The 57,671-nt window shown below is 59.1% G+C and carries 49 protein-coding genes and 1 pseudogene (2 of these 50 only partly in view); 12 read left to right on the top strand and 38 right to left on the bottom strand.

The features are described from left to right. The 11 genes in view from ACVHNU_RS14280 to ACVHNU_RS14230 are tightly spaced (at most 21 nt apart) and all read right to left on the bottom strand, a layout consistent with a single transcriptional unit that may run on beyond the window. Nucleotides 1–127, bottom strand: the 5' portion of a protein-coding gene (locus ACVHNU_RS14280) for a polysaccharide deacetylase family protein (protein WP_473017580.1). Its footprint begins 875 nt before the window's first position; only the first 127 of its 1,002 coding nucleotides appear in the window; the start codon lies at nt 125–127; the stop codon falls past the left edge of the window. A 13-nt stretch (nt 128–140) separates the two neighbouring features. After that, nucleotides 141–1,277, bottom strand: a complete 1,137-nt coding sequence (locus tag ACVHNU_RS14275) for a glycosyltransferase family 2 protein (protein WP_473017579.1) — start codon at nt 1,275–1,277, stop codon at nt 141–143. Next, nucleotides 1,270–2,238, bottom strand: a complete 969-nt coding sequence (locus ACVHNU_RS14270; RefSeq protein ID WP_473017578.1) for a glycosyltransferase — start codon at nt 2,236–2,238, stop codon at nt 1,270–1,272. Before ACVHNU_RS14270 ends, ACVHNU_RS14275 begins: the two co-directional genes overlap by 8 nt. Beyond that, complete coding sequence (locus tag ACVHNU_RS14265) at nt 2,235–3,605, bottom strand: O-antigen ligase family protein (protein ID WP_473017577.1); 1,371 nt, start codon at nt 3,603–3,605, stop codon at nt 2,235–2,237. Before ACVHNU_RS14265 ends, ACVHNU_RS14270 begins: the two co-directional genes overlap by 4 nt. Continuing rightward, nucleotides 3,602–4,693, bottom strand: a complete 1,092-nt coding sequence (locus ACVHNU_RS14260; RefSeq protein WP_201137184.1) for a glycosyltransferase family 4 protein — start codon at nt 4,691–4,693, stop codon at nt 3,602–3,604. The genes ACVHNU_RS14265 and ACVHNU_RS14260 overlap by 4 nt, the downstream gene beginning before the upstream one ends. Continuing rightward, nucleotides 4,690–6,282 (bottom strand): GumC family protein, encoded by a 1,593-nt coding sequence (locus ACVHNU_RS14255; RefSeq protein WP_262143031.1) that lies wholly within the window; start codon nt 6,280–6,282, stop codon nt 4,690–4,692. Before ACVHNU_RS14255 ends, ACVHNU_RS14260 begins: the two co-directional genes overlap by 4 nt. A 21-nt stretch (nt 6,283–6,303) precedes the next feature. Beyond that, on the bottom strand, nt 6,304–7,332 hold the full coding sequence (locus tag ACVHNU_RS14250; RefSeq protein WP_473017576.1) for a polysaccharide biosynthesis/export family protein: 1,029 nt from the start codon (nt 7,330–7,332) through the stop codon (nt 6,304–6,306). 21 nt (nt 7,333–7,353) lie between these two features. Continuing rightward, complete coding sequence (locus ACVHNU_RS14245) at nt 7,354–8,001, bottom strand: CpsD/CapB family tyrosine-protein kinase (protein ID WP_003226287.1); 648 nt, start codon at nt 7,999–8,001, stop codon at nt 7,354–7,356. Beyond that, nucleotides 8,001–8,747: a sugar transferase gene (locus ACVHNU_RS14240; RefSeq protein WP_400497789.1), complete on the bottom strand. Its 747-nt coding sequence runs from the start codon at nt 8,745–8,747 to the stop codon at nt 8,001–8,003. Before ACVHNU_RS14240 ends, ACVHNU_RS14245 begins: the two co-directional genes overlap by 1 nt. 18 nt (nt 8,748–8,765) lie before the next feature. Continuing rightward, nucleotides 8,766–9,803 (bottom strand): NAD-dependent epimerase, encoded by a 1,038-nt coding sequence (locus ACVHNU_RS14235; RefSeq protein ID WP_473017575.1) that lies wholly within the window; start codon nt 9,801–9,803, stop codon nt 8,766–8,768. After that, a complete protein-coding gene (locus tag ACVHNU_RS14230) occupies nt 9,800–11,152 on the bottom strand; it encodes a UDP-glucose dehydrogenase family protein (protein WP_003226282.1) in 1,353 nt (450 codons plus the stop codon). Before ACVHNU_RS14230 ends, ACVHNU_RS14235 begins: the two co-directional genes overlap by 4 nt. Nucleotides 11,153–11,541: 389 nt before the next feature. Between ACVHNU_RS14230 and ACVHNU_RS14225 the strand changes: the two genes are divergently transcribed. From ACVHNU_RS14225 to ACVHNU_RS14200, 6 genes are all read left to right on the top strand, one after another. Next, entirely contained in the window at nt 11,542–13,239 is a 1,698-nt protein-coding gene (locus tag ACVHNU_RS14225; protein ID WP_473017574.1) for a sulfatase-like hydrolase/transferase, read from the top strand. 195 nt (nt 13,240–13,434) lie between these two features. Next, nucleotides 13,435–14,088: an ABC transporter ATP-binding protein gene (locus tag ACVHNU_RS14220; protein ID WP_003226276.1), complete on the top strand. Its 654-nt coding sequence runs from the start codon at nt 13,435–13,437 to the stop codon at nt 14,086–14,088. Further along, complete coding sequence (locus tag ACVHNU_RS14215) at nt 14,085–16,556, top strand: ABC transporter permease (RefSeq protein WP_473017573.1); 2,472 nt, start codon at nt 14,085–14,087, stop codon at nt 16,554–16,556. Before ACVHNU_RS14220 ends, ACVHNU_RS14215 begins: the two co-directional genes overlap by 4 nt. After that, nucleotides 16,546–17,616, top strand: coding sequence for a lipocalin-like domain-containing protein (locus ACVHNU_RS14210; protein ID WP_473017572.1), 1,071 nt, complete (start codon nt 16,546–16,548; stop codon nt 17,614–17,616). Before ACVHNU_RS14215 ends, ACVHNU_RS14210 begins: the two co-directional genes overlap by 11 nt. Before the next feature lie 149 nt (nt 17,617–17,765). Continuing rightward, nucleotides 17,766–18,008, top strand: a complete 243-nt coding sequence (locus ACVHNU_RS14205; protein WP_473017571.1) for a hypothetical protein — start codon at nt 17,766–17,768, stop codon at nt 18,006–18,008. A gap of 116 nt (nt 18,009–18,124) precedes the next feature. After that, nucleotides 18,125–18,709 (top strand): hypothetical protein, encoded by a 585-nt coding sequence (locus ACVHNU_RS14200; protein WP_003226266.1) that lies wholly within the window; start codon nt 18,125–18,127, stop codon nt 18,707–18,709. A gap of 329 nt (nt 18,710–19,038) precedes the next feature. Here the strand turns inward: ACVHNU_RS14200 and ACVHNU_RS14195 are convergent, their stop codons facing one another. Continuing rightward, entirely contained in the window at nt 19,039–19,845 is an 807-nt protein-coding gene (locus tag ACVHNU_RS14195; RefSeq protein WP_473017570.1) for a glycosyltransferase family 2 protein, read from the bottom strand. Between the two features lie 216 nt (nt 19,846–20,061). Here ACVHNU_RS14195 and ACVHNU_RS14190 point away from each other — a divergent pair, with 216 nt between their 5' ends. Then, entirely contained in the window at nt 20,062–20,880 is an 819-nt protein-coding gene (locus ACVHNU_RS14190) for a VanW family protein (protein WP_473017569.1), read from the top strand. A gap of 49 nt (nt 20,881–20,929) precedes the next feature. Further along, the gene (locus ACVHNU_RS14185) at nt 20,930–21,904 is read left to right on the top strand and encodes a tetratricopeptide repeat protein (protein ID WP_473017568.1); all 975 of its coding nucleotides are present in this window, start codon (nt 20,930–20,932) and stop codon (nt 21,902–21,904) included. A gap of 47 nt (nt 21,905–21,951) precedes the next feature. Here ACVHNU_RS14185 and ACVHNU_RS14180 read toward each other — a convergent pair whose 3' ends face one another. From ACVHNU_RS14180 to ACVHNU_RS14145, 8 genes and pseudogenes are all read right to left on the bottom strand, one after another. Further along, nucleotides 21,952–22,977, bottom strand: coding sequence for a hypothetical protein (locus ACVHNU_RS14180; protein ID WP_473017567.1), 1,026 nt, complete (start codon nt 22,975–22,977; stop codon nt 21,952–21,954). Nucleotides 22,978–23,299: 322 nt separating this feature from the next. Then, entirely contained in the window at nt 23,300–23,731 is a 432-nt protein-coding gene (locus tag ACVHNU_RS14175) for a HEAT repeat domain-containing protein (RefSeq protein ID WP_473017565.1), read from the bottom strand. After that, nucleotides 23,728–26,034 (bottom strand): annotated as a pseudogene (locus ACVHNU_RS14170) (RHS repeat-associated core domain-containing protein); the annotation flags it as partial. The pseudogene ACVHNU_RS14170 and the gene ACVHNU_RS14175, both read right to left, overlap by 4 nt. A 205-nt stretch (nt 26,035–26,239) precedes the next feature. Next, nucleotides 26,240–26,770 carry a CPCC family cysteine-rich protein gene (locus ACVHNU_RS14165; RefSeq protein WP_158547269.1) on the bottom strand — a complete coding sequence of 177 codons (531 nt, stop codon included), beginning with the start codon at nt 26,768–26,770 and terminating at the stop codon, nt 26,240–26,242. Between the two features lies 1 nt (nt 26,771). Beyond that, complete coding sequence (locus tag ACVHNU_RS14160) at nt 26,772–31,421, bottom strand: RHS repeat-associated core domain-containing protein (RefSeq protein ID WP_473017564.1); 4,650 nt, start codon at nt 31,419–31,421, stop codon at nt 26,772–26,774. Continuing rightward, nucleotides 31,421–32,158 (bottom strand): DUF4123 domain-containing protein, encoded by a 738-nt coding sequence (locus ACVHNU_RS14155; RefSeq protein ID WP_473017563.1) that lies wholly within the window; start codon nt 32,156–32,158, stop codon nt 31,421–31,423. The genes ACVHNU_RS14160 and ACVHNU_RS14155 overlap by 1 nt, the downstream gene beginning before the upstream one ends. Further along, nucleotides 32,148–34,190: a type VI secretion system Vgr family protein gene (locus ACVHNU_RS14150; protein ID WP_473017562.1), complete on the bottom strand. Its 2,043-nt coding sequence runs from the start codon at nt 34,188–34,190 to the stop codon at nt 32,148–32,150. The genes ACVHNU_RS14155 and ACVHNU_RS14150 overlap by 11 nt, the downstream gene beginning before the upstream one ends. Before the next feature lie 131 nt (nt 34,191–34,321). Continuing rightward, nucleotides 34,322–34,837, bottom strand: coding sequence for an Hcp family type VI secretion system effector (locus ACVHNU_RS14145; RefSeq protein ID WP_003226246.1), 516 nt, complete (start codon nt 34,835–34,837; stop codon nt 34,322–34,324). Between the two features lie 407 nt (nt 34,838–35,244). Here ACVHNU_RS14145 and ACVHNU_RS14140 point away from each other — a divergent pair, with 407 nt between their 5' ends. After that, nucleotides 35,245–35,922: a type 1 glutamine amidotransferase domain-containing protein gene (locus ACVHNU_RS14140; protein ID WP_473017561.1), complete on the top strand. Its 678-nt coding sequence runs from the start codon at nt 35,245–35,247 to the stop codon at nt 35,920–35,922. A gap of 109 nt (nt 35,923–36,031) precedes the next feature. Here ACVHNU_RS14140 and hglS read toward each other — a convergent pair whose 3' ends face one another. The 6 genes from hglS to ACVHNU_RS14110 all read right to left on the bottom strand — a co-directional run bounded on the left by hglS (nt 36,032) and on the right by ACVHNU_RS14110 (nt 43,864). After that, on the bottom strand, nt 36,032–37,420 hold the full coding sequence (hglS, locus tag ACVHNU_RS14135; RefSeq protein ID WP_473017560.1) for a 2-oxoadipate dioxygenase/decarboxylase HglS: 1,389 nt from the start codon (nt 37,418–37,420) through the stop codon (nt 36,032–36,034). Nucleotides 37,421–37,508: 88 nt separating this feature from the next. Continuing rightward, complete coding sequence (glcF, locus tag ACVHNU_RS14130; protein WP_473017559.1) at nt 37,509–38,729, bottom strand: glycolate oxidase subunit GlcF; 1,221 nt, start codon at nt 38,727–38,729, stop codon at nt 37,509–37,511. A gap of 2 nt (nt 38,730–38,731) precedes the next feature. Continuing rightward, nucleotides 38,732–39,781 (bottom strand): glycolate oxidase subunit GlcE, encoded by a 1,050-nt coding sequence (gene glcE, locus ACVHNU_RS14125; protein ID WP_473017558.1) that lies wholly within the window; start codon nt 39,779–39,781, stop codon nt 38,732–38,734. Then, the gene (gene glcD / locus ACVHNU_RS14120; RefSeq protein WP_473017557.1) at nt 39,781–41,280 is read right to left on the bottom strand and encodes a glycolate oxidase subunit GlcD; all 1,500 of its coding nucleotides are present in this window, start codon (nt 41,278–41,280) and stop codon (nt 39,781–39,783) included. Before glcD ends, glcE begins: the two co-directional genes overlap by 1 nt. Nucleotides 41,281–41,464: 184 nt before the next feature. After that, on the bottom strand, nt 41,465–42,391 hold the full coding sequence (locus ACVHNU_RS14115) for an alpha/beta fold hydrolase (protein ID WP_262143048.1): 927 nt from the start codon (nt 42,389–42,391) through the stop codon (nt 41,465–41,467). Between the two features lie 21 nt (nt 42,392–42,412). After that, nucleotides 42,413–43,864, bottom strand: coding sequence for a flavin-containing monooxygenase (locus tag ACVHNU_RS14110; protein WP_473020041.1), 1,452 nt, complete (start codon nt 43,862–43,864; stop codon nt 42,413–42,415). A 169-nt stretch (nt 43,865–44,033) separates the two neighbouring features. Between ACVHNU_RS14110 and ACVHNU_RS14105 the strand changes: the two genes are divergently transcribed. Together ACVHNU_RS14105 and ACVHNU_RS14100 are read left to right on the top strand one after the other, a co-directional pair. Then, nucleotides 44,034–45,107, top strand: coding sequence for a diguanylate cyclase (locus ACVHNU_RS14105; protein WP_226500099.1), 1,074 nt, complete (start codon nt 44,034–44,036; stop codon nt 45,105–45,107). 208 nt (nt 45,108–45,315) lie between these two features. Then, nucleotides 45,316–46,551 carry a M20/M25/M40 family metallo-hydrolase gene (locus tag ACVHNU_RS14100; RefSeq protein ID WP_473020040.1) on the top strand — a complete coding sequence of 412 codons (1,236 nt, stop codon included), beginning with the start codon at nt 45,316–45,318 and terminating at the stop codon, nt 46,549–46,551. Nucleotides 46,552–46,737: 186 nt separating this feature from the next. Here the strand turns inward: ACVHNU_RS14100 and ACVHNU_RS14095 are convergent, their stop codons facing one another. The 12 genes from ACVHNU_RS14095 to ACVHNU_RS14040 form a co-directional block, all read right to left on the bottom strand. Further along, complete coding sequence (locus ACVHNU_RS14095; protein WP_003226222.1) at nt 46,738–46,914, bottom strand: hypothetical protein; 177 nt, start codon at nt 46,912–46,914, stop codon at nt 46,738–46,740. Continuing rightward, nucleotides 46,911–47,591 carry a transposase gene (locus ACVHNU_RS14090; RefSeq protein WP_473020039.1) on the bottom strand — a complete coding sequence of 227 codons (681 nt, stop codon included), beginning with the start codon at nt 47,589–47,591 and terminating at the stop codon, nt 46,911–46,913. Before ACVHNU_RS14090 ends, ACVHNU_RS14095 begins: the two co-directional genes overlap by 4 nt. Continuing rightward, nucleotides 47,588–48,361: a hypothetical protein gene (locus ACVHNU_RS14085; RefSeq protein WP_473020038.1), complete on the bottom strand. Its 774-nt coding sequence runs from the start codon at nt 48,359–48,361 to the stop codon at nt 47,588–47,590. Before ACVHNU_RS14085 ends, ACVHNU_RS14090 begins: the two co-directional genes overlap by 4 nt. Before the next feature lie 148 nt (nt 48,362–48,509). After that, entirely contained in the window at nt 48,510–48,689 is a 180-nt protein-coding gene (locus ACVHNU_RS14080; protein WP_003226216.1) for a hypothetical protein, read from the bottom strand. Nucleotides 48,690–48,972: 283 nt separating this feature from the next. Further along, nucleotides 48,973–49,842 (bottom strand): isocitrate lyase/PEP mutase family protein, encoded by an 870-nt coding sequence (locus ACVHNU_RS14075; RefSeq protein WP_003226214.1) that lies wholly within the window; start codon nt 49,840–49,842, stop codon nt 48,973–48,975. Between the two features lie 185 nt (nt 49,843–50,027). Then, on the bottom strand, nt 50,028–51,062 hold the full coding sequence (astA, locus tag ACVHNU_RS14070; protein ID WP_473020037.1) for an arginine N-succinyltransferase: 1,035 nt from the start codon (nt 51,060–51,062) through the stop codon (nt 50,028–50,030). A gap of 61 nt (nt 51,063–51,123) precedes the next feature. After that, entirely contained in the window at nt 51,124–52,140 is a 1,017-nt protein-coding gene (locus ACVHNU_RS14065) for an arginine N-succinyltransferase (protein WP_201137211.1), read from the bottom strand. Between the two features lie 119 nt (nt 52,141–52,259). After that, on the bottom strand, nt 52,260–53,609 hold the full coding sequence (locus ACVHNU_RS14060; protein ID WP_473020036.1) for an APC family permease: 1,350 nt from the start codon (nt 53,607–53,609) through the stop codon (nt 52,260–52,262). A gap of 76 nt (nt 53,610–53,685) precedes the next feature. Next, the gene (locus ACVHNU_RS14055) at nt 53,686–54,438 is read right to left on the bottom strand and encodes an N-formylglutamate amidohydrolase (protein WP_338802429.1); all 753 of its coding nucleotides are present in this window, start codon (nt 54,436–54,438) and stop codon (nt 53,686–53,688) included. Continuing rightward, on the bottom strand, nt 54,422–55,753 hold the full coding sequence (locus ACVHNU_RS14050) for a type I glutamate--ammonia ligase (protein ID WP_103521477.1): 1,332 nt from the start codon (nt 55,751–55,753) through the stop codon (nt 54,422–54,424). The genes ACVHNU_RS14055 and ACVHNU_RS14050 overlap by 17 nt, the downstream gene beginning before the upstream one ends. Next, nucleotides 55,750–56,394 (bottom strand): cysteine hydrolase family protein, encoded by a 645-nt coding sequence (locus ACVHNU_RS14045; protein WP_003226202.1) that lies wholly within the window; start codon nt 56,392–56,394, stop codon nt 55,750–55,752. The genes ACVHNU_RS14050 and ACVHNU_RS14045 overlap by 4 nt, the downstream gene beginning before the upstream one ends. A gap of 2 nt (nt 56,395–56,396) precedes the next feature. After that, entirely contained in the window at nt 56,397–57,251 is an 855-nt protein-coding gene (locus tag ACVHNU_RS14040) for a MurR/RpiR family transcriptional regulator (RefSeq protein ID WP_045122540.1), read from the bottom strand. A 313-nt stretch (nt 57,252–57,564) separates the two neighbouring features. Between ACVHNU_RS14040 and ACVHNU_RS14035 the strand changes: the two genes are divergently transcribed. After that, nucleotides 57,565–57,671: the beginning of a histidine phosphatase family protein gene (locus tag ACVHNU_RS14035; protein ID WP_473020074.1), read on the top strand. 484 nt of this gene lie beyond the right edge of the window; only the first 107 of its 591 coding nucleotides appear in the window; it begins with the start codon at nt 57,565–57,567; its stop codon lies beyond the right edge, outside the window.

The following is a 57,671-nucleotide window of genomic DNA, read 5'->3' as shown; positions in this document are numbered from 1 at the left end:
CGCGGTCGTTGTCCAGCACCCGGTGCAACATCAGGATCACCCCGGCACCGTGCAACTGGTTTCGTCCTACGGGCGAATTGAGGTAAAGCCAGCCGCTGGTACGTTTTATCAATTGTTTGATCGCCATGGCTTCGGTCCTCTCAACGGTTTTGTTCAGGGTTCCACTGGGCGTAACGGTGGCCGCGCAGGAATTGCCACAGGCCGATGCTCATGCCTGCCAGCGTCACCAGCAGGAATGCCGCAAGGCGGAACGGTTTGGGTAACCGGTGTTGTGAATCCAGCAGTCCGGCAATCGCCACGGCGTAGCCGAACAGTTGGGCGATCAGGGCCAGTCGATAGAAACCGTGGTCGTCCCACAGCCAGAAGTTGCTCAGCAGCAACGGCAGCAGGAGGATCGGTGCCAGACGCCGGATCAGCTTGTGGCTGATCAGCGCAATCGAATACAGGCCATGTTTGAGTGGGTTGAGCAGCTCACTGCGCTGGGCGAGGCTTTGCAGGCCACCGACGGTGACGCGTTGACGGCGGCGGAATTGTTTGTCCGCTTCGTCGACACCGTGGTCGATCACTTGCGCCTCGGGCACGTACACAATGCGCTTGAATGCCACCGGTGCACAGGTGCTGAGAAAGAAGTCGTCATTGACCTCCGCCGGCACGTTCTGGAACAGCTCGCGGCGCAGGGCGAGCAGGGCGCCGTCGGCCGAGACCATGCAGCCGGTGCGGTTCTCCACCCGGCGCAGCCAGCCTTCGTAGTGGCGGTACAGACTGTCGCCGACGCTCAGGCCGCCGCCCGTCACCGGAATCACCATGTGCCCGGCGCAGGCGCCGACATTCGGGTCACTGAGTGGCGCGAGCAGGTAGCCGAGGGTTTCCCGCGACCACTGGTTGTCGGCATCGGTGAACACCAGAATATCGCCGGTGGCCAGGGCCACGCCGGCATTCAGCGTCGCCGCTTTACCCAGGCGCGGCAGATCGAGCACGGTGATGCGCGGATCGATCACTTTGTGCGCGCAGGCCACGGTGTCGTCGGTCGAACCGTCGCTGGCGAGAATGATCTGCAACGCGGCCGGCTGATAGTCCTGCGCCAGCAGCGTGCGCAACTTGTGCTCGATGTGCCGCGCCTCGTTGTGCGCGGCGATCACGATGCTGATGTTCAGCGGTGGCGCCGGGCTGTGGCGCCACGCCGGGAACAGCGGCGCCAGCACGGTCAGCAGCAGCGGGTAGCCGAGGTAGGCGTACACCGGCAGCAGCAGGCACAGCCAGAAAATGAATTCAGCCACGGGCAGGCCTCCTGGCGTTCCAATGACACACACTGAGAATGAGCGCCGCCCCGGCCAGGTGCAGACGCACCCAGTGCAGGCCCCACAGTTGCAGGGTCAGGCCAATGTCGCGATGGCGTGAACTCTGGCGAATGCTCAGCACCAGCGCCGGAATCAGGGTCAGCATCACCATGACCGCTGCGTGATGCGGAAAGCCGTTGAGCAGCGCAGAAATTGCCAGCAAGTCCAGCAGCCATGCCATCAGCGACAGCAGCGGAAAGCGCAGCAGACGCAGGCTGAAGCCGTGGGTGCGCAACAGTTGCAGATGACTGCCCTGACGCCACATTTCCTTGCCCATCCACTCACGCCAGTTCATCTCGTAGCCCCAGTGCAGGGCCACGTTGTTGTTCACCGACAACAGGCGCGCGCCTTGTTCGCTCAGGCGCAGGGTGAATTCCTTGTCTTCGCCGGTGCGCAGGTGTTCGTCGAAGCCGCCGACCTTCTCGAACCAGCGCCGACGCATCAGCAAGTTGGAGCTGGGCAGCCAGTCCACTGTGTGCGACGCCTGCCCGGAAGTGCGCAGCGTGCGCCGTTGCCAGGCCGTCGCGTACCACGGCGCAGCGGCGGGAGTGTGCAGATCCAGACCAAACACATCGGCCTGACCACTTTCCTCCAGTTCGAACAGTGGCCTGAGCCAGTCTTCGGGCATTTCGACGTCGGCATCGATGAACGCCAGCCACTCGCCGCTTGCCAGCAGGACACCGCGATTGCGCAGCGCACCGATCAGCAGCCCAGGCAGCACCAGCACCTGCGCACCGAACTGCCGGGCAATGTGCGGGCCGTCATCGCTCGAGCCGTTGTCGACCACGATCAGCTCGCACTCGACATTGGCGGCGTGCGCGGCTTTCTGCGCCGCCAGCAGTGTGCGGCCGATGTGCCGGGCCTCGTTGTACATCGGGATGATGATGCTGATGCGGCTCATGTTCTGGCCTCGGTCAGTGGCGCTTGCTCGGCCTTGAGGCGCAGGACGCTGGTCAGCGCGAGCATGATCCACACGTACTTCTGGTTCGGTGCGCTGAGGAACATCAGGAACAGGGTCAACGACAGGAAACTCACACCGAGGTGGGTCATCAGATCCGCCTGTTGCCAGTCGCGCCGCAGCATCCACGCGGCGCGGGCGCGGATCAGGTTGTACAGGCCCAGGCCGAGCATGCCGACGAACAACAGGCCGGCGGGAATCCCCAGTTCACTGAAGATTTCCAGGTAGGTGTTGTGCGCACGGCGGTACAGGTCGCCGATCTTGCGGTTGGCGGAAAATGCCTTGGCATAGCCGGTGGTCGCGTAGTGCAGCGGGAAGGTGCCGGGGCCGGAGCCGAGCAGCGGACTCTCGCGGATCATCTGCCCGCCGACCACGATGTACGAGGCACGGCGGCCGAGGGATTCGTCGTCGTGGCCCTTGGCGCCGGCGCTCAACACGCTCAGGGACTGAATGCGCGCGATGTAACCGGCGGGCATCGCGTAGATCGCCAGCGGAATCACGATCGCTGCGCCGAGCATGGCGAAACCCAGGTGCCGTGGGCGAATCCGGGTCAGTTGCGCGCGGTAGTGCCAGCAGCCGATCAACAGACTCAAGGCCACCACCACCAGCCCGGAGCGCGATTCGGTCTTGGTCATGCCGCCGAGCAGCAGCACGCAGCAAGCGCCCCAGAACAAGCGGTGCAACAGGTTCGGGCCGCGAATCACCAGCAGCAGGGCCAGCGGAATGGCGAAGGCGATCAGCAGGGCAAAGGCGTTGGGGTCTTCGAGCAGCCCGGCGGCGCGGCCCTGATCCTGGAATTTGGTCGAAAACATCGCCATGGCGCAGGTGGCGCTGACGCTCAGGGTCACCAGTCTGGAAAACAGGTCGAGGTTCAATTCGCGACCGATCAGCAGGGTGATGACAAACAGGATCAGGCCGACGCTCAGCTCACGCAGATGCCCCAGCGACATACCCATGTCATCGGTATTGAGCAGGCTGAGGAAATACAGGACTAGAAACCACAGCAGAAACCGCCAGATATTGCTGCGCAGGCGCTCGGAGGGAATCTGATGCATGGCCAGTTGCAGCATCAGGATCACCGCCAGCGAGGCACCGATCAGTTTGCTCCCGGACAGCGAACTGTCCTTGAAGAAGCCTTCGAACGGCACCAGCGCGGCGATGCCCAGCAGGCCCCAGGTCGGCTTGCGGTACAACACCGAGAAACCCACCAGAGCAATGACGGCGCCCGGTGCCAGAAACGGATAAGGGCTGGCGAGCAGACCGATGCACACCAGACCGAGCAGCGTGACGATCGAGAGCGGGAAAATCATGCGCGTGCCTCCCGTGCCGTGCGGATGTACAGCTGCGACCAGCGTTCGGCCAAAGCCTTGAGGTCGTAGCGATCCTGTTGCGTACGCTTTGCGTTGTCGCACAAATGCCGGGCCAGCTTCGGCTCGCTCAGCAGGTTGTCGAGCTGGCGGGCGAGGGCAGAGCTGTCGGCGGGTGCCGCCAGCAGGCCGTTATTGCGGTGTTCGAGCACGTCGGGAATGCCACCAACCGCGAAAGCCACCACCGGCACGCCGGCCTGCATCGCTTCCAGCAGAATCATCGGTGTGCCTTCGGTGCGCGAGCTGATCACCAGCGCATCCAGTTGCTGCCACCACGGTTGCATGGCGGTCTGGTAACCGGGCAGGCGAATCCGTTGGGTCAATCCGGCGGCGTCGATGCGTGTTTGCAGCGCTTCACGTTCCGGGCCGTCGCCGAGCATCACCGCGTCCAGTTGCGGGTGCTGGTGACACAGCGGAATCAGTGCATCGAGAAACAGATCCGGGCCTTTCTCGCTGCTCAAACGCCCGACGTAACCGGCGAGCCAGCGCTGGCGGTCAACGGTGCTGACCAGCGCGGCGGCGGCCGGTAAACCGTTGGGGATCACTTGCAGTTTTTCCGCCTGCACGCTGGCCTGACGATGCAGCACGGCGATGCTCTCGGCCACGCACACCACCCGGTCCACCGAAGCGGTGCGGCACAACTGCAGACTCAGCCAGGTGTAGAACTTCTGCTTGCGGCTGCGCGGGGTGAAGCCGTGTTGGGTGATGACCAGTGGCAGACGCAACAGCGTCGCCCCGACCCAACCGAACAACAGCCCTTTGAAGTTGTGGGTGTTGATCAGCGGTTGCTCGCTGCGCCGGGCACGTAGATGGCGCATCAACTCGCCCAGCCCGGAGCAGCCACGACAGTCCACCCCGGCCTCGCGAAAGCGCGCGATCAAGGCGGGTGGTGCATCGAGACACAGCACCTGGTGCTGCCCCGGTGTCGCCAGGCAGTGATCGAGCAACATGCGCTCGGCCCCATAGAAGCCGCCGCTGCTGAGCAAATGAATGATCGGCAGCGCGGCATTCGGGGTGGACGGCGTGTTCAATTGCGCACCCAGTGCACGAAGCTTGGCACGGTCCAGTTCTTGTGCGGATTGCGTGGCAGAACGTTTTCGTCGTTGATCACCAGCAACACCGGCAGACCCAGTTCGTGGGTGATTTGCGCCGGATGTTTGAAACGGTGATCGAAGAACTCACGCACATAGACCAAGGCAATCGCCAGCAGCAGTCCGGTGAACAGCCCGAACGGGATGATCAGCAGCGGTTTGGGGAACGCCGGCTCGGTCGGTTCGAACGGCGGGCTCAGCACCTTGGCGTTCGACAGGTCATCGTTGAGTGAACCGGCGGTGCTGCTTTCGGCAAAGCGTTGCGCGTAGGTCGAGAACGCCGTGTGCAGTGCGTCGATTTCAGTGTCCATCTGCCGCAGCTTGCTCTGGGTCTGCTGCAAGGTGTGGATGCGGTTCTTGAAGTCGGCGATGCGCGCGGTTTTCTGATCGATCACCTGTTGCACCACGGCCAGGTCGTTGGTGCGTTCCTGAATGCGGTTGCTCACCACTTTGAGGAACTGCTGACGGGTGCGGGCGATCTGCTCGCGGGTCAGCAGCATCGGCTCGCTGCCGGGCTGGAACACCGCGAGGTCATTCATGTAGCGGCTGACCTGGGTGGTCAGTTGCTCGCCCAACTGTTTGACTTCCCGATCCTCGAACGCCACGTTGTCGACGGTGGTGGTGAAGGTGTAGGGGAAGGTGTAGTCGTTGAGTTTGTTGGTGCTGGCGGCGGCCAATGCGGTTTTCAGGTATTCAAGCCAGCGCTGGCTCTGCAACAGGCGATCCTGGTACAGGTTCAGCGCTTGCTCTTCGGTGTTGATCGCGTTCAGGCGAAAGGTGATTTCTTCCTTCGGATCGGACGAGCCGACGCTTTCCAGCAGCGCCTGGCGATTGCCCTCCAGTCCATCGAGACGCACCTGATACAGGTGCTTCTTGGTTTCGTAGAAGGATTGCGGCAGGTCGATCGATTGCAGCGCCTGACGGCTCACCAGATAGTTCTGCAGCAGGGTGGCGACAAACGTCGTGCCTTGATGCGGATCGGGGAAGCTGTAGACGATCGAGATCACGTTGGAGCCGGGCAGGGTCTCGATCTTCAGGCTGTCGAGGGCCTGTTGAGTGAGGCCGTCGAGCACGGTGTCGCGCACCGGATCGGTCTCCAGCCCGAGCATGTTGCGCAGCGGGTTGATCACGTATTGGCGCAGGGGTGAGGTGACATAACGGCGGAACGGATCGCCGACCAGTTTGGCGAACATGCCGACCGGTGGGCTGTATTCGCCCTTGTCGCGCAACTCACTGATGGTCTGCCGGATCAACGCGGGCGAGCGCAGGATATTGCTCTCGGTTTCCATGTCCGCCAGCGACGGCGGAATGAAGGTGGCGTTATCGACCGTCAGTGACGTGGTGGCGTCACCCTGGGAGAGTTTTTTCGACTGCACGATCACCTGGGCGGTGATATCGAAGCTCTGTTTGAGCACCAGCGGCAGTACCAACGCGATGACTGCAAAGATCAGGAAGACCCGTTTCACCAGTTGCTTGTTGGCGAAGAAGATCCTGAAGAACTCATGCAGGTAGTTTTCCTTTGGATTCATGATCGGTCACCTGAGAGTCGGTTAGTTGCTGCTGTTGTCGTTCTTGTTGTCGAGGCGATAGCTGAAACTCATGCCCACGCCCTGGAACAGCACCACGTCCGCCAATTGCCGCGCGAGCTCGCCGGCACTGGCCAGTTTGGTTTTGGGCACGTAGAGCATGTCGTCCGGTTGCAGATAGGCGATTTGCGAAGCGTCGCCGGACAGGGCTTTCTCGACGTCGTAATGCACCGCCTGCACCTGATTGCCGTTGCGGCGCATGATCACCACCGAGTCGAGGCGCGCCTTGATGTTGGTGCCACGGGCCAGGGTCAATGCTTCAAGTACCGAGACCGGGCGACGAATCGGATAGGAACCCGGCTGGCCGACTTCACCCAGCACATAGATCTCGTTGCCGGCGGTGGATTTGAGCATCACATCGACGCTCATCCGACCTGGCAGTTGTGCGTACTTCTGGTTGAGGAAGGTTTCCAGCTGGTTGATGGTCATGCCTTGCAGTGGCACCGCGCCGATTTCCGGAAAACTCGCATAACCGTCGTTGCCCACGGTGATCTCACGGCTCATACCGGTGGCGGGATGGTTGAGGGCACTTTTGAGGTTCTGCTCATTGGTCAGCGGACTGATGACCTGCACCGTCAGCAGATTGCGGTTGGGCTGGAACAGCTGTTTGCGCTGGTAGGCACGCTGGATTTCTTCGCGCGCTTCGTCGCCGGTCAGCCCGGCGATTTTCACCGAGGTGTTGGCGCCCGGCAGGTTGATGGTGCCGTCAGGCAGCACCAACTGGTTGCCGTTGAGCTGGCTGGCCGCGGTGAAGTTCAGGCCGATCTGGTCACCCGATTGCACGCGGTAGGCGTCCGAACCGCTGGTGCTGATGTGGAAGATCACGTCCAGCACATCTTGCGGGCGCAACGTCTGTTCGATCTTCGGCATATCGGTGGCCTGGGCGTTGGCCGGGGTGGCGGTGAGAATATTCACCGGCATGGTCTGGGTCTCGGAATTGCTGGAGCAGCCTGCAAGCGGCAGCATCAGCAGAACAAGTATCTTGGCGTTCATGGCGTCATCCTTCGCGTTTGCTTACAGGTTTTTGTAAAGCCATTTGGGCATGTAGTACTTGCGCCGGTTGAAGACGCTGCCAACCACTTTTGCTCCGGCCTGGGTCAGGCGTTGCACGGCGGCCTGGGCGACTTCCCAGCGCGTGTCCTCGGCGCGTACCACGAACACCACGCCATCGACCTGGGTGGCGAGTACCAGCGTGTCGGCGGCGGAGTACACCGCGTCACCATCGATCACCACAAAGCGGTACTGGCTGCCCAGTTGATCGAGCAACGGGCTCAGGCGCTCGGCAGTCAGGTGCTCCAGCGTGCGGATCGGCCGACCGTTGGGCAGGACATGGAACGGCAGGCTCGACACCTGCACCACGCAGTCCTGCAACAGCGGCGGGTTGTCCGGGTTGAACAGCAGATCGCGCAGGCCGCGCTCCTTGCTCAGGTTCAACTGTTGGGTGAGGTTGCTCGCCGACTGGCTGGCGTCGACCAGCAGCACCTGGCCGCTGCTCATCTGCGCCAGTTGGCTGGCCAGCGCCAGCGCACTGGTGGTGGTGCCGGCACCAGGGTTGGCGGCGGTCAGGAACAGGATCCGCAGATCCAGATCCAGCACGGTCGAAATCAGGTTCGATTCGCTGGGGTTGGCAATGCTCAGGCTTTTGTTGGTTGAACCGTCCATTAGCTTGCTCCGTGGCCGCTGAATACTTTGAAGGGGGTTTTCAACAGGATCTTCAGATCAAGCAAAAGGCTTTGCTCGGCGATGTAGCTGAGGTCCAACTCAACGCGCTGGTCGAAGTCGATGTTGCTGCGCCCGGAGATCTGCCACAGACCGGTCATGCCGGGGTAGATGCTCAGGCGCGCGAGATGGCTGTCCTTGTAGCGGTAAGCGTTGAACGAGGTCGGACGCGGGCCGACCAGGCGCATGTCACCGCTCACCACATTGAACAGATTGGGCAGTTCGTCGAGGCTGGTGCGCCGCAGGAAACCGCCGATCCCGGTGATGCGCGGGTCCTTGTCGATCTTGAAATCGATGGCGTCGACCCCGTGCTTGTTGAGGTGGCGCAGCGATTCCTTCAGTTCTTCGGCGTTGCAGACCATGGTGCGGAACTTGTACATGCCGAACGTGCGGCCGCGATAGCCGGTGCGTTTTTGCACGAACATCACCGGTCCCGGGCTGGTGAATTTGATGGTCAGTGCCAGGCCCAGCAGCAGCGGCGAAAACACCACCAGGATCATCAGCGCACCGAAGCAGGCCAGCACCCGGTTGGTGCGTGACAGCGTCCATGGCCGGCCACCGTCGCGACCGGTCAACCAGCCACGACCCTGCCTGTGGATGGCGGTATCCAGGCGCATTCGGTGTTCGGGATCCATGCGCTTGTCACGACGCATCTGATTGATCGGTACACCTTGTTCATGTCCAGTCATGAGAACCTCCGCTGAAGTTCAGCCGCGAGCGGCGCGTGGGCGACAGGCAGTGGGGTAGTAGTCGCGAAACCAGGCGATGAAACGCCCCAGGCCTTCATCCAGCTCGATCCGGGGCTGGAACCCGGTGGCCTGGGCCAGATCATCGGTTTCGGCACAGGTGTTGAGCACATCGCCCGGTTGCAGGGGCAAGAGCTCGACAATGGCTTTCTGGCCGAGGTGTTTTTCCATCAACGCCAGGTAGGTTTTCAGTTCCACCGGATGGTGGCCGCCGATGTTGAACAGGCACCACGGGGCCATGCTGCTGCCGGCATCGGGGTGTTCGCGATCCCACTCCGGGTGGTTGTGCGGCGGATGGTCGGTGAGCCGGGCGATGCTTTCGACGATGTCGTCGATGTAGGTGAAATCGCGCTGGTGCTCGCCGTAGTTGAACAGTTTCAGCGGGGTGCCTTCGGTGATCGCCCGGGCGAACTGAATCGGCGACATGTCTGGCCGACCCCATGGCCCGTACACGGTGAAAAAGCGCAGCCCGGTGCTTGGGATGCCGAACAGATGGCTGTAGCTGTGAGCCATCAGCTCGTTGGCTTTTTTGGTCGCGGCGTACAGCGACAGTGGGTGATTCACACCGTCATGCACCGAATAAGGCGTGTGCTGGTTGGCGCCGTAGACCGAGCTCGACGAGGCGTAGATCAGGTGCTCCACCGGATGATGCCGGCAGCCTTCGAGAATATTCAGGAAACCGCTGAGGTTGCTGTCGAGGTAGGCCTTTGGGTTTTCCAGCGAGTAACGTACGCCGGCCTGCGCCGCGAGGTGGATCACCACTTGCGGTTGCTCGCGGACAAACAGCGCTTCAATCGCCGCGGCATCGGCCAGATCAATCCGCGCGATCGGGAAATGCCCGACCTGATTACGTATCCATTGCACCCGATCGTGTTTCAGCTGCGGGTCGTAGTAGCCGTTGAAGTTATCCAGGCCGACCACCGCATGCCCGTCGCGCATCAGCCGCAACACGCAATGGGCGCCAATGAAGCCGGCTGCGCCGGTGACCAGGATTTTCATGGGCGCAATCCTTCCGGCGTAATGTGGCGCAGGCCGATACCGCTGTAATGCAGGCCGGCCGCCGCTACGTGTTCCGGGTTGTAGAGGTTGCGACCGTCGACGATCACCTTCGAACGCAGCTTGCTCGCCAGCAGCTCGAAATCCACCACGCGAAAATTTTTCCATTCGGTGCAGATCACCAGCGCATCGGCATCTTCCAGGGTGTCGTCGCGAGTGGCGCACAGATGCAGGTCGTTGCGATAGCCGTAGAGGCGCCGGCATTCGGACATGGCTTCCGGATCATAGGCCTGCACGCTGGCGCCTTCGGCCCACAGTGCGTCCATCAGGTAGCGGCTGGGCGCTTCGCGCATGTCATCGGTATTGGGTTTGAACGCCAGGCCCCAGATCGCGATCGACTTGCCGGCCAGACCCTGCGGAAACTGCGCCTTGAGTTTGCTGAACAGAATGTGCCGCTGACTGTCATTGACGTCGGTGACGCTGCGCAGCAGTTTCAGCGGCATGCCGTTGTGTTCGGCGGTGTGCAACAGGGCACGCAGATCCTTGGGGAAGCACGAACCGCCGAAGCCGCAACCGGGGTAGATGAAGTGGTAGCCGATGCGCGGGTCGGAGCCGATGCCTTTGCGCACGGCTTCGATGTCGGCGCCCAGCAGTTCGGTGAGGTTGGCCAGTTCGTTCATGAAGCTGATACGCGTGGCGAGCATTGCATTGGCCGCGTACTTGGTCAGCTCGGCGCTGCGGTTGTCCATGAACATCAGTTTTTCGTGGTTGCGGCAGAACGGCGCGTACAGCTCGCTCATCTGCTCGCGGGCTGCGTCATCGCGGGTGCCGACGATGATCCGGTCCGGACGCATGCAATCGGCGAGGGCGCTGCCTTCCTTGAGGAATTCGGGGTTGGACACCACCCGTACCTTCAGGCTGCTGCGGCCACGGCGTTGCAGCTCTTCGTTGGCCTTGGCGGCAACCTGGTCCGCCGTGCCGACCGGCACCGTGGACTTGATGATCAGGGTGCGATCAGCCTCCATGTGCGAGGCGATCTGCCGGGCCACGTTCAGCACATGGCTGAGGTCGGCGGAACCGTCCTCATCGGCCGGCGTGCCCACGGCGATGAAAATCAGTTCGGCATGTTCTACCGCGTCGCTGGCCTGGGTACTGAACAGCAGACGCCCGGCCTTGATGTTTTCTTCCAGCGCAGCGGATAACCCCGGCTCACTAATAGGCGGCACGGCTTGTTGCAGTTGTTTAATCTTGTTGGGGTCAATATCAACGCATAAAACCCGATGCCCTACATCTGCAAGTGCGGCGGCTTGAATTAATCCGACGTAGCCGGTGCCAAATACGCTCACGTCCATCTGCGCACCCTCGATAGAGCGAAAAGAAGAAGTTCGGAAGAAGACTGTAAAAGGGGTATAGCGCAGGGTTTGGAAAGCGTGTCAGCAAAATGACATGTTGCACCTGTATAACACTTGAGCGCTTTTTGGCGATTGGCCATCAAGTCATTGCTGCGATTGGATTTGTTGTTTTTCTGCAGATTTGTTCAGATTTAAAATAAGCGATAAACGGTTGTAAGTCTTTAATTTAAAGGCTTCTAGCGTTTTGCGTGTGTCAGATTTGAGTCACCGGTTTTTTGACGCTTTCTAAAGAAAACAGTCAATTCTTGCGCTTTGATGGCTGGGTGCTAGTGTCAGGTTCTGACCGACAAACCTTTGACTCTCTGCCGTTTTGCACGAGCGGTATCGCCATGTTCAGATATGCCAAAGAATTACTTTTGATTGTTTATTTGCTGCTTTATTCCGAATATTACATTGAGCGGTTAAATGCTATCGGTGTCGGTTTTGCTGTACTTCTTTTTGGCGCGATGTTTTTGGCGCTTACTTTAGCGTTATATCTTACGGCTTATATTCGTCAGGCTCTCATTCGCCACTTGTTCGCAATAACACTGTTTGTCTCAGCGGTGTTTTTTGATGTCTATACCCGGGTCACCGCGGATTACCTGAGCTACAGCAGCTTTGTGTCGCTGGTGTACTCTGGCGGCTTCATCCAGGAAGCTGCCTACCAGTATCGCGATGCGATCATTCATGGCGCGCTCAGCGGGCTGCTGTTGCTGTTCGGTATCGGTCTCAAGCCGCGTCATGCACTGGTGGTGCCCAATGCGTTGCGCGTGGCAGCGCCGGTATGTGGCGTGTTGCTGTTGAGTACGGTGTTGTTCCTGCGGGCGGGCGAGGGCGCGCGCGGTTTGCCGATCATGTACACGCCGCTGGCCTATCTGAACCTGTTCGCCTATGAAGCGCTGCACAACACAGTCGGCCCGCGTGAGCCGGTGACGTTGGCGCGCAACACCGTGGCGATCAATCACGACATCGTGCTGATCATCGACGAAAGCATTTCCGGCAATTACCTGGACATCAACGCGCCGTTCGGGGTGCACAGCAACCTCAAGCAGGCGCATCCGGGTGTCGACATCTTCAATTACGGCTACGCCGCGTCCATCGCCAACTGCAGCGCCGACACCAACGTCACCCTGCGCTACGGCGGTACCCGCGCCGATTACACGCGGATCAACAGCACGCTGCCGTCGATCTGGCAGTACGCGAAAAAAGCCGGGTTGCGTACGGTGTACATCGACGCCCAGCGCACCGGCGGCAATTTGCAGAACCTGATGACCGACACCGAAAAAAAGGACATCGACGAATTCGTCCAGTTTGACCAGACCAGCGTGCGTGATCGCGACATGGCCGCCGCCGCGAAGCTGATCGAACTGCTCAACGATGATCAGCCGGAGTTGGTGGTGATCAACAAGGTCGGCGCGCATTTCCCGGTGCACGACAAATACCCCGACGCCTTCATGGCCTACCGTCCGACCTTGCCGCGCGGGCAATTCACCGAAGTGGCGGATACCGGTAAGCGCGACGGTTTCAACGGCCAGCCGGATGACTGGGTGCTGTACCGCAACGCCTACAAGAACACCGTGCTGTGGAACGTCGGCGAGTTTTTCGCCCGGGTCTTTGCCCAGGCCAATTTGCACAATGCACTGCTGATCTACACCTCCGATCACGGCCAGGACCTGCATGAGCGCGGCAATCCCGGGCTCAACACCCACTGCGGCGGCGATCCGGTCGAGGAAGAAGGGCTGGTGCCGCTGGTGGTGATTCAGGGCGATCAGGTGCACGGCCCGGACTGGGCGCAGGCATTGGCGCAGAACAAGGATCGCTCCAGCCACTACAACATTTTCCCGACGCTGTTGCAGTTGATGGGTTACGACCTGGCGGGTATCGAGGCGGTATATGGCAAACCGCTGACGCTGCCGACGGCGGACGATTTCACCTTCAACTATCGCTTCAATGCGCGGTTGGGGGCCAAGCCTGAGTGGAAGCACATTGATCTGAAGACGATTGTCACGCCGGGGGAGGCGGCGACCAGTGTGGCAACCGGGCAGTGACACTTGTGTCGGGTTAACTGGCCTCATCGCTGGCAAGCCAGCTCCCACAGTGTTTCAGGGTGAACCCGGTATTTGTGGACAACCTCAACCCCTGTAGGAGCTTGCCTGCAAGCGATGGGGCCAGTTCAAACACCACTGATCTTATGAGGCCGCTATCCGCTATCCTTGCCCCACACTGACCCAGCGGATGGCGGCATGCTTCAGGTTCAAGGCGTCTTCAAAAGTTACCTCACCCCCCAAGGCCCGCTCCCGGTGCTGCAAGGCGTCGACCTGACGCTAGAACCCGGCAGCAGTCTGGCGCTGATGGGCGAATCCGGCAGCGGCAAAAGCACCTTGCTGCACCTGATCGCCGGCCTCGACAAGGTCGATCGCGGCAGCATCCACAGCGGCGAGCATCGGCTGGAGCAGATGAACGAGGCGCAACTGGCCGACTGGCGTCGCACCGAAATCGGTCTGGTGTTCCAGCAGTTCAACCTGATCGGCAGTCTGCGGGTCGAGGACAATCTGGCGTTTCAGGCGCGTCTGGCCGGACGGCATGAGCCGCGCTGGCAGGCGCATCTGGTGCAGCGTCTGGGCCTGGGCGATTTGCTCACGCGTTATCCCGAGCAGTTGTCGGGCGGCCAGCAACAGCGGGTTGCGCTGGCCCGGGCCTTGGCATCACGGCCAAAATTGCTGCTCGCCGACGAGCCCACCGGCAGCCTTGACGAGGCCACCAGTGATGAAGTGCTGCGTCTGTTGCTGGAGCTGCTTGATGACACGCCGACCACCCTGCTGATGGTCACGCACAGCCCGCGCGTGGCGGCACGCCTGGCGCGGCGCGTGGTGTTGTCCAACGGCCATCTGACGTGAACGTTTTCTGGCAAACCCTGCGCGCGCTGCTCAGTCATTGGCGGCGGCACCCGGTGCAGTTTTTCAGTGTGCTGACCGGGTTGTGGCTGGCGACCAGTCTGCTGACCGGGGTCGAGGCACTGAACAGTCAGGCCCGCGACAGTTACGCCCGAGCCAGTCAGATGATTGGAGGCGAACCGCAGGCCAGTCTTGTTGCGCCCGGTGGTGCGACGTTTACCCAGCAGTGGTTCATTGAGCTACGCCGCGCGGGCTGGCCAGTCTCGCCGCTGCTGCAAGGCCGGCTGATGCTCAAGGATCACCAGGAGCAGCGGCTGCAACTGATGGGCATCGAACCGGTGTCGCTGCCGACGGACGCTGCGGTGGCCGGGCAGGCGATGCCGATCGAGCGCATCGTCGAGTTCTTCTCACCGCCGGGCAGCACGTGGATTTCCCCGGAAACTTTACAGGCCTTGAGCCTCAGCGAAGGCGCCACGCCGCAAACCGCCAACGGTCAGACCCTGCCGCCGCTGCACGCACAAAAGGACATGGCGCCGGGCGTGTTGCTGGTGGACATCGGTGTCGCGCAAACCCTGCTCGAACAGCCCGGACAACTGTCACGCCTGTTATTGCCCAAGGATTTTCATGCTGAGCTACCGCCGGCGTTCAATGGTCGGTTGCAGCTTAAAAGCAGCGCCGAGGAAAACAATCTTTCGCGCCTGACCGAGAGCTTTCACCTCAACCTCGATGCCTTGGGCTTTCTCTCTTTTCTGGTCGGGCTGTTTATCGTGCACGCGGCCATCGGTCTGGCGCTGGAACAGCGTCGTGGCCTGCTGCGCACGTTGCGCGCCTGCGGGGTCAGTGCGCGGATGTTGATCGGCTGTCTGATCGTCGAACTCGGTGTGCTGGCGTTGGTTGGCGGGGTGTTCGGGGTCATCAGCGGATACTGGCTGGCGAGCGCGTTGCTGCCGGATGTCGCCGCCAGTCTGCGCGGTCTGTACGGCGCGGAAGTGGCGGGCCAGCTGCGCCTGAGTCCGTGGTGGTGGTTCAGCGGTATCGGTTTGAGCCTGTTCGGCGCGTTGCTGGCCGGCGCCAACAGTCTGTTGCGTGCGGCACGACTGCCGCTGTTGGCGGTGGCGGATCCGCAGGCCTGGCATCTGCAACATGCGCGCTGGTTGCGACGTCAGGGTTGGCTGGCGGCGCTGCTGGGCCTGATCGCGCTGTTGGCATTGCTGTTCGGTGACAGTCTCGGTAGCGGGTTTGTGTTGATGGCCGGGTTGCTGCTCGGCGCCGCGCTGGCGTTGCCGGTGGTGCTCAGCGCGGTGCTCAATCCCTTGCTCGGGCGCAGTCGCTCGGTACTCGGCCAGTGGTTTCTCGCCGACTGCCGCCAGCAACTGCCGGCACTCAGTCTGGCGCTGATGGCGTTGCTGCTGGCGCTGTCGGCGAACATCGGTGCTGGCAGCATGACCGCCGGTTTTCGCCAGACCTTCGACGACTGGCTCGAACAACGTCTCAGTGCCGAGCTGTACCTCAACCCGGTCAATCCGGCGCAGTCCCGCGAAATGTACGCCTGGCTCAAACAACAGCCGAGCGTCAGCGCGGTGCTGCCCAACTGGCAAGTGGCGGTGACCCTGCAGGGGTGGCCGGCGGATGTCTTCGGGGTGATCGATCATCCTTATTACCGGCAGCACTGGCCGTTGCTCGAGGCGCTTGCCGGCGATCCGTGGGCGCATCTGGCGACGGACGATGCGGTGATGCTCAGCGAACAACTGGCGCGACGCCTGAAGGTTCGCGCAGGGGATCATCTGAGTTTGCCGACGCCGGGCGGTGCGTGGTCACCGCGAATCGTCGGGATCTACGCCGACTACGGCAATCCCAAGGGCCACCTGCTGGTCAACAGCAATCATTTGCTGCGGCTGTGGCCGTCACTGACGCCGAACCGTTTCAACTTGCGCATCGCGCCGCCCGACATCCCGCCGTTTTTGCGCGCACTGCAAACGCGCTTTCAACTCGATGACAGCCGCATCGTCGATCAGGCGCGGCTAAAGGGTTGGTCGGTGCAAGTATTCGAGCGCACTTTCGCCGCCACCGCCGCACTGAACAGCCTGACCCTGGCGGTGGCGGGTGTGGCGCTGTTCATCAGCCTGCTGACCCAGAGCCAGAGCCGCCTCGGGCAACTGGCGCCGCTGTGGGCGCTGGGTGTGACGCGCCGTCAGTTGATGCTGCTTAACCTCGGCCAGACCTGGCTGCTGGCGGTGTTGACGCTGGTGCTGGCGTTGCCGTTGGGGATCGCGCTGGCGTGGTGTCTGGATGCGGTGATCAACGTGCAGGCGTTCGGCTGGCGCTTGCCGTTGCGGATCTTTCCGCTGCAACTGCTGCAGTTGCTCGGGCTGGCGTTGCTGGCGACGCTATTGGCCTCGGCGTGGCCGCTGTATTCGTTGTATCGCACGCAACCGGCGGATCTGTTGAGGACGTTTGCCCATGAGGATTAACCTGGTTGTGCTGCTGCTTGCGCTGTTGCTATTGGGCGGTTGCGATCAGCCTGTGCCTGCGCAGAAGGGTTTTGCCGGGCTCGGCGATCAGGCCGCGCAGTTCACACCGGTGGTGCCGGGGCGGGTATTCAGCTTCCCGGCGGATCACGGCGCGCACGATGGTTTTCGCATTGAATGGTGGTACGTCACCGCCAATCTCAAGGATCAGCAGGGCCACGATTTCGGCGTGCAATGGACGCTGTTTCGCAGCGCCTTGAAACCCGTGGCGCAACAATCGGGCTGGGCCAACCAGACGATCTGGCTCGGGCATGCCGCAGTGACTTCAGCCACCGCGCATCATGCCGCCGAGCGCTATGCCCGAGGCGGAGTGGGGCAGGCCGGGGTGAACGTCGCGCCGTTCGAGGCGTGGATCGATGATTGGCGCTTCGCCAGTCAGGCGCAGGATCCGCTGACGGATCTGCAACTCAGTGCCCGAGATAAAGATTTCAGCTATCAACTGCACCTCACCTCCAGTCGTCCGCTGTTGTTGCAAGGTGACAACGGTTTCAGCCGAAAATCCGAACAGGGCCAGGCCTCGTACTACTACAGTCAGCCGTTTTTTCAGGCCAGTGGCACTCTGCAAATCGACGGCCAGACCTACACCGTCAGCGGCCCGGCGTGGCTGGATCGGGAGTGGAGCAGTCAGCCGCTGGCAGCCAATCAGACCGGCTGGGACTGGTTTTCCCTGCACCTGGACAACGGTGAATCGCTGATGCTGTTTCGCACCCGGCAAACCGATGGCGCGCCGTATCTGACCGGCACCTGGATCAGCGCCGACGGGCAGACCGAAACCCTGCACGGCGAGCAGATCAAACTGACCGCGCAGGACACCGCCAAAGTCGCCGGACGCAAGATGCCGGTGCGCTGGTCGATCAGCATTCCGGACAAACACCTCGACATCAGCCTCGACGCACTCAATCCCAATGCCTGGATGAACCTGCGCATCCCTTACTGGGAAGGGCCGGTGCGGATCAACGGTAGTCATGGCGGGCGCGGCTATCTGGAGATGACCGGGTACTGAATTTCGTACACAAACCCCTGTGGGAGCGGGCTTGCTCGCGAAGTCCCCGGCACAGTCACCCACAGAGCAATTGCCCGGAACTCCGCCCCGTCTACCATCCTCTACCGATCAATCCCGGCCCATTTCGAGGCCCCGGCGAGGACTCCCCCATGAGCGACGACCTGCAACCCCCCGACCTCACCACATGGCAGCGCCTGTTCGACGATCAGACCTACTGGCAGCAATCCCCCGACGCTCACTACCTCGACCTGCAACACATCGCCGACGACCTGCTCGCCAAGGGCGCGATCGATCTGGAGCAGTGGCAGATCCTGCGCGCCAAGGCCGATGACCTGCATAAGAATTCGCCAGCCGTGAACGTCGCCAATGAACTGGATGACCCCGAAGCCTGACGAACCGTCACAAACAACAGCCAAGCCCTGAACAGCGTCTATGCTCAGTGGCACATCCGCCGCCAACCACTTGTCGGCGCCGGGTGCTGCCATTCATTACAGGGAAAGTACCGCTTATGAAGCTCCACGCTCTGGCCAAGGCCATCACCCTCGCAACCGTTCTGTCCGCCACCAGCTTCGGCGCAATGGCGGCCGATATTCCGCTGTCTGCCACTGTTGAGGCCGATCAGGTCACGACCAAAGTGCTGGCCGTCGATGCGGCAAACCATCAGGTCGTGCTGGAAGGCGCCGAAGGTCGTCAGGTTCACGTTCAGCTCAGCGACAAGGCGAAAAACCTCGCCAACCTCAAGGTCGGTGATCTGGTAAAAGTCGAAGTGCAGCGTTCCGTGGCGGCCTACCTCGATACCGATGTGGATAAAGGTCTGCCTGGCACGGTCGAGCGTAGCGGCGAGCTGCGCAACGCTCCAGGCACTGAAAACCCGGGCGGCGAAGCCTACCGGCAGATTCAGGTGCAATTGAAAATCACCAAAATTGATTTGAAGCAAAATCAGGTAACCCTGGAAAATCCGGCGGGCCAGTCGAAAATCCTCGACGTTAAAAAGCCTGAAATTCAAGCCAAGCTGAAAGATCTGAAAGTCGGGCAGAGCGTAGTTGTCACTTATACCGATGTATTAAAAGTGACCAGTCAGCATGAAAGCTGAGCATTAACTCTACAAGATGGTTGTTCTTGTACAGATTATTGTATGAGAACAATCATCTGAAAGGAGTTGAGCCGTGCTTTGAAAGTTTCGCGAAAGGATTTCGTCGATAAATATCTATTAACTTTTTCGTACATAAAATTTACCTTTATGTATGACGACATATCCGCCAACTTCTATTAAAATCCTTCCCGTTCGCCCAGTGTCAGGGCTCTTTACCGGTGCATGGATTGCCAGGCCATTACACTGGGCGAACACCTCTTCGGAGCGGATGTATACAATTTCAGATAAAAAAATGGCGACTTTCAAGTCGCCATTTTTTGTGTTCGCGATTATGCCGATGCCTGCCCCTCAAAACGTTTGAGGGTGGCTTCATACATCTTGGTGCGGCGGTGGTTTTTGCCGTAGGTTCCAGCAGCTGCGACGGTTCCTGCCTGGATGTGATCCAGATAGCGGAAAATCTTGCGCGGCGCCAACAGCTTGATGCCGGAGCCCAACGCTGTCATTCGATCCTGCAGGGTATAACCGGGCACCCGGTCATCCATGCAAAAGTGCAGTCCGCGAGACTTCATCAACTTGGCGTTCCACAAAGTGCAGAAACTCTTCAAGTGAGTTTCCCGATAAGGTTTCGGCTCTTTACTGCGCAAACCCAACGCAGTTTTCGCCCGGCGAATATAGTGTTTGCAAAATCGCGAAGTTAACCGCCAGGTGTCTCTCACAATCCCACGATTGATTTGCTCGACACACCCGACTGCGGCGATACCCGCAGTCTTCGTGCACTCACGCAGCATCATTGCAAAGACTTCCTTGTCGTAGACAAAGGTGTCGGTGTGCAGCAGAAACAGATAGTCGGTTTCAACTTTTTCCAGCGCCAGATCCAGCGCCTTGCCATGCGCAATATGTCCCGCTTCTTTGCCGGGGGAGGGACGTTCGATCAGATTGATCCAGTCCAGCGAACGCAAATAATCCAGACTGGCATCCGCCGAATCATTGTCCACCACCCAAACCGGAATGCGCTGCGCCTGAACGTGCTGACGCAACAACTCCAGGCACATCCGGGTGATGTCCGGGGTTTTGTAATTTACCAATACAAGACTGAAATTCGGCTGCGTAACGGCTGGTAAATCAAACTGGTTCATTTCGGGAAGCTCATCCGCGGTTGATCGGCGACAGGTGTCTCTCGGGCCGGGATGCTAGCGACGCAAGCTTAGTTGAAGCTTAATTCGGCGTTCAGCAAACACGTCAAAGTGTGTCGAGCCAAGACACCTCGCGCGCGACGTACGCTCAACACGCTAAACTGCGCATCCCTTTTGCCCGCTTCAAGGAAGAAACGGCATTTCGCCGTCGCCTCACGGATGAAACCACTCTCCCTCTACCACCCGGCCCTGTACTGGCTGCGCGTGTGGCAAAAAAGACTGTTGCGCCAGATCGCCTGGCGCTGCTCCAGCAAACGCTACGCACGCCTTGTTGCCGGCGCTGATCGCCTGCCATTCCGCTACCTCAAACACACATCGAAACTCATCCGCAAACTCGGCGACTCCGACCTCGCCCTGCAACACAACAAAGTCATCAACCTGAAACTCGCCGTCGCCGCCATCGACGGCCTCATCATCGCCCCCGGCGAACACTTCTCCTTCTGCCGCCTCGTCGGCCGCCCAACCCGCAAACGCGGCTACGTCGAAGGCATGGAACTGTCCTTCGGCGAAGCGCGATGCGGTATCGGCGGAGGAATCTGCCAACTCAGCAACCTGATCCACTGGATGGCGATCCACTCACCTCTGATAGTCGTTGAACGCTCCAACCACAGCTTCGACCCATTCCCGGACGAAGGCCGAGTACTGCCATTCGGCTCCGGCGCGGCGATTTTCTACAACTACGTTGACCTGGTACTGCATAACCCGACGGATCGGACTTTTCAGTTGAAGTTGAACGTGGGGGAGACGCAGCTGGAGGGGGAGTTGTTGTGCGATCGGGTGCGGGAGTATCGGTATCACGTGTTTCAGGAAGGGCACCGGTTTGTGCGGGAGGGAGAGCGGGTGTATCGGGAGAATGAGATCTGGCGGGAAGTGCGGGAGAAGGGGCAGGTGGGGGAGTTGGTGGAGAGGGTGAGATTGTATCGGAATCGGGTGGTGGTTAAGTATGAGGTTGCAGATCAGATGATTGAAGCGACCTAGTGTTTTCCGCCGATTTTCTTGGATTTTTTAAGCGACAAGGAAGTAACAAATGAGCAACAGTTTCAAAACTATCGGTGCAGTGGGTACTGCCCTCTTTTCTATGTTCATCGCATGTAATACATGGGCACAAGAACCACGTGAGCTCTACGACGGGATGAAGGCAGGGAAGTGTGCAGAGAATTCGGAACATCTGCATGAGCAAGCGGTTGCAGGTGATCTCGAAGCGCAGACGCAGTTTGGCAAAGCCATTCAGGAGAACCTTTGCGGGGTGGTAGAGCAGTGGTCGCCGGGCATGCCGGAAGAGTGGTTTCGCAAGGCAGCAGAGCAAGGAAATGCCGAGGCGCAAGTCGGACTTGCTGAGGAACTAAGTTGGGATCGAAGTGTTGAGGGTGAAGATGCAGGTGTTTATTGGGATCTGAAAGCGGCGGAGCAGGGTAACGCCAAAGCACAGTTCAGTCTGGCGCAGATCTACCATCGCGGCGGCCGATCAATCAAAAATCTCAAGGATATGGACAAAGCGTTGGCGTACTACAACCAGTCGGCGGAGGGAGGTTATGTCATGGCCTATATGTTACTGGCTCACATCTACGAAGAGGGTGACGAAGTTCCACAGAGCGATGTAACCGCGGCAAGGTGGTTTCTTAAGGCCGCTGAGGCAGGGGACGCATCTGGTCAAAACAATTATGCCGAAATGCTGGCCACCGGGCGCGGTGTGGAAAAGGATGAAAAGCTCGCTGTCGCGTGGTATCGCAAATCGGCTTTGCAAGGTAACAAGTACTCGCAATATGAATTGGCACAGATGCTGGAGCAGGGGCGTGGAACTGAACGCAATGAACGCGAAGCTGCGAAACTTTACCGCCAGTCAGCGGACGCAGACTTTGGCAACGCTCAGTTGGCATTAGGCAAGATGTATGCACAAGGGCGGGGCGGACTGCCCAAGAGCCGATCCAAAGCAGAGTTCTGGATGCTCAAGGCAGTGGGTCGTTATGCGCCTGGAGCCAAGGAAGAACTGGAAAAGCTCTGAGATACAAGAAGGAGGCGATTAAAATCGCCTCCTTCTGACTAAATGAATCAGACTTCTTGATTCCAGGCTGAGAGCGTGATGACCGTTCCTTCGTCTTCTCTATTGCTTATTTCGATTTTGTAAGTACCGCCATCGACGTAACCCTCGACCAGCGCTTTTCGTTGGTTGCCGCTGATTTCGGCGTCCTTCGCATGCTGCTGATAGAAATCGATGACATCTGCATATTCGGTGAAGGTGCGAAGAATGACCTCAAACTCATGTTGAGGACGTCCGGCAATCTTGTCCCAACCACCCTCAATCGGAGAACCCTCCATCCCCGGCGTGGTGAATACGCCGTGAGCACCCGCACCGATCAGATGCGCCCGTTGCGGCAGCATCGCCAGCATTGCTTTAGGGAAATCGGAGGGTAACTGAGCCGCCGTCCAGGAACCCTGGTTCGGGTTAGTGGCAGCGTATTCAATGGTCGCAATTTTCTGCGCGGCCGCCCGTCGCTCCGGATTATCGCTTTCCGCCCACATGGCCAACAGCGGCGGCAACTGCTTGCTCCAGCCAATCAAGGGTTCTGCGTCAGCTTTTTTCGCGCCTTGCGGCTGGAAGATCGTCAGCACCGTGTCCGGCGCAGCATTACAGGTCAAAGCCTCGTCACGAGACTTCACCGTGCAATGACCATTCACCAAGCCGACAGCGATCAGTTGACCCTTGTCATCCAGTAACAAAGCCCCACGGTCGAACCCGTTGTTGCCATCATCCATGGCGGTGATCATTTTTCTGCCGGCAGGCACACCCTGTTCAAACATCGACATTTCCGAATCGAGCGCTTCCAGAACTTGTTGCACGATCATTGTTTTGTCGTTGGTGTAGCTACCCGTTTGGTAGCCAAAGAAATCAACTAGCGCGGAACGAATGGCTGGATCCTTGTTGAGCTTTGGCGCTCTGTCCGGGGCTGGGTCATTGGTGAGTAGCAGGGCCGTCGTTCCGTCTGGGCGTTGTTCGGAGCGAAGGGATAATGCGGTGGCGCTAAGGGAGAAGGTAAGGGCGAGAAGAAGGGTTAGAGGGCGAGTCAGGTATTTCAAGGGGACAGTCTTTTGAGTGTGTGATCCGATTGCTGTAATGGCTGTGAGTGATTGAGAATGTTCAGGAAATCACCACAGCTAGTTAGACGGAAAAAACTTCTTTGGTAGGAAAGTTTTCAATGTGTTATAGACAGGTTTCGAAATTTTATATCAATTAAAGGAATGTTTTTTGGTTATAAGGGGGGTTGTAGTTGGTGATAGATTTTTATAGATATATTTTTGATGAGCTTTTAGGTGTGTGTTAGTTCTTGGTGATGAGTTAGATTGTTGTCTGCGTTGATGCTTCATCGGAAGATAGGTTGGTGAAGTAAATTCTGAGTTTTCATTGTTGGGCTGCTTCAGATTTTTTCAACAAGCTATAGATTTCTGTTTCGACTTCAGTTGCTGGCGTGGAGTCTATGATTTTTTTTATATGTGATGAGTATTTTTTTTCCATAGGTACTTCTGCCCAATCGAGCTCGTATATGGCGATTATTTTTACGTCCTTGTACTCAGAGTTGGAAAGCAGTAGCTTTAATATTTTGATGGCGTGCTCTGTTCTGTCTTCGCCTAATGAAACAGCGCAACGCTGCTGCCAATACTCCGGCTTTTCAAGTATTTCTTGCTCCAAACGGCTCCAATGCTGGTCTTTGAAGTCTATAAGCACTGTTTTAGCAACAAGCTCCGTGCTGTACTCGGTCCAGTTTGATTCTTCGGAGTCTCCAATCCATGAGCATAGCTTTTCGTAAACTTCGTCTGCGTGGTGAAATGTCATGGGGTTGCTCCTGTTGGGTAGGATGAGGTCACTACACCATTCTCTTTAATTACTTGCCACTCAACACCGTCAACAATTTTAGTGTGTTCGGTAACTAATGATCCGGGTTCATTGCGCAATACTCTGCCTGGCTCTGATGCCACCTCATCCGTAGCTTTTAGTATTTTTGCGTCACTCCAGCTTTTAGGTGCGAAAGTATGTCTATTTGGAGATTTTGCAGCGGACCAGCCAGTGGTTCCATCTTTTCGCTCCAAAATCATCTTGAAATTTTTCACACTGGTAGTCCCATCTTTATTAGTGCTGACTACATCGTATTGATAGTTTGGTGAATTCATTACCTTAGGGGAGTGACCACCGACAGGCTTGTTATGTCCAGGGCTCCGAGTGCCATACAGGATTTTTTCCTGCATCGTTTTGGGGATCGGTCCTGTATATGGAGCTTCGGGACTGCCTTCATCAACTTTGGCTTTTTCTTCAGGTTTCTGCGCGTTATTCGCGGATTGCTCTTTGTCTCCCGCACCGGGACACCCATTCAACCCCAGCGGATCCACCCACCCCGTAGGGTTAGGCACGTACTGGTAGTTATTCAACCCCCCAGCAAGCTTGATCGGATCCAGCGTCAAAAACCGTCCAGTGCTCGGATTGTAGTAGCGGTGCCGGTTGTAATGTAACCCCGTCTCGGCATCGAAATACTGTCCTTGGAAACGCAGCGGGTTATCTATCTCGCTGACATCCAGCGTAGCGAGGTTACCGTACGCTCGATACTTCGCCGACCACATGATCTCGCCACTGTAGTCGGTGAGTTCCTGCGGTGTGCCCAGATGATCGAGCTGGTAGTAAAACGGCGTGGCCTTACGCGGACCTTCGCCGTCGAGCATCGCCAATGGGCGGAAGCTACCGGGTTCGTAGATGTAGCTGCGGTAGCGGTTTTCGGCGCTTTCCGCGATCAGTCGTTCGCCTTGCCACAAGAACTCGGTAGTGTGGCCGTCAACGGTTTTTTCGATGCGTCGGCCGAAAGCGTCGTATTTGTAGGACGCGGTGCTCCCACCCGGCAGGCTTACGCCGATTAGGCGGTGCTGGCAGTCGTAGCGATATTCGGTGACGAGTTTCTGGCCGGCACCACGGCGTTCGCGGATCAGGTTGCCGTAGGCATCGTAGTCGTAATGGCGGTCGCCCTGCATCAGCAGGCGGTTGCCTTGGACGTTGGCCAGGTTCGCTGTGCCTTCATTGTTCTGACCGAGCAGGTTACCCGCCGGGTCGTGTGCGAAACTCTCCGGTGTAGCACCGCGCACGCTGATGAGTCGGTCGAGCGGGTCGTAATGGTAGCTGCGCTTGCCTTTGCGGCTGTCATCGATACCGGCGAGGTTGCCGGTGGCGTCGTAGTTGTAGCGACGCTGGAACAGGTTCTTGTCTCGCTGGCCGACTGTATGGGCTTGCAGGCGACCCTGTTCGTCGTACTGGTATTGGCTGAGCAGCAGACCTTGTTGGCGTTGCTGTTCGCGGCCGGCGCTGAACTGGTGAGCGGTCAGACGTGAGCCGTTGAGGTCGATGCTGCTCAGACGCCCGCCGGGCAGGTGACGGTAATCGAGCGTACTGCCATCTGGCAGGCGGCAGTGGCTCAATTGGCCGACGCTGTCGTACTCATATCGCGTCGTGCCCCAGCCCTGGTGCTCGGTGATCAGGCGGTCCTGCACGTCGTATTCGTAGGCGAGCGGCCAATGGCCGTCGTCGACGTTTATCAGGCGGCCCAGTGCGTCGTAGCTGTAGTGAATCTCTTCGCTATGGGGAAGTGTCTTGACCAGCAAACGGCCAGCGGCATCGCGTTGGTATTCGGTAACGAGTTCGCTGCCGTCATCACCGTACTCGGTTTTCTTCAGCAACTGGCCATTAAGATCGTATTCGTAAGCCGTGCGGCGACCGTCGAAACCGGTCTCCTGCTGGATCAGGCCGTTCGAGTAATAGTCGAGTTGATAGCGTTCACCGCGCTCGTTCTCGATCTCGGTGAGGTTGAGTTGCGAGTTGTCGTAGCGATAGCGCAGTTGGCTGCCGTCCGGATTGATGCGGCGGCTGACAAGGTGCAGGTTGTCGGCGTATTCGTAGCGAGTGATGCGGCCGAGTTCGTCACGTTCGGCGGTGACGTTGCCATAGGCGTTGTAGGTGAAGGCACGTGTTGCGCTGTGCTAGGCGGTTGGCCGCATTCCGTTGGTATTGGGTGATGGCGCGGATTCTTCCTTACGAGTGATCTGACGACCCAGTGCGTCGTAGCGATACTTCCGTTGACCTCCGTCCGGCAGACGCTCTTCCGGAAAAAGGGGACGGATCTGTTTCTGAAAAAGCGGCTAGAACAGGGGGATTTTCACTCCCTTTTGAATCAAAAAAGGGGGGCAAGCCGGAAAATAAACCTGTCCCCTTAGTCCCCCTTAGTCTCGTCTGTAAGGTCGGTGACCTGATTACTTCGCCATAGTCGCAATTTCGACTATCCACACACGCGAATGACTCATCTCAACGTTATTCTTTCACCCATTTATCCAAAGGAAGTTTCTCAGTTTTTTTTGCAAACAATTCTTTTGCTTCCCGAAGAGTCATGTGGTTTGGGCCGCTATAAGTGTCAAGGTTGCTAGTTCCATTGTCTTCCCATTTGCATAGGTCGCAAATTTCATAATTACCAAGCACTGAAAGCGTGCGGTATTTACAGCACGGGCAAGGCATCAGAGTTTCAATTTCTCCAGATACCTCGTACTCTCCAATATTCAATTGTTTTAATTTTTTTGATAAGAATACGTTTGTTACGCCTTTATAGCTTGATGTTAGGGCAAGCAAGATAAGTTCGTCATATTTTTTATCATCGATGTCGCTAGGTAGATCGTCCCCGCTAGCAATAAGGCTCTGCAGTTGCTCTGATAGTGTGAAGAATTCAGGATTGCTCTCATCAATACTCCACCAATCGAGGAGATGAGATTCTCGCTCGTCATGGTCAAGCAAAATCAAAATTGCCTTTGAGATTTTTTTTATAGCATCGTGTCGATCAATTTTGGTCATTTTATAAACCCTTAGCCAATTCAATGGCGGATTGGAAGGCGTCGGCGCTTCTACCATCATCTCTATAAAATGTTCTAATTTCTCTGGATTTCAAGTGTCCAACAAATATTCTTCCAGTTGCTGGGTCATGTTTGATTACAAAATTTCCGACATTCGTTTCGTTAAAGCTTCCTGATTCTTTCGAGAATTCTTTCGCCTGTTTTAAGTATTCAGTTTGGCTTATGTTTCCGAATTCTTTTTGATCAATTACATGCTTTTGATAATGAGGTTGCAACTTCCCAGAAGAAAATCCCTTCCAATTGACAGATGCGGCCGCCGTTGGAACCTGCGCATCTCCTTGATTTACTCTGGCTTTGTCCTCAGGCGCCTCAGCGCCTTGGCCAGGGATGCATTTATCTCCGCCAGGACAAGTGTTCAGACCAAGCGGATCTACCCAACCCGTAGGATTAGGCACGTACTGATAGTTGTTCAACCCACCCGCGAGCTTGATCGGATCCGGCGTCAAAAAACGCCCAGTACCCGGATTGTAGTAGCGGTGCCGGTTGTAATGTAACCCCGTCTCGGCATCGAAGTACTGACCTTGGAAGCGCAGCGGATTATCAATCTCGCTGACGTCCAGCGCGGCGAGATTACCGTAGGCGCGGTACTTCGCCGACCACATGATCTCGCCGCTGTAATCTGTGAGTTCTTGCGGCGTGCCGAGGTGATCAAGCTGATAGTAGAACGGCGTTGCTTTGCGTGGACCTTCGCCGTCGAGCATTGCCAGAGGGCGGAAGCTGCCAGGTTCGTAAATGTAGCTGCGGTAGCGGTTTTCCGCGCTTTCAGCGATCAATCGTTCGCCTTGCCACAGAAACTCGGTAGTGTGGCCGTCGACGGTTTTTTCGATACGGCGACCAAAGGCGTCGTATTTGTAGGATGCGGTACTGCCGCCCGGCAGGCTGACGCCGATGAGGCGGTGCTGGCAGTCGTAGCGGTATTCGGTGACGAGTTTCTGGCCGGCACCACGGCGTTCGCGGATCAGGTTGCCGTAGGCATCGTAGTCGTAATGGCGGTCGCCCTGCATCAGCAGGCGGTTGCCTTTGACGTTGGCCAGGTTCGCTGTGCCTTCGTTGTTTTGACCCAGCAGGTTACCGGCCGGATCATGGGCGAAGCTTTCCGGTGTGGCGCCGCGCACGCTGATGAGTCGGTCGAGCGGGTCGTAGTGGTAGCTGCGCTTGCCTTTGCGGCTGTCATCGATACCGGCGAGATTGCCGTTGGCGTCGTAGTTGTATCGACGCTGAAACAGGTTCTTGTCTCGCTGGCCGACTGTGTGGGCTTGCAAGCGACCCTGCTCATCGTACTGGTATTGGCTGAGCAGCAGACCTTGTTGGCGTTGCTGTTCGCGTCCGGCGCTGAACTGGTGAGCGGTCAGGCGAGAGCCATTGAGGTCGATGCTGCTCAGACGTCCGCCGGGCAGGTGACGGTAGTCAAGTTTGCTGCCATCGGGCAGGCGGCAGTGGTTCAGTTGGCCGACGCTGTCATATTCGTAACGTGTGGTGCCCCAGCCTTGGTGTTCAGTGATCAGGCGATCTTGCACATCGTATTCGTAGGCGAGTGGCCAATTGCCGTCGTCGACATTTACCAGACGACCCAGTCCGTCGTAGCTGTAGTGAATCTCTTCGCCATCGGCGAAGATTTTTACCAACAGGCGGCCAGAAGCATCGCGCTGGTATTCGGTAACGAGTTCGCTGCCGTCATCGCCGAATTCGGTTTTCTTGACCAACTGGCTGTTGAGGTCGTACTCGTAGGCAGTGCGACGACCGTCGAAGCCGGTTTCCTGTTGGATCAGGCCGTTGGCGTAGTAGTCGAGGTGATATTGCTCGCCGCGCTCGTTCTCTATTTCGGTAAGCAGCAGTCCCGCATTGTCGTAGCGGTAGCGCAGTTGGCTGCCGTCCGGATTGATGCGACGACTGACAAGATGCAGGTTGTCAGCATATTCGTACTGGGTAATGCGCCCAAGTTCGTCTCGCTCGGCGGTGACGCGACCATACGGGTTATAGGTGAAGGCACGGCTGGCGCCACCGGGTAGGATCACCTGAATCAGACGGTCAACGGCATCCCATTGGTATTGAGTAATGGCGCCCGTTTCATCTTGGCGAGTGATTTGCCGCCCAAGTGCATCGTAACGGTATTTACGTTTCCCACCATCCGGTAACTGCTCTTCAAGCAATTCGCCGAGGTTGTTCCAACCTAACCTATGGCGGCTGCCATCCTGGTTTAGAATCTCTAAAAGACGACCTTGATCATCGTAAGAGTAATACGTTGAATTACCGTCGGGATCAATTTGTTGAGTGATATCACCTTGTTTGTTTCGTATATATTTCCAGATCGCATCGCCACGACGAACTTCGGACACAAAGCCGAATTTGTAGTCGTAAAGTGTAGGTGTGTCCTCTGGCGGAATTACTGCTTCCAATCGACCCGCGTCGTTGTACTGGTATTCCGTGATTGCGCCTAATGGATTCTTTTCGGCAACAAGACGGCCCTTTTCGTCGTAGATGTTGCTGTGTTCCGCTCCACCCGGTTCGACTTTGCTGATGAGTCTGGCGTGATCGTCATGAGTGTAGATTTCCTCACTGCCATCAGCGTTAGTAACAGTGACGCTTCCATTATCGTCCCAAGTATAGCGGGCATCCATCTGTGTAAAGTTTGCCCAATGATGGATGCATCGAGAGGATTTTCCTTCGTTCTCCCATTCCCAGAAGAAGCTCGCACCACCAGCTAGTTGCCTTTCGAGAATTACGTTTTGGTGGTTATAGGAATAAAGCTCACTTTCACCCGCGGCGTTTTTCGCTTCCACGAGGCGACTGTGCTCGTCGTATCGATAAGTGACAAGTGTTTGAATGGTGGCCCAAGCATCTTCAAGGTTGTCTGCAGGGATGAACTGCTGATAATCGACAGATACAATATGCTTGCGATCATAGCGAATTAATAATGCTCGTCCCGCACCGTTATCTACACGTTTGATTCGTCCATGAATATCGCGAGTAATATGAAGCCGATTACGATACCGGTCAGTAATTGCAATAAGTGTTGCGCCTTCGCTGTTGTACCTGAAGTGATAGAACAGCGGGCGCTCGCCTGCCTGGGTCAGAATGAGTTCAGATGGATCATCACCAATAAAGATAGCCGCTTTTGCTAGGCTATTGGTTATTGCTGACCGTTGTTCGCTAGGAAGCGGAAAGTTGGTGATGCGATTTTCATGATCTGTCCAGACAATCCCGTCGTCATTCACTTGGACTCGCTGCGCAAGAGCGTGACTCCACCCGTAGCCTAGTCCACAGTCTACTTCTGCTGCGCTAGTACGATATAGGCGGGTCCATTCGAATGGAAACAGTCCATTTAACTGGCCGTCAGTAAGCGTTAGCAGTTCCTCCCCTGTAACCATCGATACTGGGCAGCCGTTAACACAAGTTTCCCTGGTGCAGGCGACGTTTTTATCGTCGTGGTTGGTTGACTGTTTTGATTTGTCATCAACATGCTCTGAACTGCCAACTTTTGCATGGTCTTGTCGGTCCCAGCCAAGTTTGACCTTGCCCTTTTCAAAAGTCCCAGCGATCGCCCTTGTAGCGAGTTTTTTGTAGTGCTCGATCGCTTCCATGAACTTTTTAACAATACTGAATATGGATTTTACAAACCCAGAGACAGCTTCGATAACTCTTGCACCGTAGTTAACCAAGCGCACGCCGAGGTAGGCAATACCTGAGCCCTCTGCAGCGAACGTGAGAACGATCGCCAGAAGAATATCTATTAAAATAGTTACGATGGCGCTGGATATTTGTTCTGCGGTTTTTCCGGATATTACGCTGGGAGGGAGTTGTAGTAGCCAGATTCCTGACGCCTTCAGAATAAGAAAAAGTGCCGCTTGGTCGCTGGCTAGCAACATCAGCTTTTCCATCATCGCTGGTGTTTCTTTCGCTAGTCTCAACAAATCGCTCGCGCTTTCTCCCAATTCCTTTTCGAATTGTTTCGGATCCTTCAGGATCTCAAAGATTCGCTTAATGCCGTCAAATGCTGCCTTGATCGCCTCCCAACTTCCAATGAGCGTTCCCTTCATCTGGGCGAGGTAGGGGGAGGCAAGTGTTTCCTTCGGCCAAAGTGGTCTGTATTTTCTCCATTCTAAGTCGAGCCAGTCTTTTAACTGTGCGGTGAACCCGTCGTAGGAGCTAAATAGCTGATTTAGCTGATTTTTTGTTACTGAGCTTTGTACCCGAACGAAGTATTTTTTTCCTGGTACGCCCTTGTAAACACCTTTTCCATCAGCATCGAGAGTGATAGAAGTTGCTGTGCCGCCTTCTTTGGGAGTGACCTCGACCGTTATATTGCCAACGGGAATGTCGTTGACGGAGACAAACTTACTTTCGATCAGCAGTCTGCCATCCTTGGGGCACTGTGCAACCGTGGATTCGAACTCATCGTCTTTCACACTGACAGTAGCGTTCGCGCTCCCGAGCTTGATGGATCTGCTCAACCCAAAAAATGCTGGTCTATCGAGAAATTGAGGCCCCTTGTCCAGCCATTCCGCATATTTGCTTTCAGTCAGTTCTCGGTAGTCCTTCAAACTGTCCGGGAAGGTAGAGAGTTGTTTATCAACAAAGGCAACGCGATCCATCAGCCTTGCTCCAGAATCAGGTGGTTTAACAGTGCTTCTTTAAGGTTTTTCGGCGCATCCGGGCGGCGCACGAAACGGCTGACTTTCAGCTTCAGGTTGTTCTCAGGCCAAGCGTTGTAAATGTCCGGGCGGTCTTCTTCCAGCCACTGCATAAGGTTGCTGATCAGTGTCGTCGGGTTGTCCTTGGCTAAGCCATCCAGCAAATCCTTCGGCACCTCCCACCACGGCCAATCCTTCACCTTCGGCAACACCCGTGTCCCAACCTCCAGCGTCTGCCCATTAATCAAATACCGCTCAAACATCGGCATTACTTCCCCAGCCTTCTCCCCAAGCCCCTTCAGAATCGGGTAGATATGCCGCCCATCCCAGAAGCGGAAAAACACCTCAGTTCCGTCCGGCATCTTCACCTGTGTCAGGCTGCGCAGGTGCTCGAACACGTCGTTCGGTTCGGCGCGTGAGACCGCCAGCCAGCCCCAGTCGAGGGCGTCGGTTTCGGCGATCCACGGCAGGAATGCCGAGTTGGGTTTGAGTTCGGTGACGTAGGGCATCACTGGTTGCCAAGTGGAGTAGGGCGTGCCGCCCCAGATTGGCAGGAGCTGGGCGGTGGGTTCGGTCAGGTACAGGGTTTTCAGCGCGTCGGCATCGCTCGCGGCGCTGATGATCAGGTACAGGCGTTCGCCGGTTTGCAGCGGCTGTTGTGCCAGCCAGTCCTTGGGTGTCAGTCGATCAGATGGCACAGGCACCTGCCTTGCATTTTTCGCATTCTTCGCAGAACGGCGCGTTGCGTTTGAGGGTGTTGATCTGGGCCGGGGTCAGGACTTGGCCGGCCTTGTCGGCGTCGGCCTGTTTCAACACGCCGGGCATCAGCGGGGCGGCGCCGGTGCCGCTGCCGGGGCTGCCGCCGGAGTTGATGTTGATCGTCGGGCCGCTCATGGTCACGCCGCCGGCGTCGATCTTGATGAAGCTGCCGCCGCCGACCAGGGTCAGCTCGGCGCCGGCTTCGAGCACGACTTTCATGCCGCTGCTCAGGTGGATTTCCTGGCCGGCGTCGATGAACTGGCCGGTGCCGATCTTGATGTGCTGGTTGACACCCACGGTCAGGTGGTCGTTGGCGCGGGCTTCGACTTTGCGGTCTTCGTAGACGGTGTGGTGTTCTTCGGCCTTGAATTCCGTGTAGCTGTTTTGCTCGACGGTGTCGTGGCGTTCGTTGCCGACGCGGATCTTCTGGTCGTGCTCGATGTTCTCGTCCCAGTCGCGCTGGGCGTGGAGGAAGATCTGCTCCTGACCTTTCTTGTCTTCGATGCGCAGTTCGTTGTAGCCACCGCCGCCCATCGAGCTCAGGGTCTTGAAGGTGCTGCGGGTCTTGTTCGCCGGCAGCGCGTAGGGGACGGTGTTTTCCTTGTGGTACAGGCAGCCGCTGATCAGTGGTTGATCGGGGTCGCCTTCAAGGAAGGTGACCAGCACTTCCATGCCGATGCGCGGGATGGCGATGCCGCCGTACTGGGCGCCGGCCCAGGCACTGGAGACACGCAGCCAGCAACTGGTCTTGTCGTCGGCCTGGCCTTCGCGGTCCCAGTGGAATTGCACTTTGACCCGACCGTACTGGTCGCAGTGGATCTCTTCGCCTTTGGGGCCGGTGACCACGGCGCTCTGGCTGCCGAGGATGCGCGGTTTCGGGTGGCGCAGCGGTGGACGGTTCGGCACGTCCCACGGGGTGGCCTGGAAGCGGTTGCGATAGCCCTGATGGAAATCGTCTTTCAGCGCGGTGGTGTCGCTGGTCACCGACTCTTCGAGCACTTGCGGCTGTTTGCCTTCGTGCAGGACTTCGGTCAGCAGCCACAGGTCGTTCCACTTGGCCTTCGGGTGCTCGGTCAGGGCGAGGAAATGGCCGCTGACCAGCAGTGGCTGATCACTCTTGCCTTCGGCGAGCTGGAAGTCGCTGCGGTGACGTTCGAGGGCGCGTTTGGCCAGGTGCTTGCCGCGCTCGCGGTCGATGAAACGGCCTGGGTAATCGTAGTCTTCGAGGTCGGGCAGGGCGTCGCCGCGGTTTTCGCTTTCCAGCGTCAGGCGCGGTTTTTCGAAGTCGTAATCGCGACGGGTGGTGCGGCTGGTGCGGGTTTCCAGGCGCAGGTCGAAACGCTTGATCACCGGGTTGCTGGCGACCATGCCGGAGTCTTGCTGGTAGGCCACAGGCTTGAGTTTCGGGAACACCGTCTGGTCATCGCCGAACACCAGCTTGTGCGCTGTGGCGCTGTGTTGGAAGTGGTAGTGAATACCTTCCTCCTCGCACAGACGCTGGATGAAATGCAGGTCCGATTCATCGTATTGCACGCAGTAGATGCGCTCGGGATAGATCGAACCGGTCTTGAATTCGTAGGCGTTGCTTTGAATGCCGTGCTCTTCGAGAACCATGCCGATGATTTTCGGCACCGTGAGGTTCTGGAAGATCCGTTGGTTGACGCGGTGCGCCAGGTACGACAATTGCGGGCGCAGGGTCACCGAATAGCGCGTCAGGCGCTTGCCGGAATCGCCCTGGGCGGCGCGGTAGATCTGGCCGTGGATGCCGCTGCCATCGGGCGACAGCTGCAGAAAGGCCGGTTTGTGCAGCAGGGTTTCGAGGTCCAGCGACGGCTGCTCACTGACCAGCTCCACCTCGAACACAAAAGGCTGGCTGATGGCTTCCCGGCCGGTCAGGGTGAATACCTGAAAATCGGCGGAGAGCCCTTCGATGGTCAGGGCAAAGTGGGTTTCATTGGCCGGCGCGAACATCCCTTGTTCCTCGTGCTGTACAGCGGCGTTCGTCGACAACCGCAAAGCGGTTCAACGCACGCGAAATTCTGGAGGGGCGTAAACAACATCGACCAGCAGGGCTGGTCGATGCTTGTAACGATCAGCCGTAATTAAACGACTGGAGCACGCCAGTCATCGGAACCCGAAGTACCGGATACTTCGTGGGTCCAGGTGATTTTGCGGTAGGTGAACTGCACTTCTTCCAGGTGGGTGAAGTGCGAGTTGCCTGGATCCTGGCAGTTGTGCATTTTGTTGTTGATGGCGACGATGATCGCGTCTTCCAGTTTGGTGGTGTAGTAGTGCTCTTGAGTACCTTGAGCCGAAGTACGGTACCACTGGATAACGATTTCGCTCATGCGCTCGCCGGAGGTCAGAGCAGCTTGCAGCAGAGGCGAAGCCTTGTCGTAGACCTTGGTGATGATCACTGGCTTGTGAACGCGCTGACCGGTTGGCTGACCGGACTGTGGGTCACGCGGGATGATCACGTCGTGGCTGAAAGCCTGAACCATGACCTGGTCTTCGTGGCCTTCCTGGTAGGTGTTGCCAACGGAGTCGGCGGTGAAGGCGCCGGCAGTGATCAGGCCTTGTTTTTCGCCGGTAACCGACATGTACGCTGGTGTTGCCATGGGGTGCTCTCCTTGCGGATAAATTTAGGGTGCCCGGGAGGCGAAATCGCCCGGTGGGTGCCTGACTGTTATCAAGGAGCGTGCCAGCTTTATCGAAGGTCCCGGCAGCCGGGGGTGAAGCGGCTCCAGCCTGCGTTATGACCGATGTTTTTTGCTGAATCGAGGTGGAAAGTGCGCAACTTCTTGCGCAGTACTGCGCAAGAAGTTGCGCACTCGGCTGTAAGCCACGCCAGTCAAGGCCTACAGCGCGATGATCAGTCTTTTTCGCCGAGCGAGTGCGCAAGAAGTTGCGCAGTAAGGCCAAGTGCCAGCGTCGAGCGCTTGAAACGATTCGCCCTGCGCGACGGTCAATCACTCACGACCGCGCCAACGGCGTCCGCACCTTCCCCACAGCGAGTGAGAACGATATGAAAATCCTGATGGTTTTAACGTCCCACGATCAATTGGGTGATACCGGCAAGAAAACCGGTTTCTGGCTGGAAGAATTCGCCGCGCCGTATTACGTGTTCAAGGATGCCGGCGCGCAACTGACGCTGGCCTCGCCCAAGGGTGGCCAGCCACCGCTGGACCCGAAGAGTGACGAACCGGACGCACAGACCGCCGCGACCGAGCGCTTTCGCAAGGACTCCGCCGCCCAGTCGGCGCTGTCCTCCACGGTCAAGCTGGACACGGTGAAGGCTGCTGATTTCGATGCCGTGTTCTATCCCGGTGGCCACGGCCCGCTGTGGGATCTGGCTGAAGACCGCCATTCGATTGCGTTGATCGAAGCGTTTTACAACAGTGGCAAACCAGTTGCAGCGGTGTGTCATGCGCCTGGTGTGCTGCGCCATGTCAAAGGTGCGGACGGTCAGCCACTGGTCAACGGTAAGCAGGTGACCGGTTTCACCAACAGCGAAGAGGAGGCGGTAGGGCTGACCAACGTGGTGCCGTTTCTGGTGGAGGATGAGCTCAAGGCCAAGGGCGGGATTTTCTCCAAGGGCGCCGATTGGTCGAGCTATACCCGTGAGGATGGATTGTTGCTGACGGGGCAGAATCCGGCGTCGTCCGAGGAGACGGCGTTCGCGTTGTTGTCGCGGTTGCGCTAGAAGCAACATTTGATTCTGTGGCGAGGGAGCTTGCTCCCGCTGGAGTGCGCAGCGCTGCCAAAACGAGGGCCGCTTCGCAGCCCAGCGGGAGCAAGCTCCCTCGCCACAGTCAGAACAGTTTCAGGCCCAAAACCTGGGCGCACTCCTCAATCGACCGTCGCTGCGTCTCAGCGTACAACCCCAGCTCATCAATCGTCGCACGCCCAAGCGCCTGTTCAAACGCCTGGCGGTTCGAGTGTTCGCCATAGTGCGTCTGCGCGGCATCCCCAAGGTTCGACTGAAAAATCCCCGCCGCACTCACCGGCAGGAAATCTTCGTACACCAACGGTTCAGCTTTCACATGGCCCTCACGGAGCAAATCCTCCAGCGATGCCGACTTAAGACTACCCGCTGCCAGGCCTTTTTCCGTAGGGAAGTAGCGAAAGTACGCCAGTCCCTGTTCACGCATGCCGTCGACGCTGTCAGGAAATTCGCCAAAGTGCTGAGCCATCAGCGCGTTGTAACGTGCGGCGTTGCCTTCGTTGGGGAAATCACCGAGTTCATCGCGCGCGGCATTCAGCAAACGGTCATACAGCGCTCGCCCCTTGGGAGTCAGCGCCGCACCGCGTTGTTCGATTTCGCCGAAGCGCGCGCTGTGGCTGCCGTGGGTGTCACTCTGGTCGGTGAAGGCAATCGGCTCGTCCAGCGCCTTGAAACTGGTTTGGCGCAGGAGGATCGGGCATTGCCGGCGCGGCGGGCCTTCGATCACCGCTTTCGGGGTGATGCCATGTAGCGGCATCTGCGCCTGGACGATGTCGATGTCCAGGGTGCGCGGGGTCAGGTGATTGATGTGCGGGCCTTTGAACGCCACCACATCGGCGATCAAACGGTGCTGGGCGCTGAGGGTCTGGTACTGCGCGGCGGTGACGGTTGCGCTGTGATGCCAGCGAAAGGTCTCCAGTGCCTGTAGGACGAATTGCGCCGCTTCATCCTCATTCAGCCCGCCAGCTGACTCAGCCTGCTCGATCAGACGCAATGCCGTAGGGGTAAAGATCGAACGCCGGTTCAGCACCGATTCGGCAAACTCGCGCAGCTCGGGATCCTCGATCAGTTCCAGGCGCAGCAACGAGGTGAACACCCTAAACGGACTGATCTGCAATGCAGCCTCATGCACCGCGCGAAACGCCGTGGAGTGCACCGGCACACCCGCCGGAGTCAGGTCGTAATAACCCACCGGTTGCATGCCCATCACCGCGAACAGGCGGGCGAGGGTCGCCAGCTCTGTAGCCGTGCCGACGCGGATGGCGCCGTGGCGCTCCATGTCCAGCCGTTCGATTTCACCGGTACTGTCGAGCTGCCGTGCGATGTCCGGCTGAGCGGCGAGCACTTCGCGGTTGGTCTGTTCCACCAGTTCCATCAGCGCGCCGTACAGCGGCACTTCTTCGCGGTACATGTCGGACATCGCTTTGGAGAAGCGTTGGCGGATCAGGTCGGGGCTGACGAAAGGCTGCACGGTCATGAAAAAAATTCCTGCCACGGTCACGTAATGGATGGAGGAAAAGATCGCAGCCTTCGCCGACGCCGGCAAACGAAGAATCCTACGAACTTCATTCTGCCAACGACTGATCCACCAGTTCGATCCAGTGCAAAACCTGGGTGCGCCCGGCGCCGGCCAGATGATTCTGGCAACCGATGTTGGAGGTGACGATCAAGTCCGGGCGATCGCTCTCTAAGGCGTTGAGGCGGTTGTCGCGCAGTTGCCGGGCAAGGGTCGGTTGCGTCAGCGAATAGGTGCCGGCCGAACCGCAGCACAAATGCCCGTCCGGCACCGCCGTGAGGTTGAAGCCCAGCCGGGTCAACAGTGCCTCCACCGCGCCGCCGAGTTTCAGCGCATGTTGCAGAGTGCAGGGGCAATGCACGGCGATCCGGCGTTGGCTGGCGGCGCACACTTTCTCCAGAGGTTCCTGCGCGAGCATCTGCACCAGATCCAGTGTCCGTTCGCTGATCTGCCGCGCCTTGTCGGCGTAGCGCGGATCCTGCGCCAGCAAATGCCCGTAATCCTTGATGAACGCTCCGCAACCGCTGGCCGTCTGCACGATGGCTTCGGCGCCGTTTTCCAGATGCGGCCACCACGCGTCGATGTTCTGCCGCGCGCGGTCGAGGCCCTTGGCCTGGGCGTCGAGGTGATAGTCCAGTGCGCCACAGCAACCGGCCTCGGCCACCGGGGTGACGCTGATCCCCAGTCGATCGAGCACCCGCGCTGTCGCGTCGTTGGTGTTCGGCGACAGGCCCGGTTGCACGCAACCTTCGAGCAGCAACACCCGCCGCGCATGGCGCGGAGCAGGGCGTGAACCGGATGCTGACGAGCGCTGCGGCAATTTGCTTTCGAACAGGCGCGGCAGCAAAGGCCGGAACGTCGTGCCGACCCGCAGCAAGCCCTTGAACACGCCGGGATTCGGCGCCAGTGCGCGCAAGCCTTCGCGCAGCAGACGTTGGGCGGCGGGGCGCGGCACGGCCTTGTCGACCACTGCCCGGCCGATGTCGAGCAGGTTGTGATAATCGACGCCGGAAGGGCAGGTGGTTTCGCAATTGCGGCAGGACAGGCAGCGATCCAGATGCAGTTGAGTCTGCGCGGTGGCCGCGGCGCCTTCGAGCACTTGCTTGATCAGATAGATGCGCCCGCGCGGCCCGTCGAGTTCATCGCCGAGCAACTGGTAGGTCGGGCAGGTCGCGTTGCAAAACCCGCAATGCACGCAGGTGCGGAGGATCTTTTCTGCCTCGGCGGCGCGCGGCAGGCGTCGGGACTGTTCGCTGAGGGTGGTTTGCATGGCTAGAACTCCGCGTACATCCGGCCGGGGTTGAACAGCCCTTGCGGGTCGAGTTGCGCCTTGAGTTGCCGGTGATAACGCATCAGCGTGCGCGGCAGCGGCTGGAACGGTGTGTCGCTGGCGCCATGAGTGAAGCAGGTGGCGTGCCCGCCGAGTTCCTGGGCGAGGATCTGGATGTGTTCGTGATCGGATTTCAGCCAGCGTTGCGCACCGGCCCAGTCGATCAACTGCTGGCCGGGCAAGTCCTGCGGCCCGAGATTGTTCGGCAGTGACAGGCGCCAGAGCGGCAGGCCTTCGTCGAAAAAGTCCAGGCGTTGCTCGTTCAAGTCGCGCCAGAAAGCCGAGTCCAGCGGTTCGCCGCCGAGGCGTTGATGCGCAGCGGTTACCGAGCCTTCGCCACCCTCAAGGCGCAGATACAGGCTTTGCCCGTCATGACAGGCGCCGCTGATCGGCAACGGTTGCTGGCCCCACTCGGCAAGCCGCGCCAGCGCCCGGGCGCAATCGAGGTCGAGGCGGATGCTCAGGCATTGACGCGGTTTCGGCAGGACTTTCAGCGACACTTCGGTGAGCACGCCGAGGCAGCCGAAACTGCCGGTCAACAGGCGCGAGAGGTCGTAGCCGGCGACGTTTTTCATCACCTCGCCACCGAAGCGCAGGTGTTGGCCGAGCCCGGTGATGACCCGAGTGCCGAGAACAAAATCGCGCACCGAACCTGACCATGGCCGCCGTGGCCCGGATAAACCGCAGGCAATCATCCCGCCCACCGTGGCGCTGTCGCCGAAGGCCGGCGGCTCGCACGGCAACATCTGCCCGGCCGCGTCGAGCGCCGCCAGCAATTCGCGTAACGGCGTACCGGCGCGCACGCTGACCACCAGCTCCGTCGGTTCATAGCGCACGATGCCGCGATGCGTGCGAACGTCGAGCACTTCACCGGCCACTTCGCGACCGAGAAACGCCTTGCTGTTGCCGCCCTGAATCTTCAACGGCGTGGTGTTGGCCCGGGCCGCGTTGACCTGATCGAGCAGCGCGCCGCTGGCGTCGAAATCAGCCATCAGAAGCGCTCCAGTTCGGGGAATGGCAGTTGCCCGGCATGAATGTGCATGGCGCCGAATTCCGCGCAGCGATGCAGGGTCGGGATGTTCTTGCCGGGATTGAGCAGGCCTTGCGGGTCGAACGCGGCTTTTACCGCGTGGAACAGCGTCAGTTCAGCGCTGTTGAACTGCGCGCACATCTGATTGATTTTCTCGCGGCCGACCCCGTGTTCGCCGGTGATGCTGCCGCCGACCTGCACGCACAGTTCGAGAATCTTCCCGCCCAGCGCTTCAGCGCGATGCAGTTCGCCCGGTTGGTTGGCGTCGAACAGGATCAATGGATGCATGTTGCCGTCGCCGGCATGGAACACGTTGGCCACGCGCAAGCCGTATTCGGCGCCAAGGCGGGCGATGCCTTGCAGCACGCCGGGCAACTCGCGGCGCGGGATGGTGCCGTCCATGCAGTAGTAGTCCGGCGACAAGCGACCGATCGCCGGAAAAGCGTTTTTGCGCCCGGCCCAGAAGCGCACGCGCTCGGCTTCATCGCGGGCCTGACGCACTTCGCTGGCACCGGCCCGGGTCATGACCTCGCGGACCCGCAGGCAATCGTCGTGGACATCGGCTTCGACGCCATCGAGTTCGCACAACAGGATGGCTTCGGCATCGACCGGGTAACCGGCGTGGATGAAGTCTTCGGCGGCGCGGATGGCGAGGTTGTCCATCATCTCCAGGCCACCGGGAATGATCCCCGCGGCGATGATGTCAGCCACGGCGCGGCCAGCCTTTTCCACCGAGTCGAAACTGGCCAGCAGCACTTTGGCGACCTGCGGTCTGGGCAGCAGTTTGACCGTCACTTCGGTGATGATCCCCAGCAAGCCCTCGGATCCGGTGAACAGCGCCAGCAAATCGAAACCCGGCGAATCGAGGGCGTCGCTGCCCAGCGTCAGGCGTTCGCCTTCGATGGTCAGCACTTCGATTTTCAGCAGGTTGTGTACGGTCAGACCGTATTTGAGGCAATGCACGCCACCGGCGTTTTCCGCGACGTTGCCGCCGATCGAGCAGGCAATCTGCGAAGACGGGGCCGGCGCGTAATACAGGCCGAACGGCGCGGCTGCCTGAGAAATCGCCAGATTGCGCACCCCGGGTTGCACCCGCGCGGTGCGGGCCGCCGGGTCGATGTGCAGGATGTTGTTGAACCGCGCCATCACCAGCAGCAGGCCTTTTTCCAGCGGTAGCGCGCCGCCCGACAACCCGGTGCCGGCGCCACGGGCAACCACCGGCACGTTGTGTTGATGACAGAGCTTGAGCAGGGCTTGCACCTGATCGAGTCGCCGGGGCAGGGCCACCAGCATTGGCGTGGTGCGGTAGGCCGAGAGGCCGTCGCACTCGTACGGCTTGAGTTCGTCCTCTTGCCAGAGAAGGTCGAGATCCGGGATGGCGTGCTGCAGAGTTTTCAGCAGTTCAGCCTTGTTCACCTCCGGTAGCGGGCCATCGAGGCGTTCGTCGTAGAGAATGTTCATTCCGACCTTCCGAATCTTTGTCGCCGGGACGGTTTTTTGTGGCGAGGGAGCTTGCTCCCGCTGGGCTGCGCAGCAGACCTGAGATTGGTGCCGTGTCGAGGCAGGCAAGTCGCTTTCGCTGGATCAGGGCCGCTTCGCGCCCCAGCGGGAGCAAGCGCCCTCGCCACAAGGACTGTGGTGGCTGTCATCGCTGATTGCCCAGAAACTCCCGATACAACCGCGCAGTATTCCCCGGCTGTTCGACCATCGGCATGTGCCCGACGCCGTCCCACACTTCGACCCGCAGATTGGCGATACCCTTGCTCCACACCGGCACGCTGCTGACGTCGATCAAGCGATCCTTGCGGCCCCACAACAGCAGCGCCGGGCATTTGATCTCGGCCAGTTTCGGCTCCATCGGCGGGCTGGCACGAAAGTCGCGGAAGATCTCTTCCAGTTCATCACGCTGACGTTGGTATCGCTGAGCGATGGCGTCCAGTACCAGCCCGGGCACCCATGGCGGCGAGGCCATGGTCATGGCATAAAACTGCCGGAACTCTTCCCTCGAATTGATCAGGAACGGGTTATGCCCACGAGCCAGATGGCGCTCCATGTCGCTGGCTTCCGGCGCGGTGACGCCGGCCGGGTCGATCAGCGCCACTGAGGCGATCCGCTCCGGGTAGGTCGCCGCCAGCCAGGCTGCAATGTAGCCGCCCATCGAGTTGCCGATCACGTGAACCTTCTCCACGCCGCAGACGTCGAGCAGCTGGATCATGCGCTTGGCCTGCAGCGGAATGTCATAGCCGCCACCGGCCTTGAACCCGGTTTCACCGTGGCCGGCCAGGTCCGGGATGATCACCCGGTACTGGCGGACAAAGTGCCTGGCGAAGCGCAGCCACAGATTTTTCTCGGCGCTGTAGCCGTGCAGCATCAGGATCGCGCTGGCCGCTTCATAGGGGCCACCTTGCCAGGTCGACACCGTCATTTCGGCAATCGGCACTTCGATTTTGTGCAACTTGTACAACTTGGCCTCGAGCGCCGTGCTCAGGTCATACAGCCAATGCCCGACCGCCGGGTAACTCAACCAGCTCCAGGCCACGAAAACCGCGAGAGCGACAAACAGCACAAGCATCGACGTCTTCCTTTTACGTGTTCAGGACAGAATGTGGTCAGCCGGTTTCAGCGCCCGGGTCAACCGGTAGTAGCTGAAACTGAAGCCCGGAAATATCGCGATCACATGACCGCTCTTGCTCTGATACCAACTGTGACAGCCACCGGACTTCCATACCGTGCGTTCCATCTCACGGTGGATCATTGCAGTGTAGGTACGTTCCGCCTCGGGGCGCACTTCGATGCTGTGCAGGCCTTTTGACTGCAAGGTGTGGATGCAGTCGAGGATGTAGTTCATCTGCGCTTCGATGATGAACAGCGCCGAGGTATGCCCGATGCCGGTGTTGGGCCCGGTGACGATAAACAGATTGGGAAAGTCCGGCAGGCTGGTGCCCAGATAGGCGCGCGGGTACTGCGCCCAGACATCCTTGAGTTGCACGCCGTGCTTGCCGGTCACCGGATAGGAGACCACGCCGTCGGTGGCGTCGTAGCCGGTGGACCAGACAATCAGGTCGACGTCGATGTGTTGGCCGTCCTGGGTGAGGATGCCGGTTTCGTCGAGCGCGGCGATGCCTTGCTCGCGGCTGTGCAGTGTGACGTTGGGCCGGGTCAGCGCCGGATAATAGGTGCTGGAAAGCAGGATGCGCTTGCAACCGATGGTGAAATCCGGGGTGAGTTTTGCGCGCAATACCGGGTCCGGCACCTGTTGCTTGAGAAAACGCAGGGCCTGGCGCTGGACCAAATGAATCGCCGGTTTTGAGTATTTGAAGGCGATGACCCGGGTTTCGAATTGCCAGTAGAGCAGCCAGCGCAGCAGCTTGTAGGCCGGTTTCACCCCCAGCAGCCAGCGCTGGAAACGGCCGAAGCGGCGATCGGCGCGCGGCAGCACCCAATGTGGCGTGCGCTGGAACACATGCAGTTGCTCGACCTCAAGGGCTATCGCCGGAATGACCTGCGCGGCACTGGCGCCGCTGCCGACGATGGCCACGCGTTTACCCTTGTAGTCGTAGCTGTGATCCCAATTGTTTGTATGAAACGTCTTGCCCTGAAAGCGATCCAGGCCAGGGAAGGGTGGGATCACCGGTTGACTCAACGGCCCGGAGGCGTTGATCACGAACTGCGCGTAGAAAATCCCTTGGCTGGTGTGCACCGCCCAGCGCTTTTCGGTGTCGTCCCATTCGATGCGTTCGACGTTGGTTTGCAGCTCCACGCGTTCGCGCAGACCGAAGCGCTCGATGACGTGTTCGGTGTAGCGATGCAATTCGGCTTGGGCTGCGAACATCTGCGTCCAGGGAAATGGTGCAAACGACAACGAGTAGAGCGGCGACGGCACATCCACCGCCGCGCCGGGGTAGGTATTCTGGCACCAGGTGCCGCCGAAGAAATCCCGACGTTCCAGCAGGCGAAAATCGTCGATCCCGGCCTTGAGCAAGTTGACCGCCGCACATTGGCCGCCAAATCCGCTGCCGATGATCAACACTCGGTAGGTCTGCATGGGCCTCCTTCTTATAGTCGTTTTTCCGTTTTCGTCCTTTCAGGTATAGCTAAAAATTTGCATTGTGGGAGCGGGCTGGCCGGCGATGGCTATTTAACGGCTGCCTGTTAGACTTCCAGCACATCCGTCTGACGGTGTTCGCAGGTTCCGTTGAGTGCTCGAGGCCCTTATGCGAAACAAGGGGGGAAAGGGACTTTCATTGGCCAGGAGGCTTTATACATCGCGAACCCTCGGGCTGGTGCTGGGGCTGTTGTGCGTGAGCGCGGCGATGTACCCGCTCGACCCGCCGCTGTGGGTCTGGGCGTTGATGCTGTTCAATGGCCTGCTCTGGCCGCACCTGGCGTTTCAATGGGCCCGTCGTGCCAGCGTTCCTTACCATGCGGAACACCGCAATCTGTTGGTTGACGCCTTTATGGGCGGCTTCTGGGTCGCCGCCATGCAGTTCAATCCGCTGCCCAGCGCCACCACCGTTTCGATGATGGCGATGAATAATGTCGCCATCGGCGGTTTGCGTTTTCTCGCGGCGGGCCTGGCGGCGCAGATCCTCGGGATCGGCGTCGGCCTGGTGGTTTTCGCCCCGGCGTTTATCCCGCAAACCTCACCCTTGCAGCTGTATGCGTGCCTGCCGTTGCTGATGCTGTACCCGTTGGCGCTGGGCTGGATCTGCTTTCGCCAGGCCTCCACGCTGGGCCTGCACAAACGTGAGCTGCTGGCTTTGAGTCGCACTGACAGCCTAACCGGGCTGCTCAATCACGGCGCCTGGAAGGATCAACTGGAAGTCGAATTTCAGCGTTGCCGCCGACAGAAGCAAGGCGCGGCGATTGCGTTGATCGACATCGACCACTTCAAGGCGATCAACGACACCTATGGCCACGTCGCAGGTGACATCGTGTTGCGCCAGTTGAGCAAGATGCTCAAGCAGAACCTGCGTGCGGCGGACGTCGCCGGGCGCTATGGCGGCGACGAGTTCTGCGTGATCCTGCCCGACCTGCCGCTGTTCAATGCCGCGCAGGCCATGGAAGCCTTGCGCGAGCGTTTTGCCACCCTGGGTTACGAGCAGAACCCGGCGCTCAAGGTCAGTTTGAGCATTGGTCTGGCGGCGTACGATCCGGCGCATGGCGACGCGACCCGTTGGCTCAATGAGGCCGATCAGGCGCTGTACGAGGCCAAGGCGACCGGGCGCAATCGAGTGATCTGTAACAGTGACGATCTGCCGAAGCAGGAACTGCTCGATTCGGTCTGATCTATCAACGCCGTCCCCTGTGGGAGCGGGTTTGCTCGGGAAGGCGTTCTGTCAGCGGCATTGATGTCGGCTGACACTCCGCTATCGCGAGCAGGCGAAGGCCTACAAGTGTTCGGTGTCGGCCGCAGAGATGTCGCTTCCGGTATAGAGCCTTGCGTCGATGTCAGGTACGGTTTGAGTCCCCCCGACGCGAAACAAGGATCGATTCATGACGTTCGCATTCCCCCGCTCCCTGCTGGCCGCCAGCCTCGGCCTGTCCCTCGCCTTCAGTGCTGCCGGCGCCTTCGCCGAACCGCACAAACAAGTGCTGGCCGACGCCGAACAGTATCAACCCGAAGCCCTGAAACTGCTGGAACGGCTGGTCAATATCGACTCCGGTTCCGGTTATGAGCCTGGGCTCAAGCAAGTCAGCGAGATCGCCATCGAGGAGTTGAAAAAACTCGGCGCCACCATCGAGCTGGTGCCCAATACCCCGGAAAAATCCAACCACGTGTTGGTGACCTTCAAGGGCACCGGCAAGGCAAAAATCCTTTTGATGGCGCACATGGACACGGTGTTCAAGGAAGGCTCCGCCGCCGAGCGCCCGTTCCACATCAAGGACGGGCGTGCCTACGGGCCGGGGGTGATGGACGACAAGGGCGGCATCGTCGCCGGGATCTACGCTTTGAAGATTCTGAAGAATCTCGACTTCAAGGACTACGCGCAAATCACCTTCCTGCTCGATGCCAGCGAAGAAACCGGTTCGGACGTCGCCACCGACCTGATCAAGAAAACCGCCAAGGCGCATGACGTAACCCTCAACCTCGAACCGGGGCGGCCGGCCGATGGTCTGGTGGTGTGGCGCAAGGGCAGCGCGACGGCGCTGGTCGAGGTCAAGGGCAAAGCGGCGCATGCCGGGGTCGCACCGGAACTGGGGCGTAACGCGGCGATGGAAGCCGCGCACCAGATTCTGCAGTTGGGCAAACTCGGCGACGAGGCGAAGAAAACCACGATCAACTTCACTGTGCTCCAGGCCGGTGATCGCACCAACGTGATCCCGGATCATGCGACCGCTAAGGCTGACGTGCGCGCAGCCGTGCCGGAAGAATTCGACCGGATCGAGAAAGACCTGGCGCGGGTGTCGCAGGACAAGCTGATTCCGGAAACTGAAGTGACCACCAGCCTCAAGCGCGGGTTGCCACCGATGCCGCAGACGGCGGAGTCGGATCGCTTGATGGCCATGGCCCAGGGGATTTACGGCGAGATCGGCCGCAAGTTGACCGAGGAGGGCAGTGGTGGGGCGGCGGATGCCAGCCTGTCAGCCGGCGTGGGGACGCCGACGCTGGATGGTTTCGGGATAGTCGGCGGCAATATTCATACGCCGGAGGAATACGCCGAAGTGGCGAGCGTGACGCCACGGATTTATCTGTTGTCGCGGATGATCATGGAGCTGGCCAAGCGCTGACTCCCGCGGTTGGGCGGTGCTGCAACTGACGCTTTCGCGAGCAAGCCCGCTCCCACAGAGGATCTTCAGTGAACACAGCATTGGTGTTCGACACAGATCCACTGTAGGAGTGAGCCTGCTCGCGATGGCGTCACGCCGGCCGACGCACTACTTCTTGACCCTCATAGTGCGCCGGGCCAGCAAGAATCAAGCGGATTGCGGCATGTTCCAGAACTGCTTGATTTCGTGAATGTTGCCCACGTTGTAACGTGGAATGATGCCTGCACATGGCGATGCCGCAGCGGTTGCAACCGGTGTGTTGATGACGTTGGCGCCGGCGTGCAGCAGTGGGGTGTGGTTCCAGTTATCGAGTTGCTTGTTCATGCAGATTTCCTTTCTGATTGAGTGAGCAGTGAAGTCTGCTCACGTTGTAGCCGGGACAGCAGGCTGTCATAGAGCGCTGTCTCCTGGCGGGCGATGCCGGGATAAGTCGGCACCAGATTGTCGTCGAAGCACCAGGCTTCTTCGGTTTTGGCTGCCTGCGGAGGATGAATAAGCAAACTCAGCGAGGCGGACATCGTTTCAGGGGGTAGCTGTTTGTGTACTTCCTTTAATGGAAGCATGTGCAGCACCTCACCCGGAATAAGTTTAAGGATTCGTTCTTCGCCGAACTCGGGCCTTCTGCCAGCCTGCAGCGGCGCCTGATTCAGAATCTCTCGCGAAACGGTGGTGTAGCCGTCACCGCTGTAACCCACGCAATAGAGTTCGAAGTCATGGCTGTGGTTGAGGTCGTAGATAAAGGTTTCCCTTTCATCCCGTGACGTGACCGGCGACCAGAAACCCAGGCGAACGGTAAATAGATCGTTGGAGTGCAGGACAAATGCATAGGCCCCGTAAAGCCTGTTTTTGGTACTGAAACCGTCCTGTTGAATCGTGATGTAGAGATATTCGCTCAACAACGTGCGGTTAGTCGCCAGTTGACGCAGATCTTCCACGATCCTTGAACTGTCCAGTTGTAGATCGTAAGTCGCCATACGCTCAATAAATGTCTGCAGTTTCATGCCGCCTCACACTGGTCGAGTAAATGGTTCAGGCGACTGTCTTGCAGGTTTCTCAACAGCGGGGCGCAATTCAGCGCGGTCTGTCGATCCGTTCTGCTGATCATCTGAAAGGCCTTCCAGGCGACAGCGGGGTGATAGTGAAAAATCAACTCCTGGGCCACTTTGCAGGCTCCGGGGTCCTGTGCCGCTTCAAGCAATTCAAGACTCACCAGAAAGCGCGCGGCGCTGTCGTCATGGGGGAACCAGCCGATTTTGCGCAATGAGCGAGGGTCGAACACACTGATGTCTGCGGTTCTATCGGGCAGATTGATGCTGCCGATAAACGCCGGGTGCCCGTTTCCTTTGGGATTGCTGTCGTACAGCGTTTTGCTGCCGTCGATGAACAACGGATTTTCGGCATCCACGATCACCTGTTCTGCGCGAGTCAGGTATTCACCGTCCAGCCGATAAAGCTGAATGGAATACGATTGCCCGTTGATGGCGAACAAAACGCTGTTTCCGGGTACGGAATAGAATTGCTCAGGCGCGGGTGCGTTATCAGGTGCCTTGAGGCTGATATTTCCATCTTTGTTGCAATATAACGTCAACGTTCCAGTGTGGATGTTCGTCGCTTTCATGATCGCGGCGTGACGGGATAAATTCTCGGTATCTGTTGCAGGTTCGGATAACTGGTCGGCCAGACGCTTTACTTCGTTCCCCATGTTTGTTGTCTTGATGCAGGTAATAAGCTGGTCAGGCGTCAAGTCTGGGTTGAGCAGGTTTTTTATCATGGGAAGTCGCTTTGTTTTTGTGCTGTCAAATGTACGTTTGCGAATATTTGATCAGGCGCAATAATCAGGGTTTGTTGTTTTGTTTTGGTAAGCAGATGTCAGCGCTGAAGTTGCCTGAACGCTGACATCTGCGGTACAGCCCCGGGGGTTAAGCCTGAGCGGGCAGCGTACGAAGTTTCTTGATCTCGTGAAGGTTGCCGACGTTAAATCGCAGGCCGTCCCAGCCCGGGCAGTTGGCCGCATGGGCGGACTTGGTTGGCATGTTGATGACTTTGGTTTCTGCGCGCAGCAGAGGCGTTGTTTGCCAATTGGCAGTAACGGTTTTCATGACGAATCCTTGTCGTGAGTTGAGCGGAATATTGCTCGGTATATGAATTTAAGTTTGGTGTTCGGGTGTTAAAGTTTTTGCTGTTTAACGGTTTGCGATTATAAGGAGGCGATAGTTAATATCAACTCAGTAGTTGTTGTTAAATGTTGGTGTTTGTTTGTGGGTGTGTATCGCTGGGTAGAAGTTGACGGCGATTAATTCGCCTGTCCTCGCAACTGGCCGGTGACATTGCGTCTACCGGCCATCTTTAGAGTTGCCCGAGGCTCTTCGGATCAGAGGGCAATCATTCCTTCACGCTCATGTATTCCTTCGCCCAGAGAATGTAATCCTCAGGCTGGGTGTAGGTGTGCGTGAGTTCCGTGGCGCTCAGGTCGGAGGCCTGGGTGAAGATCTGCCGCTGTTCGCGCAGGCTGTCGTACGTTGCCTTGATCGCCGCGAAATAGGCGCCATGGCCGTCGATAGTCACGCGTACGCCGAGTTCTGCCAGGCGCTTGTCGTCGCGCAGCGCCGGGTTGCCGTAAGTGACCAGCATCAGCGGGACGCTCAGGTGCTCGGCAATTTGCTCAAGCTGATCGAAGTCCTGCACGCCGACCATGCAGATGCCATCGGCACCGGCAGCCTGGTATTGCTTGGTACGGCTGATGATTTCCTGATTTGGCAGGATCCCGGCGTTGGTGCGGGCGATGATCGCCATTTCCGAATCGACCCGGGCTTCCAGCGCCGCGCGGATCTTGCCGACGCCTTCGGCGACCGAGATCAGGTCGGTGGATTTGCGGCCGAATTGCGCCGGCAGCAGGGTGTCTTCGATGGTCAGGGCGGCGACGCCGGCGCGTTCCAGTTCGACGATGGTGCGCATCACGTTAAGGGCGTTGCCGTAGCCGTGGTCGGCGTCAGCGATCACCGGCAGTTGGGCGACGCGGCCGATGCGGGTGGCCTGTTCGGCGAACTCGCTGAGGGTGATCAGGGCAAAGTCGGGGGCGCCCAGCACCTGCAACGAAGCGACGGAGCCGCCGAGGATCCCCACTTCAAAACCCAGGTCTGCGGCAATGCGCGCGGACATCGGATCGAACACCGAGGCGGTGTGGTAGCAGGTGTCCGAAGCCAGCAATTGACGGAAGTTACGGCGCAAATCTTGATGGGAAAGCCTGGTCATACGAGTTCCACCAATACAAAGGAATGGAACGGCTTGAGCAAAGGTGTCAACGCCGAAGAATGAAAAGGCTATCACGCGAATGGGTCAAGGTTCATGACGAATTTGCGAGTGAGGCGTTGATGATGGTTCCAGCGGCTGAAAGGTTTCATCTGCAATCAGCGGATTTCCAGTGGCAGGGCCCGAGTTCAGGCCGCTACCGCCTGTTGCTGTTGCCTGGGCAGCAACGCAGCGCGCACCGAATTGCCCGGTTGCAGTTGCAGGCGCTTGGCGGTGAGGCGGTCGACCACCAGGGTATTGCCGACCTGACGACCGGCGGCCACGGTGATGCGGCAGTTCTCCAGGCGACGGTTGTGGATCAGCCATAAGGGGGCCTGTTCGTCCGGCGTGCCAAGGCTCAGAGTCAGCGCCAGGCTGTCGCGCACGGTACGAATGCTGCCGATCGGCGCTTCGATCACCGGGCCGCCGTCGAAGATGTCGATGTAGCCCTTATGCGTGAAACCTTCTGCGCGCAGGATCTTCAGCGCCGGTTCGGTGTTGGGGTGCGGTTGGCCGATGACCGCTTGCGCCTGCTCGGTGAGCATGCAGGTGTACAACGGCTGGCGCGGCATCAGTTCGGCGATGAACGACTTGTTGCCCAGGCCCGACAAGTGGTCGGCGTGGCTGAAATCCATCTTGAAAAAGTGCCGGCCGAGGCTGTCCCAGAACGGCGAGCAACCGAGCTCATCGGCACTGCCGCGCAGTTCGGCGATCATCTTCTCGCCAAACAGCTGGGGGAATTCGGCGACGAACAGCAGGCGCCCCAACGACAGCAATCGACCGTTGCTGCCATGGCGGTGTTCAGGGTGCAGGAACAGCGAACACAGTTCCGACTGGCCCGTCAGCTCATTGTTGAGAAACAGTGTAGGGATCTGCCGCGAAATGCCCAGATCCGGTGCCGAACTCACGGTCAGGCCGACCCGGTAGTTGTACCACGGCTCGCGCAGGCCGACCGCGCCGGTCAGGGCGCTGACGCCGACCACACGCAGGTCGTCGTCTTCGAGCACGAACAGATAATCGGCATCGGCGCGTTCTACCTGTTCGGCGAACGCGCGCTGGGCCCAGCGCACCCGGTGGGCGAGGCGATCCTCATTGGCCGGCAGGGTGGTGAACCCCGGGCCGGCCTGTTGCACCAGGGTCATCAGCGCTGGCAGGTCGCTGACTTTGACCGGACGGACGATCATGCGGTAACTCCTTGTACGCGCCTGTTCGGGCACTGTCGTTGGGTGTGCAACCGGGGGCGATTCACAGGGCTATCAGCCTGATCGTGCTGCCATCGGTGACCTTCAGTGCGGCACACAGATCCGGCGTCAGCGACAGCGGTTGCTCAGGCTGGTAATCCAGTTCGGCTACGATGGCCCGGAAGCCGTGCAGTGCGTCGTTGCTCAACAGATAACGGCCACGCGCGTCGATCGGCGCTTGCTGGCGCACGGTGGCGGTCTGGCTGTGGGCGATCGAACGGATGTTCGCGGTGCGCGCATACAGGGTTGGACCCGCATCAAACAGATCGATGTAGCTGTTGGTTTCAAAGCCTTCACGTTCGAGGATGTCGAACGCTTCCTGGCCATCCGGGTGAATCCGGCCGATGCATTCCTGCGCCGCCAGGGGCAGCATCGGCACATAAATCGGGTACTGCGGCATCAGTTCGGCGAGAAACGTGCGACTCTGCAGACCACACAGGCGCTCGGCCTCGACGTAGGGCAGGTCGAAAAAGTGCTTGCCCAGTGCATCCCAGAACGGCGAATGACCGTTCTCGTCGCTGTAGCCGACGATTTCGGTGATCACCGCATCGGCGAAACGTTGTGCGTGAGCGGCGATGAACAGCAGCCGCGCCCGCGACAGCAATTCGGAAAAGGCGCTGCGCACCAGCGCGTTGTCGATGTGAAAACCGCGCAGCAGGGTGTGGTCGTTGAGGTCGTGACACAGCGACAGCGCCGGCACCCCGTGCTCGATGTTCAGCTCCCGCGAGGCACTGGTGAAGTGGCGGTTGCGCAGGCTATAGAACGGTTCGTTGAAACCGGCAGTGGCAAGGATCTCCGAGCAGCCGACCAGCCGCTGAGTGTCGAGGTCTTCCAGTACGAAGAAGTAGTTCTCCGGGCCTTGCGCCTGAATGTCACTGTCGAACGAGGCGCAGGAACCGGCGATTTTTTCGCGCAGGCGTTCGCTGTCGTCCGGCAGCGACGTAACGCCGACCAGACTGTCGCGGGCCAGTTGCTGCAATTGCGGCAGGTCGGTTGGCTCGACTGGGCGTAAGACCAGCATGGATGCACTCCTGTATCAAAGGGTCCGGTGATCCCCACCGAACCTGACTATCACTGTCGGTTGCCACGCTTTAAAGCGGCGGTCGCCTGATTTGTTGTCAGACGCCGCTCTTTTTCTTGTCAGCCATTGCTCGGGTCAGGCAGCGCGGTGCTGGCGCCGAGTTTGTTCAGGAAGAACAGGTACACCAGACCCAGAGCGATCCAGATCAGGCCGAGTTTCTGCGCATCGACGCCCATGTTGTACATGATGGCGGCGACGATGATGAAGCCGATCACCGGGCAGATCAGATGGCGCACCACCTGACCGGACTTCTGCCGACGCCAGTAGTAGTTGATCACTGTCAGGTGCAGCAGCATGAAACCGCTGAGGGCTCCGAAGTTGACCAGCGAGGTCAGGGTGTCCACCGAGTTGATGAACAGGTAGCAGATCACCAGCGACAGCACCGCCACCAGATAGATGCTCAGGTACGGGGTGTTGTGCTTCGGGTGCACCTTGGCCAGCACTTTCGGCAACTTGCCATCGCGGGCCATGCCGAACAGCAGGCGCGAAACCGCGGCTTGCGAGGTGATCGCCACCGCAACGCCCCAGGCCAGCGCCGTGGCAACACCGGTCAGGGTTGCCAGCCAGCTGCCCGCCGCGATTTCGGCAATTTCATAGAACGCGGTGTCGGCGGATTTGAAGCCCATGCCGGCGGCCAGATCGGTGGCGATCCAGGTCTGAACGACGAAAATCACGCCCATCACCACCAGGGTGATCAGCGCTGCACGGCCGACGCTTTTGCCCGGGTCACCCTTGATTTCTTCGGCGAGGGTCGAGATTGCATCGAAGCCGAGGAACGACAATACGGCAATCGACACGGCCTGCATCAGCAGGGCGAAGTTGAACGTTTCCGGGTGATACAACGGCGCCAGGGTCAGCTCGCCGTTGCCGCCGCCGTTGTGCAGGGCATTCCAGGCGTAGAACAGGAAGATCCCCAGCACCACCAGCTGCGCCAGCAGGAAAATGATGTTCATCCGTGCGGTGAAGGTGATGCCGCGCAGGTTGACGAACGTCGCGCTGACCAGGAACGCCAGAATGAAACCGACCTTCGGAATGTCCGGGTACAGATGGTTGAGGGCCATTGCCGCATAGACGTACAGCAGCGGCGGAATCAGCAGGTAGTCGAGCAGCATCAGCCAGCCGGCGATGAACCCGACGTGTTGATTGAGGCCGCGTTGCGCGTAGGAATATACCGAACCGGCGATCGGAAACGCCTTGGCCATGCTGCCGTAGCTCAGCGCGGTGAACAGCATCGCGACCATGCCGATGATATAAGCCAGCGGCACCATCCCGGGTGCCTCGGCATTGACGTAGCCATACACGCCGAAGGGGGCGATGGGGATCATGAAGATCATCCCGTACACCACCAGGTCGTTCAGTGTCAGGCTACGTTTCAACTCCTGTTTGTAGCCGAACTGTTCTATTTCCATGAAGCGCAACTCCTTGTCAGCCTATCGAACGTTTTTAGTTGTTATATCGGTCCATCGTTTACAGCGTCAGCAGTCTTTACAGCAGCGGTGCCAGGCGTTCGGCCCACAGCGATACCGCTTCCGGGGTGCGCAGCAGATCGTTGCGCACCTCGATCAACACCGATTCCAGTCCTCGGGCATCGCCATGCACCGGCACGGTCATGTCACCCAGCGGATCAATCCGGTACGGCTGGTTGCCCGCGACTTTCAGCGGGTGCTGGCCGAGGCCATCGATCACCCGCTGGGCGTACGTTTTGGCCTGACCGAACAGCACGCCGACTTCCAGCGGCCGCGGCTGGCCGTAATACACCGGGGTAAAACTGTGAATCCCTACCACCCGTACCGCTTGGCCTTGTGCGACGCGTTGGTCGATCAGGGTCTGCAGCCGGGCGTGAAACGGTTTGAACAAGCTCTGGCGCCGGTACTCGCGAGTGGCTTCGTCCAGGTCGCGGTTGCCAGGTACCTGATAAATCTCGCTCTGCGCCGGAATGCTGTCGGGGGCATGCCGGGGCCGATTGAGGTCGATCAGCAGCCGTGAATAGTTGGCGCTCAACAGCGTCGCGCCGAGTCTCTCCGAGAGCTTTTCAGCCAGTTGCAGTGCGCCGATGTCCCAGGCGATGTGCTCGCGCGCGGCTGCATCGTCCAGGCCCAGATTGCTCAGGGCCTCGGGGATGTAGCGGCTGGCGTGCTCACACACCAGGATCAACGGATACGATGAATCTTCGCGGCTCAGGTTGTAGACCGGGCGGGTGTACAACCCCTGCTCGGCGGATTCAGTACAGGCGTGCATAGTGCTCACACAGGTCAGCGGGCGAGAGCTGTTCCGTCAGCGCCAGTTCCTCGGTTTTAAGGGCGTGGTAAGTGTCGAGCAACGGCTTGGGCAGCCATTGATTGAAGGCGGCACTGTCACGCAGGCAATCCAGCGCCTGCGCCAGCGAGGCGGGCAGGGCAACGATGCCCCGGGCCTTGCGTTGCTCGTCGTTGAGTGAATCGGGAATGTCATCGGTGATCGCGTTCAGCGCCAGGCGCTGTTCGATGCCCAGGCGTCCGGCAATCAGCAGCGCGGCCATCGCCAGATGCGGCGAGGCGGTAGCGTCCATGGCGCGGAACTCCAGGTTGTACTGTGCCGCCACGGATTTTCCGCCCAGGCTCACGGTCGGACAAATGCGCAACGCCGCTTCACGGTTCTGCTGTCCCAGACACGCATAGGACGCGCTCCAGTGATGCGGCTGCAAGCGTTCATACGAAACCGGCGTCGGCGCGGTGAACGCACACAGCGCTGGCAGGTAATGCAGGATGCCCGCGGCCCAATGCTGGCCGAGGGTCGACAGACCGTTGCTGGTGCCGGCGTCGTAAAGCAGCGGCAGACCTTGCAGGTCGAGCAGGCTGACGTGCAGGTGCACGCCGTTGCACACCGCGTCGGCCTTGGTTTTCGGCGCGAAACTGACGTCGACGCCCATTTGCCGGGCGATTTCGCGAGTGATCTCACGCACGTTCACCGCACGATCCGCCGCTGCCACACCGAGCGTCGGGCGGCAGGTGATTTCGTATTGGTGCTTGCCGTATTCGGGCAGGAACATCTCTGGCTCGACACCGCCGGCGCGCAGGGCGCTGAGCAGCCAGCCGCCGAATTCGGCGCCCTGACGCTGGGCTTCGAGGGAAAACGCCAGATGCTCGGCAAAGCCGGCATGCAGGTTGAATTCGTGTTCGAACGCGGCGTTGACCTGCAAGCCGAGGTTGTCGCGATAGCGCTCGATTTCATCGCGCAACAACGTGCGCGGACAGGCGCTCCACGGGCGGCCATCGGTCTCGCGAATGTCGCCGTGGATGAAGTCCAGCGCTGGGGCCGCGGCGTCCGGGCCGTTGCCGACGGTGACGCGGCTGCTCAGATCCGGGATCAACCGCAAATCACCATAGGCGCCCCATGGGTTGGTCGAGGCGATGATGTCCTGGGGCGTCAATGCACTGTTGGCCGGCACCCAGCCGCAACCGGCGGCGTGATAATGCTCCAGTTGATCGGTGGGAAACGAGCGGCCACGGGTGATGCCAATCAGGTCGGTGGTGACGATGGTGGTCATCGGCAACGGCGTCAGGCGCTCGCTCATGGGCGCATCTCCTGCAAGCGGCCGAGCACGGTTTGTGTGTCGGTGATCCAGCAGTAACCCTTGATCGCGTTGAGGCAGGCGTCATGCCGCGCCGGGGTGTAGGTGGCGCAGGCGTCTTCGACCAGTGTCACCAGATAACCGCGGTCGGCGGCATCGCGTACAGCCATGTCGACGCACTGGTCAGTGACGATGCCGGCGATGATCAGGTGGCGGGTTTCGAGGTTGCGCAGGACGTAATCGATGTTGGTCGAGTTGAACACCCCGGAGGAGGTTTTCGGCAACACGATCTCGTTTTCCACTGGCGTCAGGTCGTCGATGATCCGCGCCTGGGTGCTGCCCTTGGGCAGGTGCATGTCTGACAGTTTGTGATCCAGCGAGCGGTCGCGACCGTCGGCGGTCAGGCTCTCGATAATCGTGTGCAGCACGTTCTGCCGCGCTTCGCGAAAGGCGCTGAGCAAACGGCGCTGGTTGGGCACCACCTGCATGTGCGCGCGGGTCAGGAAATATTCGGCTTCCGGGCCGTTCAGGTGCGGGTCGTACTGCGGTTCGAGCCAGGCACGCTGCATGTCCACCAGCAACAACGCGGTGTGGTCGGTGACAAACGGCAAGTCCCGCGGCGAGCGGTGGGGAAGGCTGAACATCCTTATTTATCCTCCAGCAGGTGGGTGTTGAAGTCGTTGCGCAGGGCGTCGATGCCTTCCAGGCGATCGGCCAGATCGGGGGTGCGCAGGGTCAGGCAGGCAATCAGCGCCTCGACCTGGGCCAGCGCCGGCACCATGGTGTCGAACGGTGAGGCCGATTCCACCGGGGCGCTGATGATCAGGTCAGCCAGTTCACGCAGCGGCGAGGCATAGATGTCGGTGAACAGCACCACCCGCGCGTTGTTGTTCTTCGCCGCCGAGGCCACCCGCAGGGCCTGGGACTGATAGCGCCGGTAATCAAATAGCAGCACCACGTCCTGGCGTTGCAGATCGAACAGGCGGTCGGGCAGTTGTGCGTTGTCTTCCAGGGCAAAACAGCCGGGTCGAAGCAGCCGCAAGTGGTTGAGCAGATAGTTGGCCATCAGGCTGCTGAAGCGCCCGCCGAAGCAGTAGATCTGGTGCCGGGTGTCGAGCAGCCAGTCGAGCAGAATGCGCACGTCTTCGGGTTGCGTCAGGGCTTGGGTTTCCACCAGCAGACGCTGGCTGTCGGCCAGATAATGGCCCCAGGCATCGTCCTTGTTCAGGTGCGAACGCGGCTGCAACAGGGTGCGCGGCGAACGCAGACGGTGGTCCATGTCGCTGAGCAGGGCGTCCTGAAACTCGGCGTAACCACCGAATCCGAGCTTCTTCACCAGCCGCACGATGGTCGGATCGCTGACGCCAGCGTGCTCGGCCAGACGCGCCATCGGACCCAGGCCGTTGCGTGGATACTGGTCGAGCAGGGCGCGAATCACTTTGCGCTCAGACGGCGTCAGCTCCAGGCCGGGATCGGTGATCAAGTCTCTGAGAGGGGGCATCCGGGCTCCTGCTGGATGAGGGGGGGGTGTTGAATTCGTTTCATAATCCGTTAAAACAGTATTTATGTAACTCAGGTTACATGTCTAGTGAATTTTTAACGGTAGCGATTCAGCGTTTAAATAACGTCAGACCCCTGTGCCACAAGGCCTACACGGATGACGACGGCCCTTGTAGTCCATTGCCCATTGGTGTGTCAGACATTGCCGTTTTTTCTCTTTCAGTGTGTTGGACGGCAAGCTTGCAAGGCCCCCTGAACGGCCCGGTTTACGGCACAATTACCGCAAGACCGGCCGCTTGCCGCCGATTTACCTGATGTTCATCGAGTGCAGTGCTGTGCTATCCACCCGTTTGACTTTGATTTGCCATGCTCGAACCGTCGCACAGAAATTGGCGCGTTTTCCTACGAACGAACCTGTTGA

It is taken from the genome of Pseudomonas sp. Ors-4-3C, from assembly GCF_055755035.1.
This window is presented reverse-complemented; position numbering and strand designations above follow the sequence as displayed.

Coding starts and splice junctions, on each gene's coding strand:
- ACVHNU_RS14245 (WP_003226287.1), bottom strand. CDS start 8,001: ATGGACGGTTCAACCAACAAAAGCCTGAGCATTGCCAACCCCAGCGAA.
- ACVHNU_RS14065 (WP_201137211.1), bottom strand. CDS start 52,140: ATGCTGGTCTTACGCCCAGTCGAGCCAACCGACCTGCCGCAATTGCAG.
- ACVHNU_RS14140 (WP_473017561.1), top strand. CDS start 35,245: ATGAAAATCCTGATGGTTTTAACGTCCCACGATCAATTGGGTGATACC.
- ACVHNU_RS14165 (WP_158547269.1), bottom strand. CDS start 26,770: ATGACCAAAATTGATCGACACGATGCTATAAAAAAAATCTCAAAGGCA.
- ACVHNU_RS14185 (WP_473017568.1), top strand. CDS start 20,930: ATGAGCAACAGTTTCAAAACTATCGGTGCAGTGGGTACTGCCCTCTTT.
- ACVHNU_RS14090 (WP_473020039.1), bottom strand. CDS start 47,591: ATGAAACTGCAGACATTTATTGAGCGTATGGCGACTTACGATCTACAA.
- ACVHNU_RS14145 (WP_003226246.1), bottom strand. CDS start 34,837: ATGGCAACACCAGCGTACATGTCGGTTACCGGCGAAAAACAAGGCCTG.
- ACVHNU_RS14195 (WP_473017570.1), bottom strand. CDS start 19,845: ATGAACCAGTTTGATTTACCAGCCGTTACGCAGCCGAATTTCAGTCTT.
- ACVHNU_RS14190 (WP_473017569.1), top strand. CDS start 20,062: ATGAAACCACTCTCCCTCTACCACCCGGCCCTGTACTGGCTGCGCGTG.
- ACVHNU_RS14110 (WP_473020041.1), bottom strand. CDS start 43,864: ATGCAGACCTACCGAGTGTTGATCATCGGCAGCGGATTTGGCGGCCAA.
- ACVHNU_RS14200 (WP_003226266.1), top strand. CDS start 18,125: ATGAAGCTCCACGCTCTGGCCAAGGCCATCACCCTCGCAACCGTTCTG.
- hglS (WP_473017560.1), bottom strand. CDS start 37,420: ATGACCGTGCAGCCTTTCGTCAGCCCCGACCTGATCCGCCAACGCTTC.
- ACVHNU_RS14205 (WP_473017571.1), top strand. CDS start 17,766: ATGAGCGACGACCTGCAACCCCCCGACCTCACCACATGGCAGCGCCTG.
- ACVHNU_RS14105 (WP_226500099.1), top strand. CDS start 44,034: ATGCGAAACAAGGGGGGAAAGGGACTTTCATTGGCCAGGAGGCTTTAT.
- ACVHNU_RS14095 (WP_003226222.1), bottom strand. CDS start 46,914: ATGAACAAGCAACTCGATAACTGGAACCACACCCCACTGCTGCACGCC.
- ACVHNU_RS14255 (WP_262143031.1), bottom strand. CDS start 6,282: ATGAATCCAAAGGAAAACTACCTGCATGAGTTCTTCAGGATCTTCTTC.
- glcE (WP_473017558.1), bottom strand. CDS start 39,781: ATGGCTGATTTCGACGCCAGCGGCGCGCTGCTCGATCAGGTCAACGCG.
- ACVHNU_RS14225 (WP_473017574.1), top strand. CDS start 11,542: ATGTTCAGATATGCCAAAGAATTACTTTTGATTGTTTATTTGCTGCTT.
- ACVHNU_RS14220 (WP_003226276.1), top strand. CDS start 13,435: ATGCTTCAGGTTCAAGGCGTCTTCAAAAGTTACCTCACCCCCCAAGGC.
- ACVHNU_RS14040 (WP_045122540.1), bottom strand. CDS start 57,251: ATGCCCCCTCTCAGAGACTTGATCACCGATCCCGGCCTGGAGCTGACG.
- ACVHNU_RS14265 (WP_473017577.1), bottom strand. CDS start 3,605: ATGATTTTCCCGCTCTCGATCGTCACGCTGCTCGGTCTGGTGTGCATC.
- astA (WP_473020037.1), bottom strand. CDS start 51,062: ATGATCGTCCGTCCGGTCAAAGTCAGCGACCTGCCAGCGCTGATGACC.
- ACVHNU_RS14235 (WP_473017575.1), bottom strand. CDS start 9,803: ATGAAAATCCTGGTCACCGGCGCAGCCGGCTTCATTGGCGCCCATTGC.
- ACVHNU_RS14045 (WP_003226202.1), bottom strand. CDS start 56,394: ATGTTCAGCCTTCCCCACCGCTCGCCGCGGGACTTGCCGTTTGTCACC.
- ACVHNU_RS14050 (WP_103521477.1), bottom strand. CDS start 55,753: ATGAGCGAGCGCCTGACGCCGTTGCCGATGACCACCATCGTCACCACC.
- ACVHNU_RS14210 (WP_473017572.1), top strand. CDS start 16,546: ATGAGGATTAACCTGGTTGTGCTGCTGCTTGCGCTGTTGCTATTGGGC.
- ACVHNU_RS14060 (WP_473020036.1), bottom strand. CDS start 53,609: ATGGAAATAGAACAGTTCGGCTACAAACAGGAGTTGAAACGTAGCCTG.
- ACVHNU_RS14160 (WP_473017564.1), bottom strand. CDS start 31,421: ATGGATCGCGTTGCCTTTGTTGATAAACAACTCTCTACCTTCCCGGAC.
- ACVHNU_RS14080 (WP_003226216.1), bottom strand. CDS start 48,689: ATGAAAACCGTTACTGCCAATTGGCAAACAACGCCTCTGCTGCGCGCA.
- ACVHNU_RS14085 (WP_473020038.1), bottom strand. CDS start 48,361: ATGATAAAAAACCTGCTCAACCCAGACTTGACGCCTGACCAGCTTATT.
- glcD (WP_473017557.1), bottom strand. CDS start 41,280: ATGAACATTCTCTACGACGAACGCCTCGATGGCCCGCTACCGGAGGTG.
- ACVHNU_RS14075 (WP_003226214.1), bottom strand. CDS start 49,842: ATGACCAGGCTTTCCCATCAAGATTTGCGCCGTAACTTCCGTCAATTG.
- ACVHNU_RS14115 (WP_262143048.1), bottom strand. CDS start 42,391: ATGCTTGTGCTGTTTGTCGCTCTCGCGGTTTTCGTGGCCTGGAGCTGG.
- glcF (WP_473017559.1), bottom strand. CDS start 38,729: ATGCAAACCACCCTCAGCGAACAGTCCCGACGCCTGCCGCGCGCCGCC.
- ACVHNU_RS14055 (WP_338802429.1), bottom strand. CDS start 54,438: ATGCACGCCTGTACTGAATCCGCCGAGCAGGGGTTGTACACCCGCCCG.
- ACVHNU_RS14240 (WP_400497789.1), bottom strand. CDS start 8,747: ATGACTGGACATGAACAAGGTGTACCGATCAATCAGATGCGTCGTGAC.
- ACVHNU_RS14175 (WP_473017565.1), bottom strand. CDS start 23,731: ATGACATTTCACCACGCAGACGAAGTTTACGAAAAGCTATGCTCATGG.
- ACVHNU_RS14250 (WP_473017576.1), bottom strand. CDS start 7,332: ATGAACGCCAAGATACTTGTTCTGCTGATGCTGCCGCTTGCAGGCTGC.
- ACVHNU_RS14100 (WP_473020040.1), top strand. CDS start 45,316: ATGACGTTCGCATTCCCCCGCTCCCTGCTGGCCGCCAGCCTCGGCCTG.
- ACVHNU_RS14230 (WP_003226282.1), bottom strand. CDS start 11,152: ATGGACGTGAGCGTATTTGGCACCGGCTACGTCGGATTAATTCAAGCC.
- ACVHNU_RS14270 (WP_473017578.1), bottom strand. CDS start 2,238: ATGAGCCGCATCAGCATCATCATCCCGATGTACAACGAGGCCCGGCAC.
- ACVHNU_RS14150 (WP_473017562.1), bottom strand. CDS start 34,190: ATGTTCGCGCCGGCCAATGAAACCCACTTTGCCCTGACCATCGAAGGG.